This window comes from Candidatus Avelusimicrobium stercoris, assembly GCF_002437085.1.
In the GTDB taxonomy this organism is placed as follows: Bacteria; Elusimicrobiota; Elusimicrobia; order Elusimicrobiales; family Elusimicrobiaceae; genus Avelusimicrobium; species Avelusimicrobium stercoris.
In genome coordinates this window covers 1-41,037 of the sequence record NZ_DJOA01000040.1, presented here as the reverse complement: position 1 = coordinate 41,037, position 41,037 = coordinate 1, and the positions used below count along the sequence as shown (strand labels likewise).

At 49.7% G+C, this 41,037-nt stretch carries 36 protein-coding genes; 22 read left to right on the top strand and 14 right to left on the bottom strand.

All coding sequences use genetic code 11. The annotated features are described in order from the left end of the window. The first annotated feature begins 11 nt into the window (after nt 1–11). Nucleotides 12–689 (top strand): pilin, encoded by a 678-nt coding sequence (locus B2118_RS06155; protein ID WP_428054197.1) that lies wholly within the window; start codon nt 12–14, stop codon nt 687–689. Between the two features lie 54 nt (nt 690–743). Here B2118_RS06155 and B2118_RS06150 read toward each other — a convergent pair whose 3' ends face one another. The 5 genes from B2118_RS06150 to B2118_RS06130 all read right to left on the bottom strand — a co-directional run bounded on the left by B2118_RS06150 (nt 744) and on the right by B2118_RS06130 (nt 9,030). Further along, a complete protein-coding gene (locus tag B2118_RS06150) occupies nt 744–1,676 on the bottom strand; it encodes a PdxA family dehydrogenase (RefSeq protein WP_428054195.1) in 933 nt (310 codons plus the stop codon). Between the two features lie 82 nt (nt 1,677–1,758). Then, nucleotides 1,759–2,928 carry a peptidylprolyl isomerase gene (locus tag B2118_RS06145; protein ID WP_428054193.1) on the bottom strand — a complete coding sequence of 390 codons (1,170 nt, stop codon included), beginning with the start codon at nt 2,926–2,928 and terminating at the stop codon, nt 1,759–1,761. Further along, nucleotides 2,912–3,727, bottom strand: a complete 816-nt coding sequence (locus tag B2118_RS06140) for a peptidylprolyl isomerase (RefSeq protein ID WP_428054191.1) — start codon at nt 3,725–3,727, stop codon at nt 2,912–2,914. Before B2118_RS06140 ends, B2118_RS06145 begins: the two co-directional genes overlap by 17 nt. 14 nt (nt 3,728–3,741) lie before the next feature. Beyond that, nucleotides 3,742–6,882: a transcription-repair coupling factor gene (locus B2118_RS06135; RefSeq protein WP_428054189.1), complete on the bottom strand. Its 3,141-nt coding sequence runs from the start codon at nt 6,880–6,882 to the stop codon at nt 3,742–3,744. Nucleotides 6,883–6,900: 18 nt separating this feature from the next. Further along, nucleotides 6,901–9,030, bottom strand: coding sequence for a penicillin-binding protein 1A (locus B2118_RS06130; protein ID WP_428054187.1), 2,130 nt, complete (start codon nt 9,028–9,030; stop codon nt 6,901–6,903). Between the two features lie 118 nt (nt 9,031–9,148). On the opposite strand from B2118_RS06130, the gene B2118_RS06125 reads away from it, so the two are divergent. Genes B2118_RS06125 through proC form a run of 7 tightly spaced genes read left to right on the top strand, consistent with a single transcriptional unit; the run spans nt 9,149 to nt 15,512 of the window. Next, nucleotides 9,149–10,279 (top strand): ATP-binding protein, encoded by a 1,131-nt coding sequence (locus B2118_RS06125; protein WP_428054185.1) that lies wholly within the window; start codon nt 9,149–9,151, stop codon nt 10,277–10,279. Beyond that, nucleotides 10,276–10,923 carry a response regulator gene (locus B2118_RS06120; protein ID WP_428054183.1) on the top strand — a complete coding sequence of 216 codons (648 nt, stop codon included), beginning with the start codon at nt 10,276–10,278 and terminating at the stop codon, nt 10,921–10,923. Before B2118_RS06125 ends, B2118_RS06120 begins: the two co-directional genes overlap by 4 nt. Nucleotides 10,924–10,932: 9 nt before the next feature. Next, a complete protein-coding gene (gene rsmD, locus B2118_RS06115) occupies nt 10,933–11,535 on the top strand; it encodes a 16S rRNA (guanine(966)-N(2))-methyltransferase RsmD (RefSeq protein WP_428054181.1) in 603 nt (200 codons plus the stop codon). After that, entirely contained in the window at nt 11,528–12,262 is a 735-nt protein-coding gene (locus tag B2118_RS06110; protein ID WP_428054179.1) for a RecB family exonuclease, read from the top strand. The genes rsmD and B2118_RS06110 overlap by 8 nt, the downstream gene beginning before the upstream one ends. A 3-nt stretch (nt 12,263–12,265) precedes the next feature. Continuing rightward, the gene (proB, locus tag B2118_RS06105) at nt 12,266–13,408 is read left to right on the top strand and encodes a glutamate 5-kinase (protein ID WP_428054177.1); all 1,143 of its coding nucleotides are present in this window, start codon (nt 12,266–12,268) and stop codon (nt 13,406–13,408) included. 8 nt (nt 13,409–13,416) lie between these two features. Next, nucleotides 13,417–14,718: a glutamate-5-semialdehyde dehydrogenase gene (locus B2118_RS06100; RefSeq protein ID WP_428054175.1), complete on the top strand. Its 1,302-nt coding sequence runs from the start codon at nt 13,417–13,419 to the stop codon at nt 14,716–14,718. Then, nucleotides 14,718–15,512 (top strand): pyrroline-5-carboxylate reductase, encoded by a 795-nt coding sequence (gene proC, locus B2118_RS06095; protein ID WP_428054173.1) that lies wholly within the window; start codon nt 14,718–14,720, stop codon nt 15,510–15,512. Before B2118_RS06100 ends, proC begins: the two co-directional genes overlap by 1 nt. 52 nt (nt 15,513–15,564) lie before the next feature. On the opposite strand, the gene B2118_RS06090 is transcribed toward proC, so the two are convergent. Further along, nucleotides 15,565–16,344, bottom strand: a complete 780-nt coding sequence (locus B2118_RS06090; RefSeq protein ID WP_428054171.1) for an undecaprenyl-diphosphate phosphatase — start codon at nt 16,342–16,344, stop codon at nt 15,565–15,567. A 3-nt stretch (nt 16,345–16,347) separates the two neighbouring features. Beyond that, the gene (locus B2118_RS06085) at nt 16,348–16,803 is read right to left on the bottom strand and encodes a SixA phosphatase family protein (RefSeq protein WP_428054169.1); all 456 of its coding nucleotides are present in this window, start codon (nt 16,801–16,803) and stop codon (nt 16,348–16,350) included. Between the two features lie 50 nt (nt 16,804–16,853). On the opposite strand from B2118_RS06085, the gene B2118_RS06080 reads away from it, so the two are divergent. The 6 genes from B2118_RS06080 (at nt 16,854) to B2118_RS06055 (ending at nt 26,415) form a co-directional block, all read left to right on the top strand. Beyond that, nucleotides 16,854–19,865 (top strand): PD-(D/E)XK nuclease family protein, encoded by a 3,012-nt coding sequence (locus B2118_RS06080; protein WP_428054167.1) that lies wholly within the window; start codon nt 16,854–16,856, stop codon nt 19,863–19,865. Then, the gene (locus B2118_RS06075) at nt 19,862–23,092 is read left to right on the top strand and encodes a UvrD-helicase domain-containing protein (protein ID WP_428054165.1); all 3,231 of its coding nucleotides are present in this window, start codon (nt 19,862–19,864) and stop codon (nt 23,090–23,092) included. The genes B2118_RS06080 and B2118_RS06075 overlap by 4 nt, the downstream gene beginning before the upstream one ends. Nucleotides 23,093–23,127: 35 nt before the next feature. Further along, on the top strand, nt 23,128–23,421 hold the full coding sequence (locus tag B2118_RS06070; RefSeq protein ID WP_428054163.1) for a YbaB/EbfC family nucleoid-associated protein: 294 nt from the start codon (nt 23,128–23,130) through the stop codon (nt 23,419–23,421). Between the two features lie 22 nt (nt 23,422–23,443). Continuing rightward, a complete protein-coding gene (locus B2118_RS06065; RefSeq protein WP_428054161.1) occupies nt 23,444–24,382 on the top strand; it encodes an aldo/keto reductase in 939 nt (312 codons plus the stop codon). Then, nucleotides 24,361–25,665, top strand: a complete 1,305-nt coding sequence (locus B2118_RS06060; protein WP_428054159.1) for an SPL family radical SAM protein — start codon at nt 24,361–24,363, stop codon at nt 25,663–25,665. Before B2118_RS06065 ends, B2118_RS06060 begins: the two co-directional genes overlap by 22 nt. A gap of 282 nt (nt 25,666–25,947) precedes the next feature. Further along, nucleotides 25,948–26,415, top strand: coding sequence for a type IV pilin protein (locus B2118_RS06055; protein ID WP_428054157.1), 468 nt, complete (start codon nt 25,948–25,950; stop codon nt 26,413–26,415). Between the two features lie 36 nt (nt 26,416–26,451). Here B2118_RS06055 and B2118_RS06050 read toward each other — a convergent pair whose 3' ends face one another. Together B2118_RS06050 and B2118_RS06045 are read right to left on the bottom strand one after the other, a co-directional pair. Next, on the bottom strand, nt 26,452–28,392 hold the full coding sequence (locus B2118_RS06050; protein ID WP_428054155.1) for a DUF2339 domain-containing protein: 1,941 nt from the start codon (nt 28,390–28,392) through the stop codon (nt 26,452–26,454). Between the two features lie 43 nt (nt 28,393–28,435). After that, nucleotides 28,436–28,915, bottom strand: a complete 480-nt coding sequence (locus tag B2118_RS06045) for a TlpA family protein disulfide reductase (protein ID WP_428054153.1) — start codon at nt 28,913–28,915, stop codon at nt 28,436–28,438. 63 nt (nt 28,916–28,978) lie between these two features. Here B2118_RS06045 and B2118_RS06040 point away from each other — a divergent pair, with 63 nt between their 5' ends. The 4 genes from B2118_RS06040 to B2118_RS06025 are packed head-to-tail and all read left to right on the top strand — an operon-like array spanning nt 28,979 to nt 31,929. Further along, on the top strand, nt 28,979–29,899 hold the full coding sequence (locus tag B2118_RS06040) for a M23 family metallopeptidase (RefSeq protein WP_428054151.1): 921 nt from the start codon (nt 28,979–28,981) through the stop codon (nt 29,897–29,899). Nucleotides 29,900–29,914: 15 nt separating this feature from the next. Next, entirely contained in the window at nt 29,915–30,316 is a 402-nt protein-coding gene (locus B2118_RS06035) for a bactofilin family protein (protein WP_428054149.1), read from the top strand. A gap of 17 nt (nt 30,317–30,333) precedes the next feature. Then, the gene (locus tag B2118_RS06030) at nt 30,334–31,017 is read left to right on the top strand and encodes a SurA N-terminal domain-containing protein (RefSeq protein ID WP_428054147.1); all 684 of its coding nucleotides are present in this window, start codon (nt 30,334–30,336) and stop codon (nt 31,015–31,017) included. Between the two features lie 3 nt (nt 31,018–31,020). Then, entirely contained in the window at nt 31,021–31,929 is a 909-nt protein-coding gene (locus B2118_RS06025; protein ID WP_428054145.1) for a PfkB family carbohydrate kinase, read from the top strand. Nucleotides 31,930–32,012: 83 nt separating this feature from the next. Here the strand turns inward: B2118_RS06025 and B2118_RS06020 are convergent, their stop codons facing one another. From B2118_RS06020 to B2118_RS06000, 5 genes are all read right to left on the bottom strand, one after another. Next, nucleotides 32,013–32,783 carry a hypothetical protein gene (locus B2118_RS06020; protein ID WP_428054143.1) on the bottom strand — a complete coding sequence of 257 codons (771 nt, stop codon included), beginning with the start codon at nt 32,781–32,783 and terminating at the stop codon, nt 32,013–32,015. Nucleotides 32,784–32,797: 14 nt separating this feature from the next. Beyond that, nucleotides 32,798–33,526, bottom strand: a complete 729-nt coding sequence (locus B2118_RS06015; RefSeq protein WP_428054141.1) for a hypothetical protein — start codon at nt 33,524–33,526, stop codon at nt 32,798–32,800. Further along, the gene (locus B2118_RS06010; protein WP_428054139.1) at nt 33,523–33,903 is read right to left on the bottom strand and encodes an NINE protein; all 381 of its coding nucleotides are present in this window, start codon (nt 33,901–33,903) and stop codon (nt 33,523–33,525) included. Before B2118_RS06010 ends, B2118_RS06015 begins: the two co-directional genes overlap by 4 nt. 58 nt (nt 33,904–33,961) lie before the next feature. Further along, complete coding sequence (locus tag B2118_RS06005) at nt 33,962–34,768, bottom strand: type I restriction enzyme HsdR N-terminal domain-containing protein (RefSeq protein ID WP_428054137.1); 807 nt, start codon at nt 34,766–34,768, stop codon at nt 33,962–33,964. Between the two features lie 363 nt (nt 34,769–35,131). Continuing rightward, complete coding sequence (locus B2118_RS06000) at nt 35,132–37,048, bottom strand: N-acetylmuramoyl-L-alanine amidase (protein ID WP_428054135.1); 1,917 nt, start codon at nt 37,046–37,048, stop codon at nt 35,132–35,134. Nucleotides 37,049–37,072: 24 nt separating this feature from the next. Between B2118_RS06000 and B2118_RS05995 the strand changes: the two genes are divergently transcribed. Genes B2118_RS05995 through B2118_RS05980 form a run of 4 tightly spaced genes read left to right on the top strand, consistent with a single transcriptional unit; the run spans nt 37,073 to nt 40,338 of the window. Further along, nucleotides 37,073–37,828 carry a Nif3-like dinuclear metal center hexameric protein gene (locus B2118_RS05995; RefSeq protein WP_428054133.1) on the top strand — a complete coding sequence of 252 codons (756 nt, stop codon included), beginning with the start codon at nt 37,073–37,075 and terminating at the stop codon, nt 37,826–37,828. Nucleotides 37,829–37,847: 19 nt separating this feature from the next. After that, nucleotides 37,848–39,077: a M20 family metallo-hydrolase gene (locus tag B2118_RS05990; protein WP_428054131.1), complete on the top strand. Its 1,230-nt coding sequence runs from the start codon at nt 37,848–37,850 to the stop codon at nt 39,075–39,077. 8 nt (nt 39,078–39,085) lie between these two features. After that, a complete protein-coding gene (locus tag B2118_RS05985; RefSeq protein ID WP_428054129.1) occupies nt 39,086–39,502 on the top strand; it encodes a type II secretion system protein in 417 nt (138 codons plus the stop codon). Between the two features lie 53 nt (nt 39,503–39,555). Beyond that, nucleotides 39,556–40,338, top strand: a complete 783-nt coding sequence (locus tag B2118_RS05980) for a prepilin peptidase (RefSeq protein ID WP_428054127.1) — start codon at nt 39,556–39,558, stop codon at nt 40,336–40,338. The last annotated feature ends 699 nt before the right edge of the window (nt 40,339–41,037 follow it).

Sequence of the window (41,037 nt, the reverse complement as noted above, 5' to 3'; positions counted from 1 at the left end):
AAGGAGAAAAAATGAAAAATTTTATGAATACTTTATTGTCATTCCAGGGCCCGCGTACAAGCGGGAACCTGGAATCCAGAAATAAAATAAGGAGTTTTTCTAATAAACGGACTGGATCCCGGGTCCACGCCCGGGATGACAACTACCACTACAACGGCAGATCCCGTATAAAGACACTACGGGATGACGGCTTACCAACAAGTGGCCGCACTGCAACAGCGGGCTTTACCTTGATAGAACTTCTAGTAGTCGTGCTTATCATTGGCATTTTGGCAGCGGTGGCGGTACCGCAATACACCAAGGCGGTGGAAAAAGCCCGGGTAACCGAAATGATAACCGTCTATCGCACAATGGAAAAAGCAATCAATATGTATGTTTTGGCTAATGGTTCTACTGACGGGATGGATATGGAGTCGTTAGATGTGAATTTTCCTGATTTTACTTGGAACGGGCGTTATTATTGTAATTCCAAAGACCTTTGTATTGATCTGAGAGAGGGGTACCTCTTGGTAGGCCTTTGGGGGCGTGAGGCAGGTGCGTCCGGACGCGAAAGCGGCGGGGCCCCCAATTATTATGTTGATGCCCATTTTAATAGGGATGGTTCCCATACTAATTCTTATGCCAGTTGTTATGTGGATATTAGTAAAATGGGATTGGAAAATTTGGGCTTTACGGAGATTGGCTGCTAATTGTAAAATTTTTTAAACCACCCCGCCGGGTATATATCCGGCGGGGTGGTTTTCTCAAAATATTTTGGGTGGTTTGGCGCGGGCGGCGGCAAATAAAAGCGCGTCAGTCATACTGGACGGGTTGGCAATGTTTTGCCCCGAAATGTCAAAGGCCGTGCCGTGGGTGGGGGAAACCCGCAGGAATTTTAGCCCTGCCGTAATGTGCACAATCGGCTTTTTTGCGGCCAGTTTTAGGCCCAGCAGGGCTTGGTCGTGATACATACACAAAAGTCCGTCGTATTTTCCAGCCGCGTGGGCCAACCACAAGGCATCTGCGGGCAGGGGGCCCTCGGCCTTTATTTTGTGGCGGCGCAGGGCCTTTACCGCGGGCAAAATTACCTCGTTTTCCTCAGTTCCGAATTTGCCATTGTCGCTTGCGTGCGGGTTTAGGGCGCACACGGCGATATGGGGGCTTTTTATACCCAGTTGCTTTAAGGCGCTGTTAAAGTGTATGGCAGACTCTACAATGCGCTCCTTTGTCAGCAAGCGGGGCAAATCCGCAATGGCAAAATGTTCCGTTACGAGCCCGCAGCGCAGGTTCCCGCTGACAAACATCATTAGTCCTTCTTTGCCTGCGCGCTCGCGCAACAGTTCGGTATGCCCTGTGTAGGGCACGCCGTACAGAGCCCAACTTTGTTTGTTGATGGGGGCCGTAACCAGCGGACTTTTGGTTTTAAGGGCCAGTTTTATGCCCAGTTCCACCGCCTTGTAGGAAGTTTCCCCGCCCGCAAAGGATGGAATGGGTTTTCCCGGCAGGGGGGCGGAAGCGTCAATAGCAATCAAACGGGCCAATTTATCCGAAAAACCCGCACGCACCAGCGAGGTGGGTTCCCCGATGACTACCGGGAGACACGCGCGCTGTACGAGCGGGTTCTTTAAAGATTTTACTGTTACTTCCGGGCCAATCCCCAACGGGTCCCCGGCAGTAATCAAAACTATGGGCTTCATACCGTATTCCAAAATAAAGTTTCGGGAAAAAGCAGCAAGTTGCCCTTTTATTTTATAACTATCTGTACGGCTTTGCCAAGAATTATTTTTTAACTTCGGCCTTTTTGGCTTCGGCTTGCTTGGCGGCTTCTTCTTTTAAAAGCGTATCCGATTCAAAGGTTTTCGTAACCTTCACGTCGGCTTTGTCGTACAATTCTTCAATGTATTTGCCCATAGCGGCCTGTACGCGCTGTTGGGCCAGATACTGGGCCAAATCGCGCGAGATATCTTCGTACGAAATGGAGCGTTCGGCGCGTTTTTCTTTAATTTTAATAATGTGGATGCCGACTTCGCTTTTAATCGGGTCGCTTACTTTTCCGACGGCCAAGGTAAAGGCTTTGTCGTCAATGGCCTTGGGGGCGATGCCTTTAATCAAAATCATATCGCCGCCGCTGGCGAGAGCGTTTTTGTCCTCGGTGTATTTTTTAACGGCCACGGAAAAGTCCATACCGCCGTCCAATTCTTTTTTAATTTGTTTGGCCAAGGCTTCTTTTTTGGCGATTTCCTCGGGTTTCATATCCTTGGTGGTGGCCAAATAAATGTGCCCGATGCGCACCTGTTCGCCGGTGAGTTGTTTTAATTTGGCGGCAATGGCTTGCGCTTCTTTGAGTTTTACGGGGTCTTCTTTTTCAAGCGCTTTGATTTTTTTGGTGTTGTTCTTCATTACCGCTTCCACATTGGCGTAGAGGGCTTTGGCGTCGGCCTCTTCCACGGGGGTAACGGTGGCTTGGAGTTTTTGCTCCATTAATTTGCGCACGGCAATATCTTTGGAAAGTTTATTTTTGTACGCCTTTAAACTCATCCCTTGCTTTTTAAGCGCTTCGGTAAAGCGTTTGTCCGCGCCTTTGGCATCCTGCTTGCCGGTGGTTTCGTCCACCATAAAGCGGGCCTTAATTTCATTTAATCCGGCGTCCAGTTCGGAATCCTTTACCTGGATTTTGGCTTCTTCGGCGGCTTGGTACAACAGTTCCTTGGAAATCAGTTCCTTTAACACCTCGCGGCCCAAAATATCTTGGGCGTAGGGCTGTTTTAAAAAGTCCGGCGCGGCGGCCTTGTATTGCTCCACAACGCCTTCCAAGTAATTGTCATACTCCGAAGCCAGCACGGGCCGGCCATTTACCGTGGCGACGGAGGATTCCATCACCTTGGCTTGTAAATTCATCCCCAACACCGCCAGTAATGCGGCGAGAAATAACTTATTCGCTTTTTTCATAGATTACAACCTCGTATTTATTTTTTAAAGAGTCTAGCACGTCGTCCGTTTTTTTGTTTTTCAGCACTTCCCGTATGCGCGGTTCGGCGTCTTTTTTGGACAGGCGGCGTTCCCCTGTTTTCATTATTATATGAAATCCCTGCGCCGTTTTGAAGAAGCCCTGCGGTTTTCCGGCGGGCGAGTTGGCCGCAATGACGGCGATATTATCTAGGTATTCCCCCGGCATAAAGGAAAACTGCTTTAAGGCGTCGGGCGCAATGCTGTATTGCCGTTCCATTTCCTTCCAGCGCGAAGGGGAAGATTTTAAGGTGCGCAAAACTTGGTCGGCGGTTTGGGCATTATCCACGATAATTTGCTTAATCGTCATTTCGTAGGGATATTTTTTAAAGTAATCGTCCACTTCGCTGTCGCTGACGGAAAGGGCGCCCTCTTCCTCTAATTTGTGGTACCAAAGGCGTTCTAATGTGTCGGCGGCAAATTCATTATAAATTTGGTCCAGTTGCGCGCGTTTGTCAGCCAGCAGGGAGCGGTATTCGTCCGAATCTGCTATTCCTGTGGCGCGGGCATCAGCGGCGATTAATTTTTCGCGCGTGATGATTTGTACCAGGTTTTGGCGGCCCAGCGGAGTTTTGGCAAACTCCCTGTCCTCGGCGGACAGGAGCGGCAGGCGGTCGTTAATGTCCTGCTCGGTAATGGTTTGCTTGCCAATACGGGCGGCGGGCAGGTTTTGCACGGGTGCGGAATCCTTATGGCACCCCGCCAGCACGAGCGGCAGTAAGAGTAAAAACGGATATTTCATATTCATATACTATATCATTTTTCCTGTCGTAAAATGGTTTCAAAAAACGCAAGCGTTTGCTGGGTAAAGAGTAACGGGTCCTTGCACTCGGGGGCAATAATGCGCACCCCGTCGCCGTTTTTGGACTTTACAAATTCTATGTTCCCCGGGCCGAAGCGGTTAAAAAGTTCCCCCGGAAAAGCAGGCGGCATTTTAAAACGGTGCGTGAACAGCATTTCCAAGGCGCCGTCCACCCAATCTATATGATAAATTTCCAACTTGCCCGCGCGGTTGGAGAGTAAAAAGAGTTTGGTTAAGTTTTCCACTTCGGACGGAACCGGGCCGCACAAATCCTGCAAACGGGCCAAAAGCGTTTTGGTTTTGGCTTCGTCCGCGCTCATCAGTTCCTTATAATATTTTAGGCGTTCGGCGTCGTCCGGCAGGTAATCGGGCGGAATATAGGCGGGCAGGGGCAAATTAACCTTGGCTTGCAGGTTGCGCTCCACGCGCTCGCCCTTTAATTTTTTGACCTCGGCGGCCACTAAATCGCAATACAAACTAAGGCCCACCTCGTTTACATATCCGTGCTGTTTTACGCCCAATAATTCGCCCGCGCCGCGGATTTCCATATCGCGCAGGGCCAAGCGGAACCCGCTGCCCAGGTCGCTAAATTCCATTAATGCGGCCAAGCGTTGGCGGGCTTCTTCGGTCGGGTCCTTTTCCTCTTTGGGCTTCCAATACACGGCGGCTAAATCGGTAAAGTTGTCCTCTTTTTCGGCGGGTTTTTTAAGCAGCCAATCCGGGTGGAACAAATAGCAATAGGCTTTGGTGCTGCCGCGCCCGATACGCCCGCGCAACTGGTACAACTGCGCCAGGCCAAAGTTTTGGGCGTTTTCCACAATCAGCGTATTGGCGTTGGTAATGTCTATGCCTGATTCAATAATGGTAGAGGCCAGCAGAATATCGTATTTCCCTTTGTTAAAGTCCCACAAGGTTTGTTCCAGTTCCTTTTCGTTCATTTGGCCGTGCGCCATACAAATACGCGCCTGCGGAACGAGTTTTTTAAGGAACAGATAGCGTGATTCCATACTTTGCACGCTGTTATAGACATAGTAAATCTGCCCGCCGCGGGCGAGTTCCTGCGTAATGGCCGCCGCGGCCAAATCGTTATTCCAGGCGGTTACCACGGTTTTAATCGGCGTGCGGCCCCGGGGCGGCGTATCAATAAGGGAAATGTCGCGCAGGGAAGCGAGCGATTGGTTTAGGGTGCGCGGAATCGGGGTGGCGCTTAACATCAAGGAGTGAACGCCTGCGCTCATCGCGCGGATTTTTTCCTTTTGTTTTACGCCAAAACGGTGCTCCTCGTCAATAATCACAAGGCCTAATTGTTTAAAGCGGATGTCTTTGCTCATCAGGCGGTGCGTACCGATGATAATGTCGCATACGCCGTTTTTTAATTCTTCTATGACGGCTTTTTGCTCCTTGGCGGTTTGGAAGCGGCAAAGCATACGTACCACTACCGGGAAGCCCGCCAACCGTTTGGAAAAAGTTTTATAATGCTGGTCCGCCAAAATGGTCGTAGGAACCAACACCATTACTTGCTTGCCCGATAAAGCCACCTTTAAGGCGGCGCGCATAGCCACTTCGGTTTTTCCAAAGCCCACATCGCCTACTAATACGCGGTCCATTGGTTTGGAAAGGTCCAAATCGTGCAAGGTTTCGCGGATGGCCTGCTCTTGCCCCGGCGTTAAAACATAGGGAAACGAGTCGGCAAATTCCTGTTCAATACGTGCGTCGCCCGAAATTTCGGGCGCTGGGGTGGCTTGCCGCAGGGCTTCCAGTTTCAAAATTTCCTTGGCGGCCTTTTGCGCTTCTTCTTTTACGCGGCTTTTTACGTCCTTCCACGTTGCCCCGCCCAATACGGACAGCGTCGGCCGTTTGCCCCCGGCGCCAATGTATTTTTGCACCTTTTTAAAGTCGTACATCGGCACATACAGGCGGCTTCCGCGGCGGTATTCAATAATCAGGCAGTCGGTGGGGTTTTCCTCTTTATCCATTACTTCCAACCCCAAGTACCGCCCGATGCCGTGCTCTTGGTGGACGACGTAATCGCCCGCCTGTAACTCTTTAAAGCGCACGCGTTTGGCACCCTCAATATCAAAATGTTTAATTACCCGCGCGGCGTTATAGCGGCGGTTTAAAATTTCGTTGGAGGTGATCAACGCAAAACGCTCCTGCGGACTGCAAAAACCTTGGGTTAAGGGGGAAATTTTAAAGGCGGCCTTTTTTAGATGTTCATAATCGGCGGCCAATTCACCCATACGGTCCAATTCGCCGCGGTTTAAACAGCAAATGGTTACCACAATGTTATGGGCCTGCAAGCCGGCTACTTCTTTATCTAGTAGGTCCATATTGGCGTTAAAGGGCACATTGGCTTTTAGGCCAAAATTCACGCCGTCCGCCGACGGAAGCAGGGTTGTAACCGCGCAGTTGGGATAGGCCGACAGGTCAAACTCTTTATCCGGCTCGTCAAAAATAAACGAAAATCCGGGTAAGTAGTCGGCCAAGGTTGCGGGAGTGTCTTTAAATTTTAAGGGGATAATATCGGCTTGTTCCACGTGCTCCTTGGTGTTTTGCGTGTCTAAGTCGTAGGCGCTAATCATTTCCACGCGGTTGCCCGCAAAATACAGGCGCAAGGGTTCGGGACGGTTTAAACAAAAAATATCTACTACGCTGCCGCGCGCGGCGTATTGGCCGGGGGCTTCGGCGTATTCCTCCCGCCCGTAGCCGGAATTTTCCAAGCGGTCCAATAATTCCTGGCGGCGCAGGGTGTCGCCCCGGCGGACAGTAAACAGACGGTTTTTAAAGTCCTGTGGGGTTGGAAGCGGGGTAGAAAGAGATTCGTAATTGGTGCTTAACAGCCGCGGGCCGCCTGCGGGAGAAATCAGCGCAAAGAGCGCGTTCATCCGCCCGGTATCGGTTTCCGGCAAGGTGAGCGTTTCGGCTCCGCGCGGGGCAAATTCCTTGGCGGCGTTGTCAAAATCGTCCGTATCGTGCGCGGTAATAAATACCGCGCTTTTGTTATGGTTTAGATATGTTTGGCACGCAAAATACGCCTTGGCGGCCCCATTTGGCAGGCCGTAGTAACGGGTGAAGGATTTAGTTGCGTGGCTCATAAATACTGCCTTAAACGGCTAGAAACTTTGCGGTTCGGTGCCGGATATAAAGGCTTCCAAAAATTTGTTCCGCTCGCTGGGCATAGCCAGTTTGCCGGTAATGGGGTTTACATATGCAAAGGAAATTCCTTCCGGCACGGCAAAATCGTCGTTGGGTTCGTCCTTTAAAATTTCCTGCATAATTTCGGTCCACCAGCGGGCCGTGGTGCTGCCTGTAAAACGCGCTCCGTTTTCGTGAGAAGTGTCGTCGTCGTATCCCATCCAAGCGGCGGCGGCGGTGTGCGGAGTCATCCCCACGAACCACATATCGCGGTGGCTCTGCGTGGTGCCCGTTTTACCCGCAATGTTGCGGCCCAAGCGCGATACATACGCCCCGCTCCCGCGCTGGACGACGCCTTTCATCATATTGATAAGCAGGTACGAATTTTGCGGAGAGAAGGCGGCTTCCTCTATGGGAACGTGCTGTTCCAAAATGCGGCCGTTGGCGTCCTCCACGCGTTCAATATAGTAGTTGTCGGTGTGGATACCGCCGTTGGCAAAAGTGGTTAAAGCGGCCAAATGTTCATCCATTGCAAGCACGCTTACGCCCAAGGCCAAGGCCGGAACGCGCGGTAAGGGGGCTGTAATGCCCGCCTTTCTCGCTACGCGGATTACTTCGCCCACGCCGATAGCGTCAATCAAATTGACGGCTACGAGGTTTTTGGATTTTTCCAATGCCTTGCGCAAGGTAATCCACCCCTCGTTGCGCTCCCCATAGTTTTTGGGAACCCATACGTTAAAATCCTTGCTGGCAATAAAGGATTGCTTGGCTAAATCCAAGGAATACAAATCGGAGTTTTCGTTAAAGGTGCGCCAGTTGCGTCCGTCGTAATAGAACATTGTGGGCAAATCCTTTACCAGGGTAGCGGGCGTGTAACCCTTTTGCAGAGCGGCCATCCACACATACGGCTTAAAAGAGGAACCCGGCTGGCGTTTGGCCTGCGTAGCGCGGTTGAATTTACTTTCGTCAAAGCCGCGTCCGCCAATCATCACGCGTACCGCACCGGTTTTAACGTCGCGCACCATAAAGGCGCCTTGCAGACGGGGATAGTTTTCCTTGGGCGTTTGGGTATCGGCCTCTTCCTCAGCGTTTGCGGTGTCGGCTTCGGCGTCGTTGGGGTCAATTTCAATGCCTAACCCTTTGGCCACCTGCTCGTCGTACTCTTGGAGTTTTTTGTTCATTATTTGCTCGGCCAAGGCCTGCTCTTTAATGTCAATGGTGGTGTAAATATTTAAGCCCGCTTTCCACAATACGTCCATACCGTATTTGGGTTCCAAAATGCGGCGGATGTGCTCAATAAAATATTGTCCGGGCTGGGCTTCTTCCTGCGTTTGTTTTTCGGGCAGGGGCTCTTTTTTGGCTTTTTCCAACTCTTCCTTGGAAATATAATTTTGCTGTTGCATTACGTCCAGTACCAAATTGCGGCGTTGGCGGGCCAGGTCCGGGTTGGCAAAGGGGTTATAGCGCCCCGGGGCGGGAATTAAACCCACGATGAGGGCGGCCTCCCCTGTGGTCAGTTCGGAAAGTTCTTTATTAAAATACTTTTTGGCGGCGGCCTTTACCCCGTAGGAACCACTGCCTAAATAAATTTCGTTTAAATATAACTGCAAAATTTCCCGCTTGCTGAACTTGTGTTCAATTTGAATAGCCAAAATAACTTCGCGGATTTTGCGGATGAGTTTCTTTTCCTGCGTTAAAAACACCCCGCGCGAAAGTTGCTGGGTAAGCGTAGAAGCCCCCTGTTTGGCGCGGCCGGCAACAAGGTCATATAACCCCGCACGAACGATGCCGCGGATTGAAATGCCGGGGTGGGAAAAGAACTCCCGGTCCTCCATAGCCACAACGGCGTTTTGCAGGTCCACCGGAATATCTTCCAGCGGCACCATACTGCGTTTTTCAATGGAAAATTCGTGAATTAAATTGTTATTGCGGTCAAAAACCTTGGTGGTAACGGCCGGAGTGTATTCCTCCATTTCGTACACGGGCGGCAGGCCGGAAAAGATGTAGCGCATAAATACCGCACAAACAATAATAAATACAAATAGCCCCGCTAATGCGGAGAAAAGAAATAATTTAGAAAAAATCAATTTTTTTAAGCGTTTAGACATATACAAAATTATATCAAATCTAAGTGTCTTTCTCCTTATTACGCGCGCAGGAACCCTATTTATAGAAAAATACGCAAAATATAGTAGAATATCTTATAGAGTGTATTAGAGGCCGTCTATGACAAAGAAAACGATTTCCAAAGAAACACAAAAGCCGTCGCGCTTTTGTTTCCAATGCAAGCAACTGGCGGGGCCCGTAACCACGCGCCAAACCGCTTATTGCGCCAAAGATTTGGAAACGATAAAAAAACACGGGGTGGAAGGGTACGACGCCGTGGTGTTAATTGACGTTAAAACGCGCCAAATTACGGCTATTAGCAATGTGTTGGACTGCTCCACCGAGGATGTACGCGGCGTACCGCTCCATTTGCAGGCCTTGGAACAGGCCTTAAAGGGGACTGTTTATCATTATGAGTGGGGATTTGAAAAGGACGGTACGCACTTTTTTTACCAAACAACGTTAATCCCTCTGCGCGGGGAAAAAGGCACCGTATCTACGGTACTGGCGCTCACGCGGGATATTACCCACTGGGCCCGGAATTACCACGAACCCAATATGCTTAAGGAAGGGGCCGCGCCGCGGACCTTTGCGCAGATTTTACTGGCCGAGCGGGAAGCCGAAAAAAGGGAAATTTCCAAATCCCTGCACGATGAAATTGGCTCTTCGGCGGTTATTTTAACGGCTCTTTTAAGTTTGGTAAAAGCCAGCGTAAAAGAGGGCGATACCAAACAGGCGTTGACGGAAATAGCCAAATTGGATAAGCAGATTAAAGACAGTATTGAGCGGGTAAAAAATATTGTGGTGTCGCTCCGTCCGCCAAGTTTGGAAAACGACGGCGCCTTGGGCGGCTCGGTGCGGGAACTGTTGGATAACATCAGCCAAATGCTGCATATCCCGTACAAATTTGATTATAAGTCGGAGGGCGACTCTACCGGAGTGGCCGACAACGTAAAGATTTTGCTCTATCGTATCGTGCAAGAAGCCTTAACAAACATTGCCAAGTATGCACAGGCCAAAAATATTTATGTACTATTGGAACGGGACGAATTTACCGCCCATTTGATTGTGCAGGACGACGGCGTTGGCTTTAAGCCGATGAAGGGAGGCTCCATCCGCCAAGTGGGTTTGCGCGCAATGAAGGACAGCGTGCAACTTTTGGGCGGGTCTATTTCTATTAAAAGCGCACCGGGCAAGGGAACACGTATTGAAGTGTCGTGCCCGTGCGTGGTTTACGGGGGGAACAAATGAGTATAAAAATTGTATTGGCGGATGACCACGCCATTGTACGCCAAGGCGTTCGCGCCGTGCTGGAAAAATTAGGCAAAAATATGGAAGTTGTGGCTGAGATTGCCAACGGGAAGGATTTGGTGGAATATGCCGAAAAGACTCCGGCCGATGTGTATGTAGTAGATATTTCTATGCCGCTTTTAAACGGGATAGAGGCCACGGAACGCATTGTAAAGCGCGACCCAGAAGCCAAGGTGGTTATGCTGAGTATGTATGACGACCGGGTTTCGGTGGAAAAATCGCTCAAAGCCGGGGCGAAGGGTTTTATTGTTAAGGTTTCCACCGCCGATGAAATTGTAGATGCGATTGAAGAAGTCGCAGCCGGACGCTTTTATTTGTGCAGTAAAGTGTCCAAATACATTGTGCAAGGGTTCTTGGGCAAAACCTCGGCCCGCAAGCGCGATGCCACGGGGCTGACTCCCAAAGAAAAAGAGGTCCTGCAACTGATTGCCGAAGGTTACAGCAGCAAACAGATTGCCAAAACCTTTAATCTTTCGTTAAATACAATTCACGTGCACCGCAACAATATTATGAAGAAACTCGGCATCCACAAACAGGCCGAACTGGTGCGCTTTGCCTTGAAGGAAGGCATTGCCCAATTATAAAGGATTATTATGCGTATTATTGCCGGAACTGCCCGCGGGCGCAGAATTTTTTCCGTATCTAAAAATTTGCCCGTAAAACCTATTTCGGACCGTATCAAACAGTCCCTTTTTGATATTTTGCGCCCCCGCATTACGGGGGCTATGATGCTGGATTTATTCGCAGGAACGGGGAATGTGTCTTTGGAAGCGCTTTCCCGCGGGGCGATGCGTACGGTAATGCTGGACAGAGAGCCCGCCTGTATTAAAAATATCCACCGCAACTTGGAGCATTTGGGCTTTGCGGACCGCGCCAAGGTAATCCGCGGGGATGTGTTAAAACCGCTTGATTTTCTGTTGGCGTACAGCGATAATGAAGGTTACGATATTATTTTTATGGGCCCGCCGTACCGCGACATCAACAACAAAATGTTGGCGCTGTCCGAGCCCGCGTTAAAAAACGTGGCCGATGCCAAGTTGCTTGCTAAAAACGGTATTATCGTTTTGCAAACGCACAAGACCGAAGAGTTTGCCGTGCCGGACACGCTGGAAATTTACCGCGTAGAAAAATACGGCGATACCTTGGTGCATTTCCTGCGCGCCAAGACGCAAAAGGACGAACCCGCCAATGTATAGCGATGTATATGAATTAAACTATTCCAAAATCAAAACGTATTTGGAATGTCCCGTTTTGTATAAGTACAAATATATTGAGGGCAAGCGCGAAGGGCTGGTGCCCGCCTCCTCTTTGGGTGTGTCTATCCACCGCGCGTTGGAAGCGTACCACAAGGAAAGCAACGACCCCTCGGAACTGTTGTCTTATTACGACGATTGCTGGCTGGGCGCCGGATATTCCAGCGCAGGCGAGCAAATGGAGTGGTATTTAAAGGGCAAAAAAATGTTGGAAACCTACGCCCAAGCCGAATACGAGCGCAAAACCACCGTGGACAGCACCGAGCGGGAATTTATCTTTCAGGAAGGGCAATGGACCTTGCGCGGCAAGATTGACCGCATAGATAAACTGCCCGACGGTTCTTGGGAAGTAATTGACTACAAAACCGGAACGGATGTGGACCTTTCCCTGCCGGTAACCGATTCCCTGCAAATGGGCATTTACGCCGTAGGCGCCCAGCGCGCTTGGAATATGAAGAAAGGCAAATGCACTTTCTATTTTGTGGCGTTTAACAAGCAGATGAGCGCGCCGTTTGAAGCGTTTGACGAAAAGAAAATTTTGGAGACCTTTATTAACATCGGCAAAAAAATTGAAGTGGCGGATTTTGAGCCTAATTTGGAGCATTGCGCCGCGTGTCCGTTTAACAACCGCTGTGAATTTTCCACGGTTAAACCTGCCGGGCAACAGTAATTTATGAAAGACCTGATTAAAAAAGCAAAACGTATTGTATTTAAATTCGGCACCAACGCATTAAGCACCGATAACGGCGACTTGGCGTTGTCCCGTCTGTATTCTTTTATGGAAGATATCGCCGCCTTGCGTGCCCAAGGCAAAGAGGTAATGATTGTTACCTCCGGGGCCGTGGGGATGGGCAAACGCCGCTTGGGGCTGACGAGTGCGCCGGATGTGGTGTCCTTAAAGCAGGCCTGCGCGGCGGTGGGGCAGATTAGCCTAATGAAATTTTACGAGGACGGTTTTAAACAGTTGGGCGTTGTGGCCGCCCAGGTATTGCTTACCGAGGATGATTTTTCCCACAGAAGCCGCTATTTAAGTTTGCGCGATACTTTGAACCGCTTGCTGGAACTGGGCTGTATCCCGGTGATTAACCAGAACGACACCGTTTCCACCAACGAATTGCGCGGATACAAGGAAAAGGGCGTTAATGTGTGTTTTAGCGATAACGATAAACTTTCCGCCCTTGTCGCCAGCGGGATGGATGCGGATTTGCTGTGTGTAATGAGCGATGTGGAAGGGTTATACAATGGCGACCCGCGCAAGGATAAAAACGCCAAATTAATTGACGTGGTAAAGGGCGTTACGCCAGAGATAGAAGCCTTGGGCTTTTGCGCTTCTTCGCGCGGCCGCGGCGGGATGAAGACCAAACTGGAAGCCGCCAAGGTGGTTACGCGCTCGGGCGCGGCGATGATTATCGCCTACGGCAAAAAGCCGGGGGCGGTATCCTCATTATTCGGACCTGATTTTAAGGGCACGCTCTTTCTGCCCGTAGAAAATTTACCCGGTAAAAAATTGTGGTTGGCCTACGCTACCAATGTGGCGGGCGGGCTTACGGTAAACGCCGGGGCCAAAAAGGCAATGTGCGAAAAGGGCTCTTCCCTGCTCCCTGCCGGAATTACGGCTGTGGCGGGCGAGTTTGAGGCCGGGGACGCTATTTCCATTTTAGACGAAGCCGGGCAGGAATTTGCGCGCGGACTTGTGAATTATTCGTCCAAAGAGTGCCGCAAAATAGCGGGCTGCCGCTCGGAAGACATCGCCAAGAAAATCGGCTATAAAAACTATGACGAAACCGTCCACCGCGACAACATTGTTTTACTGTGAGGATTTGTATGAACGTATCTGAAATTGCCGCCAAGGCCAAAGAAGCCTCTTATGTATTGGCCGCTTTGCCGCCCGAAGCCAAGGACCGCGCCTTAAACGCTATGGCGTGCGCCTTGCGCGTACACGCGGATGAAATTTTGCAGGCCAACCAGTTAGATTTGCAGGCCGCCAAAGAAGCCGTAGAAGCCGGAAAAATGAAGCCGGCCCTCTACGAACGTTTAAAATTGACGCGCGACAAACTGGAAACGGTTATCCGCGGGGTGGAAGAAATGGTGGAACTGCCGGACCCGGTCGGGCAGGTATTGTCCGCCACGGAACTGGACGAGGGCCTGAACCTGTATAAGATTTCTTGCCCCATTGGCTTAATCGGCGTGATTTTTGAAGCGCGCCCCGATGTGGTGCCGCAAATTGCGGCGCTTACCGCCAAGTCGGGTAATGCCGTTGTATTAAAAGGCGGCAAAGAAGCCCAGCACACCAATGACGCTCTTGCCAAAGTGCTTCAAAATGCGCTGGCTACGGTGCCCGGTTATCCCCCTTATGCGCTTAATTTAATTCACTCGCGTGAGGAATCGGCGCAAATGCTGGCGCTGGATAAATATTTTGATTTAATTATTCCCCGTGGGGGCAATTCGCTTTTGGCTTATGTAAAGGCCAACACCAAAATCCCGGTTTTGGGGCACGCGGACGGCGTGTGCCATATTTATGTGGCTCGCTCGGCGGATGTGCAAATGGCCAAACAAATTTGCACCGATGCCAAAACGCAGTACCCTTCAGCCTGCAACTCGGTGGAAACCCTGCTGATTGACGAAGCGTGGCCCGAATCCTTTAAAAAGGATTTGCTGGAACATTTGGTAAAACACGGGGTGGAACTGTTCGGCGGGGAAGATATCGCCAAACTGGCCCCGGTGTCCGGCCCGGTGGCGGACTGGCATACCGAATACGGGGAAAAGAAACTCTCTGTTAAGCAGGTTAAAAATATTTTAGAGGCTGTGGAACACATCAACCGCTATGGCTCGCACCATACCGATTGTATTTTAACCGCCAATCACGACGAAGTCCAAGTGTTTATGGATTTAGTAGATTCGGCAGGCGTGTATCACAACGCTTCTACCCGCTTTGCGGACGGATACCGTTATGGCTTTGGTGCCGAGGTGGGCATCAGCACGGGCAAAACGCACGCGCGTGGCCCGGTGGGTTTAACAGGGCTGACGATTTACAAATATAAGTTATATGGAAACGGGCAAATTGTGGCTGATTATGTGGGCCCCAACGCAAAACCGTTTACGCATAGAAAATTAGGGAGCAAATAATGAAATTAGGTTTTATCGGCGCCGGAGAAATGGGCGGAGCCATTATTAAAGGACTTTTAAAGCACGGGTGGCCCAAAGAGGATATTATCGCCTCCGTGCATACGGAAAACTCGGCCGCTAAACTGCGCGGCGAATTGGGGATTGACGCGAGCACGGACAATTTGCGCGTAATCCACGATGCAAACTGGCTGTTTATTGCCGTAAAACCCGCACAGGTGCCGTCCGTATTGGAGCAAATTGTGGCAAGCGGCGTAAACGCCAAGCCACTTATTTGTATGGCTTTGGGGTGGAGCGTGGAAAAAATCCAGCAGGTTTTGCCCAACTGGCCCATTATCCGCATTATGCCCAATACGCCCTTGTCGCTGGGCGAGGGAGTAACGCTCTTCCACTTTGCGGCGGAAACGCCCAAACGCACCCGCCGCGAGGTAATGGGGCTTTTTGACGGGCTTGGAAAGACCTTTGAGGTCTCTTTGCCTGTGTTTGACGCGGCGACGGCTGTTTCCGGCTCGGGCCCGGCGTTTGTGTATTATTTTATTGACGCCTTGGCGCAGGCGGGCGCGGCTTACGGGTTGCCTAAGGAACAGGCGGCGGCGCTCTCGTTGCAGACGGTTATCGGGGCTGCCAAAATGTTGGAAAGCACGGGGCTTTCTGCGGCGGAACTCGCCCAAAAGGTGGCTACTCCCGGCGGTTGCACGGCGGCGGGTATGGACGTTATGGCCGCGTCGGACTTAAAAAAGATTTTGGCTGACACTATTGGCGCAACGGTGGATAAGGCCAAAGCCTTTGCTAAATAACCGGATAATAAACTATAAAAAGGGCGGGCTTTTAAGGCCCGCCCTTTTTGCGCTATTTCCAAAAGTAAAACGCTATAATCACAAGCCCCAAAAGCAGTCTGTAATAAACAAACACATTAAAACTGTGCGTTTTGATGTATTTCATCAGCCAGCCAATGACGAGTAACGCCCCCAAAAACGCGCTGACAAAGCCCCACAAAAGCGGCATATTAAAATCCGCCGGGGCCAAGTGGCGCAGTTCCAAAAGGGTGGCCCCGCCGATAATGGGCGTGGATAACAAAAAGGAAACCCGCGCGCTTGCACTGCGCGATAACCCCAGCAAAAGCGCCGCTGTAATAGTAATACCGCTGCGCGATACGCCGGGCATAAGCGCCAAGGCCTGCGCACAGCCGATAATCATCAACACCTTAAACGTAATGGGCGTATCGGGGTTTTTGCTTCCCTTTTTGTCGGCCCAGCCGAGTAGGCACGCAAACACCATTAAGCAAACGGCTATCATTAGCGGATTTCTAAAAGTATTCTCCGCTAAATCGTTAAGGAAATATCCGGCAACGGCGGCAGGCACCGTGGCGGCGGCCAAATACCACAGTTTACGCCCCTCTTGCGTGGTGGGATGAGTCAGTCCGTCTTTAATCAGCACGAACCAATCCTTGGCAAAGTACAAAAGCACGGCTAGTAGCGTGGCTGCGTGGAGCATTACGTCAAACGCAAGCCCCTGATATTCCATCCCGCGGAAGTACGGCAACAGGGCCAAATGGGCCGAACTGGAAATAGGCAAAAATTCCCCTAACGCTTGTAATAAACCGAGCAAAACCGCATCAAAAATCGTCATCGGTTACTCTCCAAAGCAGGTTAATTGGGGGCGGTGCGGGTTAGCAAAATCCAACACGGCAAAGGAGCCCGGCGCAAAGTGGTGAACCTCTTTGCAAAACAGGTGCAACACATACGCCACATTGGGGTTGTGGCCGACGGCAATCACTGTATCGTATTCTTGCATTTGCCCGGCTAAAAATTCGCATACCTCGCGGTCGGCGTGCAGACCGTTTAAAACCGTTTCCTTGGAAAGTTGCCCGCCCAAGGTTTGTTTCAAAATTTCAGCCGTTTGCTCCGCGCGCAAAAGCGGGCTTGTCAAAATAATTTGCGGTACAATTCCGCGCTCTTTTAAGGCCTGTGCGGTTTTTGCGGCTTTTTGTTTGCCTTCGTTAGAAAGCGGGCGTTCGGCGTCCGTATTTACACGGGCTTCCAAGCCGGATAAGGCGTTTGCGTGGCGTACAAGGATAAGTGTTTTCATATTTGCTTCCAAAAATGTAAGATAAAATAATATCTCTATTTTACAATTTTATGAAACTCTTTTACGCCCATTACCCTTCGTTGGAAAATGCCTTCGTCCGTTACGTCCGCAGCGAACGCACGGACGCGTTGGCCCCGTGGCTGGTGATTTGTTCATCCGGCTTGGTGGTCAGCCAATTAAAAAACCGCTTGGCGCGGGAATTTGGCGCGGCGGCCAATATCCATTTTATGACGGGCGGCGCGCTCGTGTCCGTGCTGGACGGTGAAGCCCCCGGCGCAACCTTGCCGCTTTTGCCGCAAGACAATTTGCGTGATTTTTTAATTAAAAATTTATTGCAGGAGCCGGGCCTAAACCGCTATCCCGCTTCGCGCGGGTTTGTGCAGGCGGTTAAAAGTTCCCTGCGCGACTTGGAGGACTCCTTGGCCGGGCCGGACGTAATAGACGAGTATGTGCGTACCGCTTCGGACACCGCCTTGGAAGCGGACAAGGAGCGGCTTATTTGGTTAAACCGCCTTTACCGTCGGTATTTACAGGCCCAGCAAAATGTGCCGGGCTACCGCCCGTATCAGGCGGCCTTTGAGCGGGCTCTCGCGCAGGTGGAAAAATCAGCCTTTTTAAAGGGCTTTAAACAAATTGTGTTTTACGGGTTTTACGATATGCCCGGCCGCCAGTTGGAACTGGTGAACCGTTTGCGCGGGCATTACCCGGTGGCGGTTTTTGCGCCGTATATGAATCACCCGGCGTACCATTTTGCCCGGAAATTTTTTGAGGCTAACTGGCTGTCCTCCGGCGGCGAAAACGCAGAAGCGGACGATTTTGGCGCGTTGGGGCCGGCCGCTAAAAGCGTTTTTTCGGCGGGAGAGGGGATAAATGCCCCGGGCGTGCAAATTGTAAGTGCGGGGGATGCTTCCGGCGAGTTGTTTTTTACCGCCAAGGAAATTTTGCGCTTGGTGGAAAAAGAGGGCTACTCCTTTGCCGATATTGCGGTGATTGCCCGCACGGCTACCCCTTATCAGGACGAACTGCGCCGCGTGTTTAAGCAAAACTGTATTCCGCTTAATGCGTCTTTTTCGTTCCCGGTTACGCATTATCCGCTGGGCGTGTTTTGTTTGAATTTATTTGCCTTGGCGCAAAATGGTTTTGAGCGTAACCTCGTGCTGTCGGTGGTGTCGTCTCCGTATTTTAAACACGCTTCCAAAAATAAATGGCGCGCGCTTATTTCGCGCTCGATCGTAAACCGCGATTTTAGCCAATGGCAGGATTTGTTGCCGCAAACCAAGAACTACGACCCGGAATTTTTATCGTGGCTGACGCATATCAAAGACCGATTGGAACAGTTGGGCCGCGCGGCGGAGTGGGGCGTATTGTCGCAGGAAGCCTTGGCTTTACTGCGCGAACTGACGGACGAGGAAACCTTTGAAGGCAAAGAAGCGGAAATTTACCGTGCTGTGTGCGAGCGCATACAAAGTTTGGCTTCGTATGGCGTGCTGCGCGCGCAGGCGCAGGCGGGCGAGTTTTTGGAAGAACTGGCCGACGCGGTGCGCGGGCTTACGTTTAACGAGGCCGAACCCGTCCGCGGCGGGGTGGTGTTTACCGACGCCGTGCGCGCGCGCGGGCTTTCGTTTAAGGCGGTATTTTTACTGGGGCTGAACGATAAAATTTTCCCTCTGTTAATGCCCGAGGACCCCGTTCTGCGCGACTATTACCGCTATGTGCTGCGTGATGTGCTGGGCTATTGGATTAACCAAAGTTTGGATAGGGGCGATGAGGAAAAACTCTTCTTTTTTGCGGCGGCTACTTCGGCGCGGGAAAAATTATACGCTCTGTATGCGCGGGGCGGTTCGGACGGGAAAGAGGTTTCTCCGTCAGTTTATTTGGCGGAACTAGCCCGGGCTACGCTTATCAACTGGCAGGCGGACGGTGCTTTGCGGGTCAGCGGGCGGTTTAGCGAAAAGTTATCGGCCGTTGCCGAGGATTTTTTAACGCCCAAGGAACTTTCTTACACCTTTATTTTTAGTCCGGAAAACGCCGCTAAAAAATATGAGTTGGCGCAACTGCTGACGCCTGGGATTGAAGACGCTCTTGCCGCCGCGGGCGAACTGGCCAAAAACGGCCCGCTAAACGCGTATGACGGCGTAATTAGCAGCGGGGCGGAAATTTTTGCGCAGGAAGATAAGTTGGGTTTTTCGCCTTCTACTTTACAAAAGTTGGGCCAATGCCCGATGCGTATCTTTTTTGAAAAGGGCCTTAAACTGCGCCAAGACGACGACCCGTTAAGCCGCCAGGAGTTGCCGCCCAATTTGCGCGGAACTGTTTATCACGAAATTTTAAAGGATTTCTACGAAGATTTATTTAAGCGCGGGCTTACGCACGATTTGTTTGACGAGGCCGCCTTGGAATATTTGAACCAAGCAGTTGAAAAACATTACCGCGCAGACAGTTACCGCCAGTTTGGCATTTATCCCGTGGTGTGGGAACTTTTACTGCAAGATATCAAGGACCTGCTGGGCGAATTTGTGCTGGCCGATTTGCACGACCAAGGTGATTTTGTGCCTGCCAAGTTTGAAATTCCCGTCTCGTTGGAGCCGTCCGAAAAACTGCCCCTGCGTCTGCGCGGGATTATTGACCGGGTGGATATTGATGAAAAGCATAAACTCTTCCGCATTGATGATTATAAATCTTCCCGCAAGGGCACCAAAGACTTGGCGGCGGATATCTTTAAACATCTTATCTTTCAGCCCTTTGTGTATGTGCTGATTGCGCGCCAACTGCCGGGACTAAAAGGCTACGGGTCGGCGGGTTCTTGCCTGTTGGCTATTGGCCCCAAATACCACCGCAGCGACTTGCTACCCGCCGCGTTTGAAGACGTATTACCGCGCGCTTGCCAATTTTTGGTATTGCTGACGGATTATGTAAAAAACGGGGTTTTCTTTATTAACCCCGATGACAAAAAGTGCCAATATTGTCCGTATGCGGCGGTTTGCCGCCGGGATAGTTTTAAGTCGCTTTTGCGTGCGCGCAAGAGTGCGGCCTACAAATCGTTACAGGAGGCAGTCAAATGAGTTTTACCGAAGACCGCTTGCAGGCGCAAACGCGTATGGGTGTGAATATTGTGGTAGAGGCCGGGGCCGGTACGGGCAAAACCACCCTGTTAATTGACCGCCTGTGTTTGGCGGTGCTGGCGCAAAATACGCCGGTTGAAAAATTGGTCGCGCTGACGTTTACCGAAAAAGCCGCCGCCGAAATCAAAACGCGCTTTGTCGCCAAATTGCAAAATTTAGTGGCCGCCGTTAAAAAGGGAACCCAGGATAGCACTTTGTCGCTCTTGCGGGAGCATTTCCCGTCGGTAAAGCCCGAAGAGTTGGTAAAACGGGCCGAAGCGGCGCTCTCGCGTTTGGACCGCGCTTCCATTGGCACGATTCACGGCTTTTGCGCCGATATTTTAAAATCCTTTCCGCTGGAAGCCGGGCTTTCGCCCAATGCGCAAATTGATGCGGGGCAAAAGGCCGCGCAACTGTTTAACGCGCGTTGGAACGCTTTTTTGGATAGCGAACTGGGGGCAAATGCACCCCGCGCCGCCCAATGGAAGCAGGTGTTGGCGGAAATTTCCCTGCCGGACTTAAAGGATTTTGCGGCGGAACTTTGCAGCGGCAAAATAGAATCTTACGATTATTATGCCCACCAAAATTTGCTGGCTTCCTCGTGCTTGGAAAAAGCCGCGCGCGCCCAGGAAATGGCGGAGTCTTTTTCGGCGGAAGTGAAGAAGCCCCGCAAGGTGGAAAAAATGCTATTGTGGGCGGCGGAATCTTTAAAGCGGACGGCGGCTTTTTTAAAGGGGGAAACCCCGGCCGCGCCCGCGGGGGAATACGTTAAACTTTCTTCCAATGACCAAGCCAAGGGCTGGGATGACGAAGCGTTTGACGAGGCTTGCTCGCTCGTGGATTTTGCGGGCAAAACCACGCCCGAAAAACAACGCCTGTTTCTGGCCGCGTATGACTTGGTAAAGGATGTAACCGCTCTTATTAGGCAGGACTACGCGCGGGAAGGACTATTGAGTTTTGACGATTTGATTGTTAAAACCCGTAACTTATTGTTGCAAAATCCGTCCGTGCGGGAACAGTTAAAAGCCAAATTTGACGTGTTGTTTATTGATGAGTTCCAAGATACGGACCCTGTACAGGGGGAACTGCTGCTGTTTTTAGCCGAGGCCAAAAACACGCGCGCTTCCCGTTGGCAGGATGTGCGTTTGGAGCCGGGTAAATTGTATGTAGTGGGCGACCCCAAACAGTCCATTTACCGCTTCCGCGGGGCGGATATTACGGCGTATGAACTGTTTACCGATTTGATTTTGCGGCAAGGTGGCGAAAAGTGCTTTTTGCAGGAGAACTTCCGCAGTACGCCCGAAATTGTGGAAACCGCCAACTCCATTTGTTCCCGCGCAATGATTCAGCAAACGGCCTTTCAACCCGCTTATGTGCCCATTTACACCAGTAAAACGGTGCGCAACGGGGCCGTGCAATGGGTTTTTGTGCCCGCACCCGAAGGGAAATTACCTTCCGCAGACGATTTCCGCGATAACCAAGCCGAGTGCATAGCCGACTGGATTAGCCAAAATGTAGGCGTTTTAACCTTGGCGGATGGAAGCAAATTGCAATACAAGGATATTGCCCTGCTCACGCGCGCCGCCACCACCGCCACGCCCTATACCGAGGCCCTGCGCCGCCGCGGCATAGCCTTTAACGTGGAAACGGACAAGAAATTTTACCGCAAACAGGAAGTAAGCGACTTTTTAAATTTTTTGCGTGCCGTATCGGACCCGGACGATAAAATTTCACTTGCCGGGGTACTGCGCAGCCCGCTATTTGGATTTACGGACGAGGAATTGTATCAAGTGGCCAAACGGGGGGAACTTTCCCTTTATGTGCGGCCCACGGACGAAAAACTTTCCCGCGCGTTTGCCGTTTTAAATAAATATGCCCGCTTGGCCGGGCGCAGAGGGCTAAAAGATTTCTTAACCGATATTTTAGAGGATACCTTTTTGCCCGAAGCGTGCGCGGCCTCGTACGAGGGCGAACGGACGCTGGGCAACTTAAAGCGGCTGGTGGGGCTGGCGGACGGTTATGCGGCGGACGGCCCGGCTTCGCTGGCGCAATTTTTGGCGGACGTGCAAACCTTACTGGAAGAACATCCGGACCGCTTGGGGGCTTCCACCACCGACGATGCGTTGGATGCGGTGTCTGTACTAACGGTGCACAAGTCCAAGGGGTTGCAGTTCCCGGTGGTTATTTTGGCGGATATGACGAAGAAGGATTCCTCTTCCTCCTCTGACCCGGTCCTGCATATTTTTTCTTGGCAGTACAATATGCACGGCCTAAGGGTGGGGAAAATCTGCGATGTAAATTTAGCCTTTTTGGAAGAAGAACAAAAAAAGCACGGCAAGTGCGAAGAAGTCCGCGTGCTGTATGTGGCTTTAACGCGCGCTAAGGAAAAACTGCTGTTGGTGGCTGATGCGCGCAAGGGGGCCGTAAAGGCCGCCGCTCCGTTTGCGTCTGCCGGGTTGTTCCCGGACGAGGAAACCTTGCCCAAAGAAGTGTCTGACGGGGAATTAACCGTACCCGTGGAATACGCCGCGTATGAGCCGCCAGAAAATTTCCGCTACCGCCATAACGAGTACGCCGCGAACCCGGAAACGGCCCAAAATATTAAGCATTGGCGCGAGGTATATGAGGAGCGTTTGGCCCGCTACCAAAAGTGGATTAGCGGGGACCACTTGCGCGCCCCCAGCGAAATGGCTGACCCTAATTTATTGACGGAGGAACAGCGCGCCGGGGCCGAATTGGGCACGGTGTGCCACCGGGCGTTGGAATTAATGCTCGCGCAAAAGCAGCCTCCCGAGCAGGCCGTTGTATCGGCCGCCGCACAATGCGCCGTACCCCACCGGGCCGGAGATGCACGCAAGGTATTATTGCCATTTACGACGAGCCCGTTATTTGCCGAACTTTCCGCTTGCCGGGTGTTGGCGTGCGAAATGCCTTTTTCGTATTTAGAGGAAAACGGCGAGGTGGAATCCGGCGTAATGGACGCCGTATTAACAGGGGCGGATAACCGCGTGTGGATTGTGGATTACAAAACGGATAAAGTAAAACCGGGGCAGGAAAAGCAATTATTAGATAAAAAGTACCGCTTGCAGTTGAACGCTTACCGCCGGGCGGCCGAAAAGATTTTTCCCGGGCGTTCGGTGCGGTGCAGCGCCGTTTTTGTGCGCACGTTTGCGGCGGTGGACTTATAAAAGTTACAATATAAAAAATCAGAAGGAGGGGTAGTATGTTTGATAAATTAGGACAATTAAAAGATTTGTGGAAACTTAAAAGCCAAATGGAAGAAATCAAAAAACGCTTGGACAATATGGTAATCAAGGTGGACAGCCCGCGCCATTTGTTTGAGGTAACCATTTCCGGCTCGCAGGAAGTGAAGGAAGTGCGCGTGGACGCGCTGATTAAAAACTTTGGCGAGGCGGAAATCGCAGAGGATTTGAAGGCCGTTATCAATAAGGCCGTGCGCGATAGCCAAGGTATGGCCGCGCAGGCAATGGGCAGTTTCGGTATGCCGAAAGCATAAACCTGCCGGGACCAAATATTTTATGAAATACAACCGCTTGGGACGAACGGAGTTATTCCTTTCCGCTATGGGCCTGGGCGGTTGGTCTTTTGGCGGTGGGTTGGATTGGGGAAAAACGGATGAAAAAGATGTATTAAACACCGTTTCCGCCGCGCTGGACGCAGGGATTAACTGGATGGATACCGCGCCGATTTACGGGGAGAGTGAAGCCCTTATCGGCCGCGCCGTAAAAGGCCGCCGCCAGCAGGTATTGCTTGCAAGCAAATGCGGGCTCGTCAAGAACGGCTCTTGGACGGACCACGATTTGGCCCCGCAAGCCCTTATCCGCCAACTGGAAACCTCGCTTTCCCGCTTGCAAACCGATTATTTGGACCTGTATCAAATCCATTATTTAGACCCAAAAACACCCCTAGAAACAGTCTTGGAAACGCTAACTAAGTTACAATCGCAAGGCAAAATCCGCTATATCGGCGTATGCAATTTTACGGCGGACGACTTGCGCCAAGCCTGCGGGCGGACTTCTGTCGCCAGCGTGCAAAACGAGTATTCTCTTTTGCACCCGCAAAAGGGCGAAGCGGTATTTCCCGCTTGCCGCGAACTGGGCGTTGGGTTTATCGGTTATGGCACTTTGTGCGGGGGAATATTAAGCGGCAAGTATAAGAAAGAGCCCAATTTCCGCCGCGCAGACGCCCGAAATTATTTTTATAAATGCTACCGCGGCCCGGCCTTTGAAGAGGCTTGCAAAACCGTTTTGCGCGTTAAAAATGTGGCCCAAGAATTGGGCGTTCCGCCCGGAGCGGTGGCGGCCGCGTGGGCCCTTACCACCGGGGCTGCAAGCGTGCTGGTAGGGGCGCGTACGCCCGAACAAGTGCATCAAAATGCACTGGGGGCGGACCTGGCTTTATCCGCGCAGCAATTATTATATTTGGAGGGAAAAACGTGTACCTGCCTGATGAAATAGAAAAATATTTACTGGCTCTTTTGCCCGCTTTGGGCGTAAACAAACTGCGCGAACTTATGCGCCTCGTATATGAAATTTGCAAAAGGGAAAAGGCGTCTATGCAAGCGGTTTTGCCCGTTCAAAAAACTCTCACCTTTGAAGTGGCCAAAAAACAGTTACTTGCGCGCCGCTATCCCGTCAATTTTAAAACCGCGCCCAAAAACCGCTTTTATTTGCCCAAGTTGGAATTAAACCCGGCCTTAAAGGCGGATTTAACCGAGCGGCCCTTTTATCCCAAAACCGTTTATATTGAAACTTCGGTGGCGGCCAGCGAACTGGCCGCGCGGGTGCGGAGCGCTTTCCCCAAGGCTGAATTTAAGGAAACAGACGGCAAAACACAAGTGGGCAGCCCTAACTTTTCCAAACGCTTGGATACCTTGCTCATCCACCGCGAAAAGTACGACTTTTTAAAGCCCTGCCCGTGCTCGTGCGCGGCGGCGGGGTGCGGATACAATTTAGTTAATTTGGGCTTCGGCTGCCGCTTTGAGTGCGAGTATTGTTTTTTGCAGCAGTACCAAAATTTGCACGCGGTACTACTGCCGGCCAATGTGGAGGAATTTTTGGCCAAAATTGACGGAGCCACTTTCCATAAAGGCCCGTTTGACCGCCCGCGTATCGGCAGCGGGGAGTTTACCGATTCCTTGGTATTTGACGATTTGACCCAATACTCCCAAAAGATTGTGCCGTTCTTCCGCGCACGCCCGCATTTACAGTTTGAATTTAAAACCAAAAGTGTAAACATCGGCGGGCTTTTGCAAGCGGGCGGATGTGAAAATGTGGTCGTTTCGTGGTCTGTTAATTCCGCTAAAATTACGGATTACGCCGAGCATTTTACCCCCAAATTGTCTGCCCGTTTGGCGGCGGCCAAGCAGGTGGCAAGTGAGGGGTACCGCTTGGGCTTTCACTTTGACCCGGTGGTTATTTACGACGGCTATCAGGCGGACTATGCCCGCACCGTGCAGGAAATGGCCGACACCTTGCCTAACGACAAGGTGGCTTGGATTAGCGTGGGAACGTTGCGGTTTAGCCGGGAACTTAAAAAAGTGGTGGAAAACAGATTCCCGGACAACACGATTTTGGACGGGGAATTTTTGCTGGATTTTGACGGCAAAATGCGCTATGGTGATAGTCAGCGCGTGGAAGCGTACCGCTTTTTGGTGCCGCTTTTGCGCAAGGCATTTCCCAAGGCACACATCTATTTGTGTATGGAAGACCCGCAAATTACCCGCGGCTTTTTGTTATAATTAAACTGTTGTACAAAGTCTAGAAGACTAAAAAATTTAATCTGTTTTTGGAGTCGTATGCAGAATACGGTGAGCATTGCAAAAAATGCACATTCCGAGTCCAAAAACAGCCGATTTAGGCGCAAAATTGCCGGACTAATTACCCGGCGGTTTTGTGCCGAGCGTTTATTGCCGCCTTCGGGTGGCAATAAACCGCGGCTGTTTGTATTTGGGTTACTCGGAATGGCTCAAATATAACAGCCGTTTTTGTTGTATTTTCTCCAAAAACAAAAAGGAGAAGATATGAAGCAAGGTTTTACCCTTATTGAATTGTTGGTGGTCGTCCTTATTATCGGTATTTTGGCGGCGGTGGCTCTACCGCAGTACGAAAAAGCCGTAGAAAAAAGCCGCTGGACGGAAGCCCTGACGGTAATGAAAAATGTGTACCAAGCGCAAGAGGTTTATAAAATGGCAAACGGCAGTTATGCCACCACCTTTGACGATTTGGATATTACCGTGCCGGGTGCGCGCAGTTCCGCCGCCCAATACAACACTAAAAATTTTAGTTATATTTTTGGCGTGGGCGGCGTGCCGCACGCGCGGAGACTCCAATACCCAAGCCGCTTTTTAATCGCGGTACCCGAACAGGGCCTTTATTGCCATACTCCCAAAAGCGATACTGCGGGCAATACTTTCTGCAAGAATTTGACGAACAGCGAAGCCGAAACCTGCTCCACCGAGGGTGGATATAATTGTTATTTGGTGAAATAATAAAAAGGCCCGGGGTGTTTGCTCCGGGCCAGTTTGTTAATTGGAATTTTTTTGCATTACTTTTAGCCGTACTTGCTGGTAGAGGAAAGACATCGCCAGCAGTACGAGCGCCACGCCGATAAGCGTGATAATCCGCGCGCCTAATGACAATTTCCATACGTCGCATAAAAACAGTTTGGCTAAGGCAAGCCCGATAAGAACGAGGCCGGATTTGGTCAGCCAAGCCCCCTTTTGTTTAAGCGCAAAGCATAGGCACAGCGCACCGCTTAACGCCCAAGCAATGGTATAGGCCGCGGCGGCGGAAACCTCGCCAAAGAAATTAAAATGCAGTTTTCCGCCATTGGAGTATGCAACCGCAATTTCCAGGTTAAGCAGAACAAATAAAACAAGCCCGCCTAATCCTTGTAAAAGCGCGCGGGTGCGTCCTGTTTCGCTCATCGGCCAACCCTTGGCGGACGCAAACAAGACTGCCGCACATACCGTATAGACGCCTAAAAAACAGTTCCAAATGCTGCTGGTGGGAGTGTAGTAATCCAGCACCGCCGGATTAATCACCAGCCGCACCGTGGCGGCGATTAACAGCCATTTGCCAAAGCCCAAGAGGTTTTTTACGGCCAACGGGCGGTAGAGCCAAATGAGCCCGCACCCTTCCAAGGCCAGCACCAGCGTGAGCCACCCCTTTTCAAATTGCTCGGCAATGCCAAACGTCAAAAATAAAACCACCGTTCCAAGCAGCCACGACAGCCGCTTGTTTTGGGCTTCGTCGCCCAGTTGGCCCCAGCGCCACACATAGGCCGTTAAACCGCTGTATAGCAAGGCAAAAATAAACGGAATAAGTCCGTTGGAAAGGTCCAACCGGCGGTCCCAAAGCAAGCACAAGAATACGCCCGCCACCAAAGAGGTACCCCATACCTGTTTGTCGTCGGCAAAGCGTTTTTTAAACACAAGGGGCACGGCGGCAAACAAAATATTCGTGCAAGAACCCCACAGCAAGAGGGCAGAAATATCCGTGCCCGGCTTGTCTGGGCACATTAACAGGCAGATACCCAACGCGATAAACCCCGCGGTTAAAATCCGCCCGTCCTTTAATGCTACGGCCCCGGCGGTGTAGAAGAGCGCAAACAGCGTGATAAAGCCCGCAATTAAAGTTGTTTGTGCACCAGGTCCGTTTAGTTGGGTGAGAACCGTCAGCAGACAGCAAGCCGTAAAAACGGCGGAAATAATAAATTGTTTGTTCCATTTTTTTAAGTAGGCCGTTCCCAAGGCTACGATATTTACACAGGCAAAATATACCAGCAGTAAAAGCAAATTGGGCTCTTGCTCTGAAAACAAAAACGGTGTTAAAAACGCGCCAATTTGGGCAAGCACGCCCAAGTAAGCCGTTTGCTTATATATCGCCGTACCAAACGCCGCCAGCGAAATAAATGCCAGCAAGCCAAACGTAAGTGGCAGGGCAAATAAACCGTACAGCGCGTGCCCCGCAAAACTGACAAGGTAGCAAATGGCTAGCCCGCAAGCGCACAGCGTGTTAGAAGTGGTTTTGTAGCCTGGGTTTTTAAGGTATAACCCGCTCCCCCACAAGGCAAGCCCGATAAGCAGCCCCGCCCCGATACGCATTTGGGGCGAAATCAAGTTGTTTTCCAGCGCATATTTCACCCAAAAAGCCGCCGCCAATAATAAGGCAAAGCCGCCAATCCACGAGAAGAGTTTTATAACTGTAAATTCGGAAGCGGCTTTCGGCTCGGCCGGTTTGAGATTTGCAGTCTTTACCTGTACGGGAGCCGGGGCAATCTCGGGGAATTTTACGGGCGTTGGCTTGGGCGTTTCCTGCGGCGCGGTGCCACTTTGCAATTCAGCCAGTTTCTTTTCCAATTTACCGATTTTCCAAGTGAGGTCGCTTACGTTGCCCTGTACAATCGCCAGCCAGATAAACATCCCAAGGCAGGCCAACACTAAAATAAGGCATAAAATTTCCATATCGGCTCCTATAAAATACCCGCCGGAGTGCGGCGGGTGAAGGCTATTTGCTTACTTTCTTTAAATAGTCGTGAATTTCTTGGCCTAACTCAGGGGAAAACCCTTCCCACATTTTTACGGCGTTGTGTTTTTTGTCAAACACCACTACGTGGGGCAGGCCGCTTACTTCCATACTTTCGGCAATGTTACTCGCGTTGTAGAGCGCCTTGGTTTTGAAGTTATGTTCCTTTACCACTTTGGCTACATCTGCCGGGTCGTCATCCAAGAACGCGGACACAATTTCCACTTGTCCGCCAAAGTTTTCGTTGGCGGCGTCAATAAACGGCATAGACATTTTGCAATACGGGCACCAAGAACCCATAAATACGATTAGGACAGGTTTCCCTTCGTAATCGGTAGAGATCCACTCGGTCTTTTCCCCGGCGACGGGCAAACTGAACTCGTCCAGCGTGGGAACCTGCGGCAAGCGCATACAAGCCACGGCCAAAACGGCCAAGGCCATTACCAGAAATACCTTTTTCATCTTTTTCTCCTTAAAGTATTGAAATCTGCCCGTGGGGGCTTTGTATATGATAGAATACAAAAGATGGGTAAATTAATCAATCATTTGGTGCGTGCGCTGGGGGAACGGGTGGACATTTTGATAATGCCGCGCCTGGGGGCCTCTAAAAAATTTAAGGTGCGCGTGCTTACGCTTGTGCTGGTGTTTGTGCTGTGGCTGGTGGTTACGCTGTGCGGCTTTGTATTTTTTATCCGCACCTACGACTATAACATTACCAAGGCCGAGAACAATTTAATGCGCGTAAAAATGAAACTCATCGCTGACGAGTTGGAGCGCGGCCGCAAATATTTGGACCTGACCCGCACCACTGATACGCAAATGCGGCAAATGCTGGGTATGCCCGGCGGTAAATTTATCAATTTGCCCAAAGGTTGGGAAGCCGCCAAAGAAAAAGAAGACGCCCGCTTTAAAGAAATGCTGGACAAAGATTTGACCGAGTTGGACGCGGATGAATTTGAAGAATATATTGATGTAATTGAAGACGCGGCAAAAACGCGTTTGGCTTCGTTCCAGGAAATCGCTTGGTATTTTGCCAATCGCCGTGAGGGGTTGAACTCTACGCCCTCTATCCGCCCGTCTTCGGCGCGTATCAGTTCCGGCTTTGGCTACCGGTTGGACCCGTTCGGCCGCCGCAGTACCAAGCGCCACAACGGTATAGATTTTGCTGGCAAGCCGGACAGCCCGATTGTGGTTACTGCCGACGGTGTGGTGCGCCACGCAGGTTGGGTGCCCAGTTTCGGCCAGGCTATTTTGGTGGACCACGGCTTGGGTTACTCCACGCTCTACGCCCATACCACGGGTATCCGTGTAAAGGCGGGCGATGTGGTCAAGCGCGGCGATAAAATCGCTACAATGGGTTCCAGCGGGCGCTCCACGGGTACGCATTTGCATTACGAGGTGTGGAAGGACGGGCAGGCCGTCAATCCGCGCAACTATTTTAAATAATTCTAGGAGGAGTTTATGGGGTTTTTGAAGAAGGATTCGGATTTTTCGTCCGGTGAACATTTTTCCGTCGTAAGCGCGGAGTGCTATTTTCAGGGTACGTTAAGCGTGCAGGGTTCCCTGCGCGTGGACGGCACCTTGGAGGGCTCCGTGGATAACGCCCGCCACGTCATTGTAGGGACGGACGGCAAAATCGTGGGCGACGTAACGGCGGAAATTATCGTCTGCGGCGGCGTGATTGAAGGGAACGTCTGCGCCGATATGTTGGAAATCTCTTCTGCTGCGTCTATCAAGGGCGACATCCGCGCCAAAAAGATGATTGTGGAAGAGGGCGGACGCATTGACGGACAATGCACCATCGGTGGCGCCGAGGACGACGAGGCCGAAACGGACGAAGAAAACGAGGAAGAATCTAAATAACAACAGGAGTTTAGCGTATGATTTCGTTTCTGATTAAACACAAAAAAATTATTCTTATTATTACGTTGGCTTTCTTTTTGGGAAGCATCGTGTATTTAGGGGCGGATGCGTACCGCCGTGGTAATTTCAGCAGCACCGCCGCCAAGGTGGGCTCTGAGGACATTACTTACCGCCAACTTTACCGCGTGGCCGAGGACCGCGCCCGTGCCTTGCGCAACCAAGGGATTGACGTGGACGAGGATATGATGAAATACCTGCGCCAGCAAATGTTGGCCGCGCTTATCAGCGAAGAAGTATTAAACCAAGCCGCCAACAAAGCGGGCCTTGCCGTGTCCGACTACGAAGTCGCCTACGACATTAAAACGTCCCCTTTCTTTACGCAGAACGGCTATTTCAGCAAAACCGCTTATGAATACGCCCTCAAACGCACCTTGGGCTTAACCCCGGCCGAGTTTGAAACGCAACTGCGCAAGGGCAAAATGGCGGACCGCTTCCGCGGCGTACTCTACTCCTTTTATAAATTAACGCCCGAAGAAATTAAATATGCCTACAAAACGCAGCACGGCTCTATGAAGAATTTTGACAAGAACCGCGCCGACTTTGCCGCGCAATTAATGGAAACCAAAATGGAAACGGCCCAACGGGCGTTTTTTGACCAGTTCAATAACGAAGTGGAAATTAAGACTTTCTTACAGGATTAGCCCGTGAAAAACGAAGTATTAGTAGTAGGTTCAGTTGCTTTTGATACGATTGAAAACGCCAACGGAAGCGTTAAGCGCGTGTTGGGCGGCGCGGCGAGTTACGCCTCCGTCTGCGCGAGTTATTTTTCCAGCCCGTCCGTAGTGGCTGTGGTGGGCACGGACTTTACCGATGAGGACCGCGAACCGTTTGTAAAACGCGGGGTGGACCTTTCCGGACTGGAAGTGAAGGACGGGAAAACCTTTCATTGGGGCGGTAGTTACGATAAAGATTTCAATACGGCTGTAACCAAGTTTACCGAATTAAATGTTTTCCAAAACTTTAACCCGGTGCTGACCGACGAGCAGAAGAACGCCAAGGCCGTGTTTTTGGCCAATATTGACCCGGAACTTCAACTGTCTGTTTTAAAGCAGGTAAAACACCCCCGTTTGGTGGCGTGCGATACGATGAACTATTGGATTTCGTCCAAAAAGGCGCAGTTGCTGGAAGTGGTAAAAAAGATTGATATCTTCTTTTTAAACGAAACCGAAGCGCGCCAATTAACGGGCGAATACAACCTGATTAAAGCCGGCAAAATTTTGCTCTCGCAAGGGGTAAAATATGTGGTGATTAAACTGGGTTCCAACGGGGCAATGCTGGTAAGCAAAAAGGGCATTGCGCAGTTGCCGCCTTTTATCTTGGAGCACGTTCACGATACCACCGGGGCGGGCGATACCTTTGGCGGCGGTTTTACGGGTTATTTGGCGAGCCTGAAAAACTGGAATTCCTTGCAGGCCATTAAGCGCGCAATGATGATTGGCAACGTGATGGCCTCGTTTACGATAGAATCTTTCAGCGTGGACCGCTTGGCCAATTTAACCAAGCGCGACATTAACAAACGCTTAAAAGACTATGTAAAAATGTTGCAGTTTTAGTGTTTTAAATTACGAAACTTGCGAAACGAAATCAAAAAACCGGCCCGAGGCTTTCCGCCCCGGGCCGGGTGTTTTTAAGAATATTATTTCAGTGTTTGACAAACATTTCTATAGTATGTGTCTATTGTTAAATATAACTTTGGTTCCTCAAAATAAATAGAGTCTTTTATATTTTTAATCGAGTTGCAATAATCTTGTGAATCTGTTGCCGTTTGCCACTGATTAATTAATTTATCATAAACCTCTTGACAAGTATTGTATGATTTTATTGCCTGTTCCTTTTTGTTTTCATATTTTTCGTCTAATTTTTTTTGCGCCTCTATTTGTTTTTCTTTTTGAATTTCTTTTAACATTTTTTGTCTTTCTGCTTTTGAATAAATACGTTTTTTTATCATCTTAAACGAATCAACAGAGTTTTTAAAACCATCTATTGTTGTATAATGATATTTTGTCCTTGTCCAATTTTCCTCGCAAAGTTCATTAGGAATGTCATAACGGGTATATCTTTCTAAATTACTTAATGCATACGGGAACTTAATATGAATTATTTCGTCCCTTGAACATACAAAACTATAACACGGAAAAGCCAATACTTCGCGCTTATTTATTCGTTGGAAGGGAGCAAACCCATCAAATGTTATCATAGGAGTGCATTTACTAATATCATAGTATGGCGCATCATCTAAAGAAACTGGAAGTTTAGCGGCGATCGGTTTGCTTCCCACATCTTTCAATACACATTGCATTTCCGGTTTTCTTATTTGACTTTCAAATTTCGCTCTTTTTTGTCCAGGGGTTAATGTGGTACACGCGCCCACAAGGCTAGCCATTGCTAAAATTATTATTTTTTTCATTTCGTTTCTCCAATTTACAAATCGCACAACCAACTTGGCTCAACTTTTGTGACTAGTGCAAAAGTGAACAATGGATTTTTCAAATCTTTCGGAGCAGGTTCTAGTTGTAAGGTTGCCCAACAACCTGCATTGATACCTAGTTTTGCTAGTTTCTTATAAAATTCTTTGCAATCTTTTTGTTTTTTAGAACATAATCCAAAAACGGTTTCATTTACTGTATATCCGTCCTCTTTCTCTTCTATAATCCCTTGCCCTATGTCTGCAGAAGTGATACGAAAGACAAAATAATCAGTGATAAGTTGTGAAAAAATGGGCGGAACGGCCCTATCTACACCAGCATAAATTTTAAGTTTCTCATTATTTACAATGAACTCGCCGAGTGTATGGGGTGTATATCGGGTCCAGTATTGCCAATCAACTTTATATTTTCCATCTATATCTTTTTTTAACTTGGCCCAATACAAGCGATCTTGGACCTTTATCTTTAAGACAGCATTACTTCCTTTATCCACTTCTTTAATAATTTCATAATCACGCATTCTAATATCTGTTCTGTTTTTATAATGTTCTTCCATGTATGGAAGCATTTTATCTGCGTTTAATATATATTTTGTCTTTTCTTTTATTGTCTTTCCGGCGGCAAATTTTACAAAGACTTTTCCTGCGGGAGTCTTGGCGCCGTGATTATCAATGCACGCTCCTAAAATTAGACAACTAATTAGTAAAAATAATATTTTTTTCATTTGCTTTCTCCTTTTGTGCTGTTATATTTCAAATCAAAGGTTTTTTGGTCCATACAAGCCAAGCGGATAAAATCAACAATAGCCATTATCGCAAGGACAAAAGCAAAAAATGGATAAATACCTATTACCAGTGAAATGCTCCCAATAATTAATATAGCAACGCCTGCGCCAATTTTTCCTAAATAAAATCTATCGCCGCCCATCCACCACAAGAAAAAGACTAATAGCAAGGCTATTGTTTTGCTTTTACGTTCTGCTTTTGGTTTTAATCCTTGTGCCCGTTCTTGTGCCTTGGTGGGGTTATATCCACAATTTGGGCAAGCATCTGCCATATCTGAAAACTCTTTACCACATTCTTTACATTTAATTAATGCCATACATATCTCCTTTTATTTGATTTCTTACATATTAGATAAACTATGCGACAGCATATTGTCACAGCACCGCTTGCGTCTCTGTCGGTTTATATTCTGTGCCAGAAGTCGCTATAGCCTTATTTGTTTTTTTCTTCTTTTTACTTTTCATCAAATCAAACGGATTGTTACGGCCCTGGGGCAACGGTAATACTTTCGCAAAACACGCATAAATATGCGGTGCTAGTTTATTCATTTCTTTTTGTTTTTTATTTTGCTTTTTCTGTATTACCTTACACAATGCCTTAAAGCACTCTTCGCTCCGCAGCCAAACGATTACATTGTCAGGTGAAATCGTATCTTTGGTTTTGGCATATTCGCGGCGGTCTTGAGGGGAAAATTCCGCGTGGAAAATATGAAACTTTTCACAATATTGAGAGGTAATCCTCTTGGGAAAATCTATAAGATCTGCTTCCGCAATTTTTTGTCTGTCTTTTTTTGTTTTGCCTTGGGGATACCAATAAAACTCCCATCTAATGCCATCCGTCAAAATTCCCCATTCACATACATTTGCGCGGCAATATAAATCTAACTGTTTTCTTGCTTTTTCGTTTAACTGACTTTTTTCAGCATTATATTTTTTCCCTTCACACAGTATTTTCTCTTGCGGATGATGTATAGCAATATCCACGTGCTTATTGCTGACGTTCTCTTCCGGCTCTAACCGGTCTCTTTTATAACCAAATGCATTCACCAAAAGATCTTTTATTAAGTCAACACTTACAGCCTCCGGTGGCTTGCTTGCTGCCAAAATTTTCCGTATGCTCTCGGCGTGCTGTCTTATTCCCTTGTGCACCTCGTTTTGATACCATTTTTTCAGTTGAATCATTTAGTTCTCCTTGTGTTATGTTTTTCATTACTACACAATTTTTTCAATAAAAAAGGCGGCTGTTATTTGTGAGAAGCCAATCACACAAATAAACAGCCGCCTACCCTTCCTGATATAAAATCAGAAACAGGATTAGTCGCCGACAAAAACGGGTAATTAGTCCGTTTTCATCGGCGATAGCGACTATTTTTGGTTTGGCTTCTCCTAATGTTGTCCTTAAGTGATGTCTATATAGACAACCAAAAACAGTATTAATTGTAATCAAGCCACATTTAAGGCTTGGGAAAATGGATAAACTCCTTTTTTATATTTTATAACTTAACTATATCAAATTTTGATGTGGGCGGTTAGGCTATATCAAAATTATTTGCCGGATTTGGCAGATTTCAAAATCACTTTGCGGGTCGGTTTTTTAAACGAATTACGGCGCGAGGGCTTCTTTTTGGCGGGGGTTTTTACACCGTAAAAGTTCAAAATGCCCTCATACAAGGCTTGCACCAAGGGCGCACGCCCGGCAGTAGTTTTAGCCATTTGCTCCTGCTCGGGCAGGATGATATAGGCGCTTTCCACCAAAATACTTGGCAGTTGCGGAATCCGCGGGATAAACAGCACATCGTTGGCAATCATCCCGTTGTCCGGCAGGGGCACGTTGCGCGTGTAGGAATCGTACACGGCTTGGGCCAGTTGGAAACTGTGCGGATAGTTGTAATAAACCGAATATCCCCGCGCGCGCGAAAGGGGATTAATGGTTTCCGGCAAGGCGTTATAGTGCAGGCTGACAAAGATATGCGCCTGCTCGGAAAGCGCCAGTTCGTAGCGCGCCTGCAAGCCCATACGGTTGTTGCCGTGGCGGGTCATAATCACGGTGGCGCCAGCCTTTTCTAAGAGCGGTTTTAATTCGTTTGCCAGAGCCAAGTTGGCCTCGTACTCCAAATAGCCTGTCGGGCCGACGGCTCCGTCGTACGGCACGGCGCGGCGCGGGCTGTGCCCCGCATCTATCAAAATGCGCGCGCCCTTTAACGGCTGTTCCTGGGTGGGGGTTAAAATGGGCTTGTGGATGAGGTCCAACAATAGGTTGCCGTCCTCAAAATTGTATGAGTGGCCCCACAGCGCGGTGTTCTTTTTGAAATAAATTTTAAAGAGCACCGTGTCTTGCGCGGGCTGGGACCAGGTGATGCTGTCTACAATGGGGCTTAATGTGTCAAAACTGAAATTTTCGTCAAATCCGTTTACATAGTAAAAGGTCAGTTCCAAGCGGTCGTTAAACTCGTGTACGCTAATGGGCACTTGCCGGGAACCCACAAAAATCAGGCGTGTTTTTTCGTCCGTAGATACCGTGCGCAAAGAAGTAATCCGCCCGGGCGTGTAGTCGGCGGACGGGAGCAGTTTTAATTTGCCTTCTTCCAGCCACGCGGATTCGCTTTCGTTTAGGGCAATGCGGTATTGCTTGTTTAAACGGCCGTTTATCAGCACCTCGCCATAGGCGCGGTAAAAGGGGTATAGGTTTTCCCGCGGGGTGGGGATTTTGCGCAGTTTTACGCCCGGGGATAAAATTTTGGCGCGGGTGAACGGGTCCTTTTGGTTCAACACTTTAATTTTGGCGGGTGCCGTAATTTTGGCCTCGGTGCCGTCCGGGCCGTTTTTCATTTTGTAGGTTACTTTGGCGGTTTTAGCCTTTTGGGCCTCATCAATTAAATATTTGGCGCGGTACATCCCGGGGGACGAAACATCCTCCTTCATTGGGATATTTTTCGCATCCTTTAAACCGGATAAGGTATAAGTTACTTCCGCGCCCGGCGTGCCGCGCACGGATAAACCCACCACATCGCCCGGCAGTAATTCCACGGGTGTTTGCGGAAAGACCTCTTCCGGGTCAAACTCGGCCTTGGCGGAAAAATCCTTTATGTTGGCGCCGGGTACGATAATGCGGCGCACGGCTTGGACGGTTTCCTTGCCGTTTCCGGCCGTCAGTACAAATTCAAATTCCCCGTTTTGCACGGGCAAATACGCTAGGAAAGCCCCGTTATCGTGCAGGGGGATATCCTCGCCGTTAATATCAAGCGTTAAGGCTCCGGGCAAAGTAACTTGCCCGAAGATAAAAATCTTTTTGGCTCCCCGCGAGACTGTCATTTTTTCGTGCGGGTATTGTACCGTTATCGGGGCATTTTGCGTCTGCGGCCCGGCCTGTGCGGGCAGGTAGGGGGCGGTGGCAATGGGGCTGCCGTGGATAAAGGAGGAAAAAAAGATTAGAAAAAAAGCGAAAAAAACTGTTTTTTTCATCTTATAAAATGATAACATAATTCTATGGTGAATTGTGAAGACGTTTTACATTTTGTGGATACTTACTTAAACAGCGCCCAAATTCCCGATATGAGCCATAACGGTTTGCAGGTGGAAGGAACGCCGCGCGTAGGCAAAATTGTCTTCGGCGTATCGGCTTCACTCGCCCTGTTCCGCCAAGCCAAAGCGGCGGGGGCGGATATGGTGCTGGTCCACCACGGGCTTTTGTGGGGGCAGGAACAGGCCTTAACCGGACTCTTTAAAGAGCGCGTAGCCTTTTTGCTCAAAAATAATATCAATTTGGCGGCATATCACTTGCCACTTGATAAACACCCCGTAGTGGGGCACAATGCCTGCTTAATCCGCGCATTAGGTGCCCAACGGGAACAGCCCTTTGGCGTGTACCACGGGCAAACGATAGGTTTTTGCGGTGTGTTGCCGCAGCCCCAAACCTTGGACCAAGTGGCCCAAACCTTGGAAGCGTATTGCAATACCAAGGCGGTGCGCTTGCCGTTTGGATCTAACCGTATAGAGTCGGTGGGCATTGTCAGCGGCGGGGCGTATAGTATGCTCCCGCAAGCGATTGAAAAACACTTGGACTTGTACATTACGGGTGCGCTGGACGAGCCCGCGCAAGAGTGGTGCCGTGAGGGGAATATTAATTGTTTGGCCTTGGGCCATTACAATTCCGAAAAACCCGGCGTATTGGCTTTAATGGAATTAATCGCCAAACGCTTTGACGTACAAACAGAATTTATTGATGTACCCAATCCGCTGTAAGAGTGGACCGGAGGAAAAAATGGAAAAAGAATTATTCAAAAAAATTGATTCCTATAAACAAACTGTCATTGATTTGCAAACGCATATGATTGCCTGCCCGGCGGTATCTCCGCACGCGGGCGGCCCCGGCGAAAATGCCAAAGCCGAGTACCTGTTTTCCGTTTTGAAAGAAATGAACTTTGACGAACTTTATTATATTAACGTCAAGGATCCCAAAGCCAAAGACGGCGTGCGCCCGAACATTGTAGCCAAATACTACGGCGAAAACAAAAAGAAAACCTTGTGGGTAATGGCGCATATGGATATTGTGCCGCCCGGCGATTTGAATTTGTGGAAGACCGACCCGTATAAAGCCGTGGTAAAAGGCGATAAAATTTATGGACGCGGTTCCGAAGATAACCAGCAGGGCTTGGTGTCTGCTTTGCTCACGGTAAAAGCGATGATGGAAAGCAATGTCCGCCCGCCGTGCACCTATGCCTTGCTCCTCAATGCGGACGAGGAAATCGGCAGCGAATTTGGCATCCGCGCTATTTTAAAGAAATACGGCAAAACCTTTGGCAAGGACGACGCTTTCTTAGTGCCGGACGGAGGCAACCCGGAAGGTACGATGGTGGAAATTGCCGAAAAGAATATGCTGTGGGTAAAATTTACCGTACAGGGCAAACAAACCCACGCTTCTACGCCGCACTCGGGCAATAACGCCGTGCGCGCTTCTGCGCATTTGGTGGTAAAACTGGGCGATTTGTATAAGATTTTCAACAAAAAGGACAAGGTGTTCGCCCCCGAAAGCACCAGCACCTTTGAGCCGACCAAACGCTTGGCGAACGTGCCTAACGTAAACACAATTCCGGGTACGGACGTGTTTTACTTGGACTGTCGCGTATTGCCTTGCTACAAAAACGCCGATGTATTGGCCGAAATTGCCAAAATGGTAAAAGCCATTGAAAAGCAATTTAAAGTAACGGTAAAGGTGGAAACGGAAATTAACGAGTCTTCCTTGCCGACGGACAAAAACGCTTCTATCGTCAAATTGACCCAAGCGGCGGCCAAGGCTGTTTATAAAAACTCCCCGCGCGCTATGGGCGTAGGCGGCGGAACGGTGGGGGCGTATTTGCGCAACGCGGGCTACCCTGTGGTGGTATTCTCCAAACTGGACGATATGGCCCACCAGCCCAATGAATATTCCAGCATTAAAAACACGCTGGGCGATGCCAAAGTATTTACCTTGGTAGCGTTGAATTTTAAATAGGGGCGCGTATGAAGAAAGGTTTTACGGTAACGGAAATCTTGATTACGGTGGTGGTGTTTGCCCTGCTGTTGGGGTTCACGGTGCCGAAATTTTTCACACTCGTGCATAAAGCCCAAGAGGGCAGCACCAAGCACAAATTGGTCAAGGTGCGCAGCGCCATTGCCGCCTATTACGGCGAGCACCAGGGCACTTATCCGACGGACAATTTGACCAGCCTGGTGCCGGCGTATATTGAGCGTATTCCGCAGGCCACCGTGCCGGGCTATCCGCCCTCTTCGCACGTTTCCACCGGGAACTTTGAAGAGTGCTTTACCAAAACAGGCGGTTGGGCCTACGTCAGCGACCCGGCCGACCCGCGCTATGGCGATTTCTTTGTGAATACCGACAAAGAAGACAGTTACGGTAAACCTTGGAATATGCATTAAGTTTTGTCCTCCGCCTGTAACTGGGCGGGGGATTTTTTTGTATAAGGAGCATTATGGAAACCCTGATTTTAGTTTTCTCCGCCATCTTCGGCTTGATTTTCGGCAGTTTTTTAAATGTGTGTATTTACCGCATCCCGCGGGATAAATCCATTGCGTGGCCGCCATCGGCGTGCCCCAAATGCAACGCGCACATTAAATGGTACGACAATATCCCCGTGTTTAGTTTCTTGTGGCTGCGCGGGAAGTGCCGTAATTGCAAACAGCCGATTTCGGTGCAATATCCGCTGGTGGAACTTTTAACGGGCTTGCTGACGTTTTTATTTGTGTGGCGTTACGGCATAACCCCGTGGACATTTGTATGCGTGGCGGCGGTGTATGCGCTGATTATTTTATCTGTCATTGATTTGGAACTGATGATTATTCCGGACCGCTTTTCCTTGGGCCTTATTGGCCTTGGATTGGCGTTTGCGTGGCTAAACCCCAACTTTGAGGGTGTCTGGTGGCAGAAGGAACTTTTGTCGCTCCTAGGGGCTGGCGTGGGCCTTTTTGGCGTACTGGCGATTGCGCTTATCGGCACTTGGTGGTTCAAAAAGGAAGCAATGGGCGGCGGCGACGTAAAGTTAATGGGCGGTATTGGCGCGCTTATTGGCTGGGAAGGGGTTATTACGACGCTTATTTTTGCCTCTTTCTTGGGCCTGATTTACGCTATCTTTTTAATGATTTTTAAGGGCAAAAAGGGGGCAGACGCAATTCCCTTTGGGCCGTTTTTGAGTATGGGTGCGCTGATTAATTTGTTTTATTTGGTGGTTCCCTCAATGTTGGTAATAGAGTTATAGTTTTTAGGAATTGGTAAGGGGAAGCCGGAACGCATTTTGTTGCGTTCCGGCTTTTTTGTGGTGGGGTTAGCAACCCGCAAGGTGCGAGTAAAAAAATAAAGAATGAGGTTATCCTGAACAGGCGGCCCGCAGGGTTTTCAGGATCTACCGATTGGGGTGTTGGATGTTTATAGAAATAAAGGTCATACTGGAAGGTTTTTGTCCAGTATCTGTTGTTTTCCTCTTTATTAATAACGACAGATCATGGACTACGGATTTCCAGGATGACGACAACAACTAACTACCCAAGCAGTAGATCCTGAAATAAATTCAGGATGACTTTTATTTTATAACGGTCTTTATTTTATTTATTGTTGCTGTTTCGTTCGTTTGCAACATTACAAAATGAGTGTTGCACCCATAACTCAAAAGGGCGCGGAAAATCTGCGGCCCGCAGAGTGCGGCGCGCAGGGTGCCGTCATCCCGGAAGGTTTTTATAACTACTGCTCACAATAAACCCCGGGCGTAAGCCCGAGGGATGGAGTGTGCGAACCCGCTACTAGAAAACTTTGTTTTCTCATTATGTTTAGTAGCGGGCAAAATTAAGCAACGCTGAAATTTTGGAGCAAAAGAAACCCCGAGCGTGAGCTCGGGGAGTTTCATCCGGGATCTGCCGTTTTTGTTGTTGCCTTTTTGGCTGTTTACTGTAAAGGGGTTGTT

Bases quoted from the DNA above. Each gene is read 5' to 3' on its own strand.
- B2118_RS06150 (WP_428054195.1), bottom strand. From the start codon at position 1,676: ATGAAGCCCATAGTTTTGATTACTGCCGGGGACCCGTTGGGGATTGGC.
- B2118_RS06085 (WP_428054169.1), bottom strand. From the start codon at position 16,803: ATGAAAACACTTATCCTTGTACGCCACGCAAACGCCTTATCCGGCTTG.
- B2118_RS05990 (WP_428054131.1), top strand. From the start codon at position 37,848: ATGGAAAAAGAATTATTCAAAAAAATTGATTCCTATAAACAAACTGTC.
- proB (WP_428054177.1), top strand. From the start codon at position 12,266: ATGAAAGACCTGATTAAAAAAGCAAAACGTATTGTATTTAAATTCGGC.
- B2118_RS06045 (WP_428054153.1), bottom strand. From the start codon at position 28,915: ATGAAAAAGGTATTTCTGGTAATGGCCTTGGCCGTTTTGGCCGTGGCT.
- B2118_RS06100 (WP_428054175.1), top strand. From the start codon at position 13,417: ATGAACGTATCTGAAATTGCCGCCAAGGCCAAAGAAGCCTCTTATGTA.
- B2118_RS06030 (WP_428054147.1), top strand. From the start codon at position 30,334: ATGATTTCGTTTCTGATTAAACACAAAAAAATTATTCTTATTATTACG.
- B2118_RS06065 (WP_428054161.1), top strand. From the start codon at position 23,444: ATGAAATACAACCGCTTGGGACGAACGGAGTTATTCCTTTCCGCTATG.
- B2118_RS06055 (WP_428054157.1), top strand. From the start codon at position 25,948: ATGAAGCAAGGTTTTACCCTTATTGAATTGTTGGTGGTCGTCCTTATT.
- B2118_RS05980 (WP_428054127.1), top strand. From the start codon at position 39,556: ATGGAAACCCTGATTTTAGTTTTCTCCGCCATCTTCGGCTTGATTTTC.
- B2118_RS06145 (WP_428054193.1), bottom strand. From the start codon at position 2,928: ATGAAAAAAGCGAATAAGTTATTTCTCGCCGCATTACTGGCGGTGTTG.
- B2118_RS06140 (WP_428054191.1), bottom strand. From the start codon at position 3,727: ATGAAATATCCGTTTTTACTCTTACTGCCGCTCGTGCTGGCGGGGTGC.
- B2118_RS05995 (WP_428054133.1), top strand. From the start codon at position 37,073: ATGGTGAATTGTGAAGACGTTTTACATTTTGTGGATACTTACTTAAAC.
- proC (WP_428054173.1), top strand. From the start codon at position 14,718: ATGAAATTAGGTTTTATCGGCGCCGGAGAAATGGGCGGAGCCATTATT.
- B2118_RS06080 (WP_428054167.1), top strand. From the start codon at position 16,854: ATGAAACTCTTTTACGCCCATTACCCTTCGTTGGAAAATGCCTTCGTC.
- B2118_RS06120 (WP_428054183.1), top strand. From the start codon at position 10,276: ATGAGTATAAAAATTGTATTGGCGGATGACCACGCCATTGTACGCCAA.
- B2118_RS06005 (WP_428054137.1), bottom strand. From the start codon at position 34,768: ATGATTCAACTGAAAAAATGGTATCAAAACGAGGTGCACAAGGGAATA.
- B2118_RS06050 (WP_428054155.1), bottom strand. From the start codon at position 28,392: ATGGAAATTTTATGCCTTATTTTAGTGTTGGCCTGCCTTGGGATGTTT.
- B2118_RS06015 (WP_428054141.1), bottom strand. From the start codon at position 33,526: ATGAAAAAAATATTATTTTTACTAATTAGTTGTCTAATTTTAGGAGCG.
- B2118_RS06075 (WP_428054165.1), top strand. From the start codon at position 19,862: ATGAGTTTTACCGAAGACCGCTTGCAGGCGCAAACGCGTATGGGTGTG.
- B2118_RS06035 (WP_428054149.1), top strand. From the start codon at position 29,915: ATGGGGTTTTTGAAGAAGGATTCGGATTTTTCGTCCGGTGAACATTTT.
- B2118_RS06040 (WP_428054151.1), top strand. From the start codon at position 28,979: ATGGGTAAATTAATCAATCATTTGGTGCGTGCGCTGGGGGAACGGGTG.
- B2118_RS06020 (WP_428054143.1), bottom strand. From the start codon at position 32,783: ATGAAAAAAATAATAATTTTAGCAATGGCTAGCCTTGTGGGCGCGTGT.
- B2118_RS06110 (WP_428054179.1), top strand. From the start codon at position 11,528: ATGTATAGCGATGTATATGAATTAAACTATTCCAAAATCAAAACGTAT.
- B2118_RS06130 (WP_428054187.1), bottom strand. From the start codon at position 9,030: ATGTCTAAACGCTTAAAAAAATTGATTTTTTCTAAATTATTTCTTTTC.
- B2118_RS05985 (WP_428054129.1), top strand. From the start codon at position 39,086: ATGAAGAAAGGTTTTACGGTAACGGAAATCTTGATTACGGTGGTGGTG.
- B2118_RS06010 (WP_428054139.1), bottom strand. From the start codon at position 33,903: ATGGCATTAATTAAATGTAAAGAATGTGGTAAAGAGTTTTCAGATATG.
- B2118_RS06000 (WP_428054135.1), bottom strand. From the start codon at position 37,048: ATGAAAAAAACAGTTTTTTTCGCTTTTTTTCTAATCTTTTTTTCCTCC.
- B2118_RS06125 (WP_428054185.1), top strand. From the start codon at position 9,149: ATGACAAAGAAAACGATTTCCAAAGAAACACAAAAGCCGTCGCGCTTT.
- rsmD (WP_428054181.1), top strand. From the start codon at position 10,933: ATGCGTATTATTGCCGGAACTGCCCGCGGGCGCAGAATTTTTTCCGTA.
- B2118_RS06155 (WP_428054197.1), top strand. From the start codon at position 12: ATGAAAAATTTTATGAATACTTTATTGTCATTCCAGGGCCCGCGTACA.
- B2118_RS06135 (WP_428054189.1), bottom strand. From the start codon at position 6,882: ATGAGCCACGCAACTAAATCCTTCACCCGTTACTACGGCCTGCCAAAT.
- B2118_RS06070 (WP_428054163.1), top strand. From the start codon at position 23,128: ATGTTTGATAAATTAGGACAATTAAAAGATTTGTGGAAACTTAAAAGC.
- B2118_RS06090 (WP_428054171.1), bottom strand. From the start codon at position 16,344: ATGACGATTTTTGATGCGGTTTTGCTCGGTTTATTACAAGCGTTAGGG.